Here is a 55177-nt window from a genome sequence, read left to right on the forward strand (position 1 = left end):
GCCCCCGCCGGTGCCGCCTGCGCCCCCGTTGCCGCCGGCGCCTCCCGCCCCGCCGTCGTCGCTGCCGGTGGTGGCGCCGCCGCCGGTGCCGGCCACGCCGCCCCGACCCCCGGCGCCGCCGCCGGTGCCGGCCACGCCGCCCCGACCCCCGGCCCCGCCGTCGGTGCCCAGGACGGCGCCGTCACCACCCGTGCCGCCCTCACCGCCGTTGCCGATGAGGATCCCGCCTGCCCCGCCCGCGCCGGCGCCCGGTGGGGGCGGGTCGGCCGCCCACAGCGGCGGGGTGACGCCGAGGGTCAACGTCGCCGCCGCACCGGCGACCGCCGCCCACCGTCCGTACCGTCGCACATCCGCCACCGCACACCCCCGACCGTCACCGCTGTCGCTTCCACGGGCTGCAACGACGGCCGGATGAGCACGGTGCGACGTTCGCCCCGTTTCGCGCGCGATTTCGCCTGATGGGCTGGCGCCGGCCCGCAGCCGACCGGGACGGGTTCACCGAGCCGGGTCGGCCACCCGGGTCCCGTCGCCGAGCGGCCGCCCGCCGACCGGTTCCGGCGTGCGACCCGGCTCGGCCGCCCGCGGGCGCGGTGACGGCCGGAACGTCGGCGCGGCCGTCACCGGCGCACCGTCCGCGGCAGTCGGCGAGCCGGGCCCGGGGGCGTCACCCGGCGCGTCGTCCGCGCCACTCGGCGAGCCGGTCTCGGGGGCGTCGCCGGGCGTGTCGTCGGCGGCAGCGTCACGCGGCGCGTCGTCCTGCGGAGGTCCCGCCGACACCACGTCCTCCTCCGGGACGGCGGCCGGTGCCGCGCCGCCGCCGTGCCCGGCGGGTGACCGCTCCGCGCGGCGACGGTCGCGCCGGTTCAGCAGCGCCACGCCGGCGGCCACCAGGAGCAGGCCGCCGACGCCCGCGATCGCCAGCCAGGTGACCCGCGGGATGCCGGTCGGGGCGCCGGTGCCCGTCGCGGGCTCGGCCAGGACCAGCGAGAACGGGCCCGAGAGCTGCTCGGTGAGCGGCGTGGCGGCCTGCACCAGCGCCGTGAGGGCGGTCTCGGCCGCGCGCGGGTCGGTCGTCGTCGCCGTCAGGTTGATCTGCGACGTCCCCGCCACCGGCGTCGCGGTCACGGCCAGCGCCGTGGCCGGCACGCCCGCGGCCTGCGCGGCGGGTCCGACCCAGCGCGGCGCCGCCAGGACGGCCGCGGCGACCTTGGGCCCGCGCAGGTCGTAGAGCGACTCCCAGGCCGACGGCACGTCCTCCGGCGCGGTCGTGGCGGCGGGGACGAGCACGACCTGTGCGGTCGCGCGGTACTCCTGGACGACGGGACCCAGCGCCAGTTGGGTACCGACGACCGCGATCGCGGCCACGACGAGCGCGGCCGCGACGGTGGTCAGGCGCCGCGACGGCCGGAGCCGTGGCATCCGCCCGGCGGCCGTGGGCGCAACGGCGGTGTCCTCCATATGTTCGAGGGTAGGAACCGAACGGTCTGGTGTGGGGCGAAGTCGAGCAAGAGGTCGGCAAAAACGCTCGACGGGGTGGCGTTGCAGGTGCGCCTGTCCGGTTCGCGTGGTTCCCGACAGTCCTGCCGGGGGTGACGTCGCGTCCAGGTGCGAGCACGGAGGGCCACGACATCGTCCGAGACGGGCGGCGAAGACGGGCGTTCCGGATGTTCTCGGCAGGTTTGACGAGAGGATGTTTGTGACGGTCCGCATCCGAGGTAACCCGAACGTGTCGGACAGGGCCGCACATCGCAGCAGCGATCGTCGCGCCGGTCCGGCCGCCGTGCCCGCGGAGCTCCCGACCGCGGGCGCGCACCGCGGGTCCGTCCACTGGGGAGTCGGCCGACCGCGCGGCACCGGCGGCGGGTGGCAGGAGTCGGGGACCCTGCCACCCGCCGCGTCAGGTCCGTGTGCGCAACCGGGACCGGGTGTGCCCCCGGGGCCTGCGCAGCGCGCGGCGGGTGTCGACGAGCGCGACCGCGGGCTGGCGACCCGTCACGCGCACCGAGTGCCGGGCCCGCCGTCGGGTGAGCTGGACGAGCACGGACAGCACGAGAGCGACGCCCACCACCAGGAGCGCCACGAGCTGGAACGTCATCGCTGGTCTACCCCGCTCGGTCCGGTGACACGACGCCAGGACGTTCGCCCGTTGTCGTCGCGCCGTTACCACCTGTGGACGTCCGCGGCGTGTCGCTCCCGCACGGTGCGGGCGCCGCCGGTCTGAGAGGGTGCGGAGGTGGCGGCACATCTGTCGGGCGTCGGCCTGACGCCCTTCGGTGTCCGGCCCGGCCGGTCCGCGCTGCAGTGGCAGGCCGAGGGCGCCCGCGCGGCGCTCGACGACGCAGGCCTGCGCCCGCGCGACGTCGACGCCGTGCTCTGCGGATACGCCACGACGCTCGGCCACCTGATGCCCGCCGACCTGCTCGCCGAGCGGCTCGGGGTGCGGCCGGCCATCGCGGCGGGGACCAGCGTCGGCGGTGCGACCGGCCTGGCGATGGTCGCCGCCGCGGTCCGGCTCGTCCGGGCCGGTGACGCGCGGGCCGTACTCGTCGTCGGCGGGGAGGACCGGGCGTCCGGGCGCTCGCGCGACGACGCCACCCGCACTCTCGCCCAGGTCGGGCACGCCGAGCAGGAGGTCCCGCTCGGCGGGACCGTGCCGGCGTACTACGCGCTGCTCGCGTCGTCGTACCTGCACCGCCACGGCCTGGGCCCGGAGGCGCTCGCCCCCATGGCCGTGACGATGCGCCGGCACGCCGGTGCACACCCCGGCGCGCAGTTCCGGGAGCCCCTCACGGTCGACGACGTCCTCACGTCGCGACCGGTCGCCGAGCCGCTGCGGCTGCTCGACTGCTGCCCGGTCTCCGACGGCGGCGCCGCGCTCGTCGTCACCGCGGCGGGTGGGCCGCGCTCGGTGCGGGTGACCGGGGTGGGGGAGGGGCACCGCCACCAGCACCTCACCGAGGCCGACGAGGCGGCCTTCGGCGCGCGCGACGCCGCGGACCGCGCGCTGGCCGACGCGGGCCGCGATCTCGCCGACGTCGACCATCTCGGGGTCTACGACAGCTTCACGATCACGCTCGCGCTGTTGCTGGAGGAGATCGGGATCAGCGCGCCGGGCCGCGCGGGTGCCGACGCCGCCGCCGGCCGGTTCGACCGCACCGGCCCGTTGCCGCTCAACACCCACGGCGGCCTGCTCTCCTACGGGCACTGCGGCGTCGGGGGCGGGCTGGCGCACGTCGTCGAGGCCGTGACCCAGCTGCGCGGCGAGGCGGGCGAGCGCGTCGCCCGGGCGACGACCGCCCTCGTCCACGGCGACGGGGGCGTCATGTCCGCGCACGTCAGTGCCGTGCTGGAGGCACCGTGACGCCCGATCTCCACGCGTGTGCACCCTGCGGGCATCGCTGGTACCTGCGCCGCGAGGCCTGTCCGCGGTGCGGCTCGCAGCGGGTGTCGACGGCCCCGGCGTCCGGCCCCGGGACCGTCGCCGCGGTGACGGTCGTGCACCGCGCCCCGCGCGAGGGCCACCCGCCGACACCGTTCGGGCTCTGCCTCGTCGACCTCGCCGAGGGTGTGCGCGTGATGTGCCGCTGCGAGCCGGGCCTCGCTCCCGGTGCCGAGGTGCGGGTCGCGATCGAGGGCGGCCTGGCCCGGGCCCGGCGCTCGTGAGTGGCGATGGTCGCCCGGGCGACCATCGCCACTCACGGGTCACGCGCCGCGCAGCCCCAGGAACTCGCGGGCCTCGGCCGGGGTGGCGGGTGTGCGGTCGAACAGCCCCGCCAGCTCGACGACCTTGGTGACGAGGTCGGCGTTCGACTTCGCCTGCTCCCCGCGGCGGACCCGCAGGTTGTCCTCCAGCCCGACCCGCAGGTTCCCGCCCATGACCAGCGCCAGGGCCGCGACCTGGTACTGGCCCGGGTAGCCGATCCCGGCCGCCGACCAGGTGAACCCGCCGACGCCGAAGAGCCGCTCCGCGGTGCGCACCATGTGCACGAGCTGGTCGGCCTCGACGGCGTTGGCGCCCAGCACCCCCAGCACGAACTGCAGGTTGAACGGCGCCTCCAGGACGCCGTCGGCCACGAGCCGCCGGATGTTGTAGAGCTGGCCGACGTCGTAGATCTCGATCTCCGGCCGGGTCCGCGCCTCCTTCATCAGCCCGGCCAGGTACTCCATGTCGGAGAACGTGTTGCGGAAGACGTAGTCGCGGGTGCCCTCCAGGTACTCCCGTTCCCAGTCCTGGAAGTCGAGGTCGCGACGCGCCACCGGGTAGAGCCCGAAGTTGAAGCTGCCGGCGTTGAACGTCGCCATCTCGGGCTTCAGGTGCGGGACGACGGCCGCCCGCTCGGTGATCGTCATGCCCCGCCCGCCGCCCGTCGTGGGCTGCAGGACGGCGTCGGTGCGCTCACGCAACCCCTCGACGACGCGGGTGAACAGCTCGACGTCCTGCACGGGCCGCCCGGTCGACTCCTCCCGGACGTGGATGTGCAGGACGGCCGCGCCCGCCTCGGCCGCGGCGACCCCCTCCTCGATGATCTGCGCCACCGTGACCGGGATCGCCGGGCTCTGCGCCGGGACCGTCATCCCGCCGGTGAGCGCACACGTGACGATGACCTTGCCGGAGTCCATTCGTTCCCCTCCTAGACGACCGCGAGCGGGTCGACCATCGAGCCGGTCGCCCCGGCGATCTTCAGTGGCAGCGCGACGAAGAGGAACTCGTACACCCGGGCCGCGGCGAGCTCCTCCAGGTCGAGGCTCTCCATGATGTAGACACCGTTGTCCACCAGGAGGTGGACGTGCACCGGCTGCGGGTTGGCGGGCGAACCGGGATCCGGCGCGGGCTGGACCTCGAAGGTCTCGGTGTCGCTGCCCGCGGCGATCACCCCGCGCTCGGTGAGCATCCGGGCCACCGAGATGTCCGGCCCCGGCGTGAGGTGCTCGGCCATCCGGGCCCGGTCGGGCCACAGCCCCATGTAGCCGGTGCGGAACAGCACGACGTCCCACTGCCCGATCGTCACCCCCTGCGCCGCGCAGATGTCCTCGACCTCCGCGGCGTCGACGGCCGCGCCCGCGGGCAGGCAGTCCACCCCGCGGTGCGCGGCCAGGTCGAGCAGCACACCGCGGGTGAACATCGCCGGCATGCTCGACGCGTCGCCGACGGTGGGGCCGAAGTCGCCCAGGTGCTCGGCGGCGTTCGCCCCGCCGTACCAGCGATGTTCGTCGCCGATGGTGATGTGCGCCAGCGCGTCGACGTGGGCGCCGGAGTGGACGGTCCCGGAGACGACCTCGGTCATGCAGCCCAGGCCGACCTCGTTGGGGTGCGGCGCCCACAGGTTCTCGCCGGCCTGGCGCAGCCCCTGCGGGGTGCGGTAGCTCAGCACCTGGAACTGCGGGTGGCCCGGGAACAACGGCATCCCGGGGAACCGCGTCGCGGCCAGCGAGAACGACCGGCCCGTGCGGACCAGGCCTGCCGCCCGGGCCCGCACCGCGTCGGGGACGTCGGCGGCGGGCCCGGCGGCAGGCGGGCGGGTGGTGGTCACGGACGGCCCTCCCGCGCGTCCGTGACCATGCCGACGACGCGCTCGGGCGTCATCGGCAGCTCGTCCACCCACACCCCGAGCGGCTTGAGCGCGTCGTCGACCGCACTCGCGATCGCGGTCGGCGCGACGAGCCGCCCGCCCTCACCGGCGCCCTTGACGCCGTACTCGGTGAACGGTGACGGCGTCTCCAGGTGCTCGACGACGATCTCGGGCACCTCGTGCATGCTCGGCACCAGGTACTCGCGGAAGGTCGGGGTGTCCAGCGCCCCGTCCTCGCCGTAGCGGTACTCCTCCATCAGCGCCGCGCCGATGCCCTGCACGATCCCGCCGACGATCTGCCCCTCGACGAGCGTCGGGTTCATCACCGTCCCGCAGTCGTTGACCGCGTAGTAGGCGCGCAGCGTCACCACGCCGGTCTCCGGGTCGACCTCCACGATCGGGATGTGGCAGGCGTGGGACACCATCGGGTAGAAGGCGCCCATGTCCTTGCGGTCGGCCGACGGCGGCGTCGAGTAGGGGTGGTCGTAGGTGTGCACCGCGACCAGGCCGCTCGACTCGTCCTCGGGCGTGTCGTGGAAGAACAGGTGCGCGCGCATCCCGATGTCGGCCATCGACATCGACGTGCCCGGCGCACCCTTGGCACGGAAGGTGCCGTCGACGCACTCGACGTCGGCGGGGTCCATCTCCATCGCGTGTGCGGCGATCCGGATCATCTTGTCCCGGATGGTCCGCGCGGCGCCGCGGGTCGCGCCGGACAGCATGATCGTGAGCCGGCTGCCGCCCGGGCCCGCCGACATCGCCCCGGTCGTCGAGTCGGCGTAGGTGACCGACACGTCGGCGGGGTCGATGCCGAACTCCTCGGCGACGACCTGGCTGACGACGGTCTCCGGGCTGTTGCCCCACAACGGGCAGCCGACCTCGACCCGGACCCCGCCCATGGCGTCGACGTCCATCTTGACGCTCTCGGGCGTGCTCGTCGCGGGCAGCGGCGGGTTGTCGTAGAGGAACCACCACTCCGAGGCGTTGTAGCCGGTGCGCTCCTGGCAGGTCGCGAGCCCGATTCCCAGGTACCGGCCCTCGGCGCGCAGCCGCTCCTGCTCGGCGCGCCAGTCGTCGATCCCGGCGAGCTCGAGCGCCTTGTCGAGCACGGCCGCGTAGTTGCCGGAGTCGTAGACGTTGCCCGGCGGGGTCTTGAACGGGAACTGGTCGGGCCGGATGAAGTTGCGCCGCCGGATCTCGGCACGGTCGATGCCCAGCTGCTCGGCCGCCTTGTCGACGAGCCGCTCCAGCACGAAGTTGCCGGGGTCGGCGCCGGCGCCGCGGAAGAAGCCCTGCTGGACCTTGTTGGTGAGCACGCACGACACGTCGTAGCGCAGGCTGCTGATCCGGTAGGGGCCGGTGGGTTGGGCCATCGCGTTGCCGTGCTGGCCGTGCGCGAACTGGAAGTAGGCGCCGTAGTCGTCGATGATCCGCAGGGTCAGCCCGAGCATCTCGCCGTCCTCGGCCAGGGCCAGCTCGGCGTCGTAGATGCGGTCGCAGCCCACGTTGTCGTTGGCGGCGATGTTGTCGACCCGGTCCTCGAGGTACTGCACGGGCCGGCCGGTGGCCTTCGACAGCGCGCCGGCGATCGCGAGCACCTTGGTGATGAAGTGCTTGCTGCCGAAGCTGCCGCCGACGGCGCACGGGATCATCCGCAGCCGGTTCGTCGACACGCCGAGCATCCCGGCGAACGCCCACGGCAGGAAGTTGTGGAAGTTCGAGTTCGAGTACACGGTCATCGACTTGTCGAACGGGTCCCACGACGCGACCGCGCCCGCGGTCTCCATCGGCTGCGCGCCCATCCGGTGCCAGCGCGCCCGGGTGCGCACGACGGTGTGCGCGCGGGCCAGGTCGCCCTCGACGTCGCCGAAGTCGAGAGTGCGGTGGAACGCGACGTTCGAGTCGAGCGTCTCGTGGATCCGCGTCGCGTCCGGGGCCATCGCGGCCTCGGGATCGACGACGGCCGGCAGCACCTCGTACTCGACGCGGATCGCGGCGCACGCGTCCTCGGCGATGTAGCGGTCGGTCGCGGCGACGATCGCGACCGCCTCGCCGGGGTACCGCACCCGCTCGATCGCGACCGCGGTCTGCGGCACCGGTTCGGCGCAGAACGCGGGCATCGGGTTGACCAGCTCGGCGGCCTGCGCACCGGTCAGCACGGCGGCCACACCCGGGATCGCCTCGGCCGCGCTGGTGTCGATGGAGACGATCCGGGCGTGGGCGTGGGGGCTGCGCAGCACCGCGCCGTGGAGCATGCCGGGCAGCGTGACGTCGCCGACGAACGTGGCGCGCCCGGCCAGCAGCTTCGGGTCCTCCTTGCGCGGGACGCTGCGCCCGACCCAGCGGCGCTCGCCCTCGCGGGGGGAGCCGGTGGTGGCGGTCGTCGGACGGTCCTCGACGGTGCTCATACCTGCGCTCCGTTCCGCTCCGCGGCCAGCGCCCGGCCCGCCGCGCACACCGACTTCACGATGTTCTGGTATCCGGTGCAGCGGCACAGGTTGCCGCCCAACGCCTCCCGCACGTCGTCGGGATCCGGTTCGGTGGTGCGTTCGAGCAGCTCACAGGTGCCCATCAGCATCCCCGGGGTGCAGAAGCCGCACTGCAGGCCGTGGTTCTCGTGGAACGCCCGCTGGATCGGGTGCAGGCTGCCGTCGACGCCGCCGAGCGACTCGACGGTCCGCACGGTGGCGCCGTCGAGCTGCGCGGCGAACACCAGACAGGACCGGGTGGCCGTGCCGTCGACGAGGACGGTGCACGAGCCGCACACACCCTGCTCGCAGCCCAGGTGGGTGCCGGTGAGCCCGAGGTCGCCGCGCAGCAGGTCGGCCAGCAGGGTGCGCGGCTCGACCAGCAGGTCGTGCGACGTGCCGTTGACCGTGAGGCGGACGCGGACCTTCTCGGGCGCCGCGGTCGAGGTCGTCTCAGACATCGGTGGCCTCCCCGGCCGCTCGGTGGATGGCGGTGCGCAGCGCGCGGCCGGTGAGCACGCGCGCGAGGTGGCGGCGGAAGTCCGCCGACCCGTGACAGTCGCCGATCGGCGACAGCCCGTCGGCCGCCCGGGCCGCGGCCTCGGCGACGGCGTCCTCGCCCCCGTCGGAACCGGTCAGGGCGTCCTCGGCTGCGCGGGCGCGCACGGGCCGCTCACCCGCCCCGCACAGCGCGATCCGGGTCCCGGCGACGCTCCCGTCGTCGGCCCGCGTCACGGTGGCGGCGACCCCGCACACCGGCAGGTCACCGTGCCGGCGTGCGACCTCGACGAACGCACTCCCGGTCCGGGCCCCGACCGCCGGCACCTCGACGGCGACGACCATCTCGCCGGGGTCGAGGGACGTGCGGAACGGGCCGGTGAAGAAGTCGTCGGCCTCGATCGTCCGCTCACCGGACCGGCTGCGCGCGACGACGCGGCCGTCGAGGGCGAGCAGCGCCGCCGGCAGCTCGGCCGACGGGTCGGCGAACGCGACGCTGCCGACGACGGTGCCGCGGCTGCGCACCGGCGCGTGTGCCACGTGCGCGCCGGCCTCGGCGAGCAGGGGCGCGTGCGTGGCGACGTCGGCGGAGAGCTCGCTGGTGCGCTGGCGCACCGTCGCGCCCAACCGCAGTGTCGCCGGGCCGGAACCGTTGGTGACGGCGAGTGCGTCGAGTCCGGGTACCCGGTTGATGTCGACGACGACCGAGGGACTGGCCAGTCGTGCGTTCATCAACCGGACGAGGCTCTGACCGCCGGCGAGCACGCGCGCGTCGGCGCCGTGCTCGGCGAGCTGGTCGAGCGCCTCGTCGAGGTCGCGCGGTGCCAGGTAGGCGAACGCCGCAGGCTTCACTCCACACCTCCTTGTGCGGGGATTGCTGACCGGTGTGTGACCGGTCAGTCGGGACGGGCTGTGGGACGGTCGGCGCCGCCGGCGGCGAAGGCCAGCGAGCCGAAGTGCTCGATGTGGTGGCGCATCTGCTTGCCCGCGAGGGCGGGATCGCGCTCGCGGAGTGCCTGCAGGATCGGCACGTGCGACTCGACGATCTCGGCGAGCCCCACGCGGGCCCGGTTGTAGGTGACGAGCGCGCGGATCTCGGCGTGCAGCGAGCGCCAGACCTCGAGCAGCAGCGCATTGTCGGCCGTCTCGAAGATGATCTCGTGGAAGCGGGCGTCGTGGACCAGGACGGCGTGCACGTCGTCGGCGCTGCTCGCGGCGCGCATCGCCTCGATCTCGTCGAGGAGCAGCGCGAGGGTCCCGTCGGTGACGACGGGCGCCGCAGCCCGGCCCGCGACCTCCTCCAGCGCGGCCCGGACGGGGTACATCTCGGCGAGCTCGCGCTCGGAGATCATCCGGACCCGGACGCCCCGGTGCGGGAAGCTCTCGACGAACCGCATGGCCTCCAGGTCGCGCAGGGCCTCGCGGACCGGGGCCTGGCTGACCCCGTACTCCTTCATCACGCGGCTCTCGACGATGCGCTCCCCGGGCGCGAACTCCCCGTCCAGGATGCGGGCGAGCAACCGCTCCCGGAGCTGCTCGCGCAGTACCGCGCGGGGCAGACCCCCGGTACCGTCGGCCACCTCGCCCCCAGACTGTGCGCTCCATCACGGCCGTGCTCGATTATCGATAATCGAGGAAGCTGGTCAAGCCGCCGATCGCCGACCGGAGGCTGCGATCACGCGGACGCGGCGCGACAGCCGGAACCGGTCCGCAGATCGGGAGTCAGCTGCGGCGAGCGGCCGCCGCGATCGCGGGGCACAGGGCGCCGCGTGCCGTCGTCGCGGGAGCGGCGCAGACGTGCGCCGCCGAGACCGCGGTCAGGCCGCGGCGCGCGCCTGCGCCTCGCGGCGGCGCATCCGGGTCCACGCGAGACCGCCGCCGACGCCGGCACCCGCGAGCAGCACGATGATGAGGATCTCGTTGCGCGGCTTGGGCGTCGGCACGGCCGTACCGTCGGGGGAGTCGGCGACCTGCACCGCGTAGCCGCCCGCGGTCGTGTTGATCGCGGGGCCGGCCTGCTGGATGATGCTGGCCACCGCGGCCTCCGCGCCCGACGGCGACGGCGCCGACGCGCCGATGTCGATCAACGCGGTGTTGAGCCCGGTCGCGCTCGCGGTGCCGGGCGCGACGTCGACCTCGATGCGGTCCGGAGTGGTGCCGGCGGCCTGCGCCGCGGCGGTGAGCCACTGGGTCTGGCGCAGCACCACGACGGCGACGCTCGTCGCCCGACCGTTGGTGATGTCCTTCCAGGCGTTCGACTGCTGGTCCGCGGTGAGGCCGGGGGCCGGGACCAGCGCGACGGTGGCCGAGGCGGTGTAGAGCGGCCGCGACGAGCCGAGCAGCACCATCGTCGCGACGGCGGCGACCACGGCCGTGGCCAGCGCGGCGATCGCGACGACGATCCGCGAGCGTCGCGAGAGCGGCACCCGTCCCCACCGACCCGCGGCCTGCTCGGCGGTGCGGGCGCCGGTGGGGGCGCTCATCCGCGCCACCCGGGGCGCGCGCACGGACGCGGCGACGGCGACCACCGGCGGGCGGTCGGGAGCGCGACGGACGTCGGTCGGGGCACCCGTCCGAGGGTAGGCCCCCGGCCGGTCGGGCCCGGCGCCACCCTCGGCGGGGCGGCCTCAGACCGTCCGGGGCGCGGGGCCCTCTGGCGTGCGCGGCGGGTGCGGGCGCCGGTTGAACCGCGCGGGCCGCTTCTCGACGAACGCCGCCACCCCCTCGGCCACGTCCGGCCCGGCCTGCAACCCGACCGCGGCCCAGTAGTTGTTGTTCAGGCTCGACGTCAGGTCCACCGACCACGCCGACCGCAGCGACTGCTTCGTCATCTCCAGCGCCCGCCACGACCACTGCGCGATCCGCGCGGCGAGCGCGACGGACTCGTCGATCAGCGCCGCCGGCTCGACGACGCGGTTGACCAGCCCGATCTCGCGCGCCCGTGCGGCGTCGACGACGTCGCCGGTGAGCGCGAGCTCGGCGGCCAGGCCCGGCCCGACCAGCCGGGGCAGGAACCAGGTGCCGCCGTTTCCCGGCGGCAGCCCGAGCTTGATGTAGGTCTCGCCGAACTTGGCGGCCGTCGACGCGATCCGGATGTCGCAGGCCAGCGCCAGGTCGAACCCGCCCGCGGTCGCCCCGCCGTTGACGGCGGCCACCGTCGGCAACCGGGACGCGACGACGCGCTCGATGACGGGGAAGATCACGCGCGCGTTGTACGGCTCTCCGGTGCGGGGCATCTCCTCCGCGAGATGGCGGTGCATCTCCTTGAGGTCGGCGCCCGCGCAGAACTGGCGACCGGCGCCGGTGAGGACGAGCGCGCGCACGTCGAGGTCGGCCTCGGCCGCGTCGAGCGCGGCGACGAGGTCGCGCGCCAGCTCGGGGACGACCCCGTTGGCGCGGTCGGGACGGTTCAGGGTCAGCAGCACGACGCCGTCGGCGACGATCTCGGTGAACAGGGTCTCGTACTCGGTGCGGCCGGTCATCGCCGCAGCGTAGGTCGGCCGGATCGGGGTCACCGCGACGGTCGGTGCCGGCGCGTACTCCCCGGGGCGTATCCCGGTTGTCGACCGGCGGCGGATTCGCCGACCCGGCCCGGCGGGCGACCATCACCGTCATGAACCCGCCGCCCACCACCGTCACCAGCCCTTCTCCTGGGCGCGGCACGGTTCTCGGGGACCTGCGTCGCATCCCTGCCGAGGCCCGGCCGGTGGAGCGGCTCGCCTACGTCGTCGCGGCGATGCTCGTCGTGGGCGGGCTCGTGCACGTCGCGATCCTGCTGACGACCGGCGGGTCCTGGACGGGCCCGACCTCGCTGCGCAAGGCCGCGACGTTCGGCCTGTCGTTCGGGACGACCCTGGCGACGGTCACCTGGGTGACCTCGCTGCTGCGGGTGCGTGCCCGGATGTCGTGGCTGGCGCTGTTCACCGCGGCGTGCGTCGTCGAGACCGTGCTCGTGTCGGTGCAGGCGTGGCGGGGCGTGCCGTCGCACCTGAACTTCGGCACCCCGTTCGACGCCGCCGTTGACGGGCGCGGCACTCGCGGTGCGGGTCGCGGCGGGCGCCGTCGCGCTCACCGGGGTCGTGCGGGGGACCCGGGCCGGCTGACCGCCCACCCCGGCGCATGGCGGGGCGCCCCGGGTGCTTGTACCGTCCGGGGAGCAGGTTCGAGGTGCAGCCAGTCGCCTCCCACCGTCGGCGACGAGGGAGAGCGATGGCCACCGACGAGATCGTCGTTCCCGACCTACCGGTTCCCGGTCCGCCGCCGGACGAACCCCCGCTCGCCGAGGACGCCCCGTACGCGCCGCCCAGCGAGTACGCCCGCCACGCCGAGGCCATGCGCGAGCTCGCCGCGACGCCGCCCTCGGACCCCCGCCGCGACGCCCTGCGCTCCGAGCTGATCCTCGCGTTCCTGCCGATCGTCCGGCACCTCGCGCTGCGGCACTCGGCCGGGTACCCGGGCGGCTACGACGACCTCGTGCAGGTCGGCACCGTCGGGCTGATCAGCGCGATCGACCGCTGGGACCCCGACCGCGCGGGCGCGGACCTGCTCGGCTACCTCGTGCCGTGCGTGCGCGGGGAGATGCTGCGCTACTTCCGCGACCGCACGTGGGCGGTCCGGGTGCCGCGCCGGCTCAAGGACCTCGCCGTCGCCATCAACAAGACGACCGGCCCGCTGTCCCAGCAGCTCGGCCGCGCGCCGCGGCCCAGTGAGCTCGCCGCACATCTCGGCGTGGACGTCAGCGAGGTCGTCGAGGCGCTCACCGCGAAGGCGGGCCACCACAGCGACCCGCTCGAACCCGTCGACCCGGAGACGGGCGAGTCCTCCCACGAGCGGCTCGGTGAGCTCGACGGCGAGCTCGACCACGTCGAGTACCGGCACGCGCTACGCCCCTTGCTGGAGTCGCTGCCCGAACGTGAGCGCACGATCCTGATGCTGCGCTTCTTCCGGGACATGACCCAGACGCAGATCGCCGAGGAGATCGGCATCTCGCAGATGCACGTCTCCCGGCTGCTCGCCCGCAGCCTCACGACGCTGCGCGCCGGGCTGGCGGCCGAGGGCTGAGCAGCTACCGGCGACTCGCCCCCACCGCCTGCTGCACGACCTCCGTCAGCGCCGGATGGATCCAGTACGGGCGCTCGACGAGCGTGCGGGCGTCGATCCCGAGCGTCATCGCGACGACCAGCGGCTGGATCAGCGTCGCCGCCTGCGGGCCCAGGATGTGCGCGCCGAGCAACCGCCCGGTGCCCGGCTCGGCGAGGACCTTGGCGAAGCCCGTCGTGTCCTCCGACGCCCATCCGTAGGCGACGTCGGAGAACCGGGCCAGGCCCACCGTGAACGGCGTCCCGGCCGCCGCGAGCTCCTGTTCCGTCGCGCCGACGGCCGCGATCTGCGGCCGGGTGAAGACCGCGGAGGGGACGACGTCGTGCTCGGCCCGGATCAGATCGCCGGGGTGCAGCAGGTTGTGTCGAACGACCTGCGCCTCCCGGTTCGCGACGTGCTTGAGCGGCGCCGCCGTGCTGACGTCCCCGAGCGCCCAGACCCCGTCCGCGGTGGTGCGCTGGTACTCGTCGACGACGATCCGGCCGTCGTCGTGGACGTCGATCCCCGCGGCCCCGAGGTCGAGCCGGTCGCCGTTGGGTGTCCGGCCGACGGCGACCAGCAGCATGTCGGCCTCGACCGTCGAGCCGTCGTCCAGCGTGAGCACCAGCTCGCCGGGCGCACCCGACAGCCTCGTGAGCTCACGGCCCAGCCGCAGGTCCCTGTCCTTCGACGCCAGCTCGGTGAACTCCCGCGCGACGAGCACGTCCTGCCCCGAGAGCAGGGTGTCGGCCATGTCGATCATCGTGATCGTGCTGCCCGCGGCCGCCAGGACGTGCGCCAGCTCCGCCGCGATGTAGCCGCCGCCGAGGACGGCGAGGTGGCGCGGCGGCGCGTCGATGTGCATGACGGTGTCCGAGGTCTCGTAGGGGAGTCCGGAGTCGGCGACGGGCGGCGGGACCACCGGCCGCGATCCCGCCGCGACCACGATCCGGTCGGCGTGCACGGCGGTGCCGCCGACGTCGAGCGTCCGCGGGCCGGTGAACCGCGCGTGCCCGTCGTACACCGTGATCCACGGCGTGTCCTCGCGGCCGGCGCGCCCGTCGCGGGCGATGGGGTCGAGCCGGCCGAAGACGCGGTCGTGCAGCTCGCGCCAGCGCACCCCGCGCAGCTGCGCCTCGACGTCGAGCCGCCCGGCGTCGCGGACGTCGTCGGCGAGGTCGGCCGCGCGGACCAGCATCTTGCTCGGGATGCAGCCGACGTTGAGGCACGTGCCGCCGAACCGGCGCTCCTCGACGATCGCGACGTCGAGGTCGGAGAACGCCTCGTCGACCACCGCGTTGCCCGACCCGGCGCCGATGACGAGGAGGTCGTGATGCCGCATCCCTCGGAGGCTATGGCCGCTCCTGCGGGCCCACCACCGGAAGGCGATCGCGCGTAGTGTGCTCGGCACCGTCGACGAGGCCCTCGACAAGGCGGTGCCCGCCCGTGGACATCCGGTCGTTGCGCTACGCCGTCACGCTCGCCGAGGAGCTGCACTTCGGCCGCGCCGCGGCACGGCACTACATCGCCGCGCAGGCGTTCGGCCGCCGCATCCAGCAGCTGGAACGCGAGCTGGGCACGCGGCTGTTCGCGCGGACCAGCCGGCGGGTGGCCCTGACGCCCGCGGGGGAGCGCTTCGTCGTCAGGGCGCGGGCGGCGCTCGCGCAGGTCGACGACCTGGCCACCGTCGCCGACCGCCCGCCGGCCGACCCGCAGGTGCTCCGTGTCGGCGTGCTCGGGTTCGGGTTGGCCGACAGGTGGCCGGGGTGCGCGCGCTGCTCGCGCAGTGACATCCCGCGCTGCGCCTCGACCACGTCGAGACCGACTGGGACGGCCAGTACGACCTGGTCCGCTCCGGGGCCGTCGACGTCGCGGTCGTGCACGACATCGGGCCCGTCGACGGGCTGCGCCTCGATCGGGTGCTCGACACCGGGCGCTGGGCCGTCGTCCCGGCCGGGTCGCCGCTGGCCGGGGCCGCTCGACTCACCGAGGCCGACGTCGGTGACGCCCAGTGGGTCCGGCTCGTGGGCCGCCACCCCGGTCTCGCCGACTGGGCCGGTCCGGCCGGGTCCTCGGGATCGACGTCGACGGTCGTGCGCTCGCCCGCGGCGGTCCCGGCCGCCGTCGCGACGTCGGGGCAGCTGGGTGTGCACGGCGAGCCCGCGCGCCGGTTCTTCCCGCACCCGGGCGTGCGCTACGTCCCGCTCGCCGGGCCGGCCGCGCTCGTGTCGGTCGCGAGCCGGGAGGGCGACGAGCGGCCCGCGGTGCGGGCGTTCCGCGAGGCGGCGCGGGCCGTCGTCGTCGCCACCGAGTCGATCATCGGCGCGGGAGCCGTGCCGCGGGATCGCAACCGAAACGGCGAATGATCCGCGACGACGACCGCGCGAGTCTCGGGGGGACCCGTTCCCGCACCGCCGCGGAGGCCCCCGTGACCAGGCAGCTCGGTGACGTCGTCGGCCATCTCCTCCCGACGACCCAGGTCGGCTCCTACCCCCGTCCGCACTGGAACCACTTCGACCTCGGCGCCGAGGACATCCGCGTCGCCCTGCGCCGCGCGGACTTCGCCGAGGCCTTCGCCGACGGCGTGCGCGCCATGATCGGCGACCAGGTCGACGCCGGCATCGACCTGCCCACCGACGGCCACCTCTGGTACGACCGCCACGACGGCGTGATCTCGTCGTTCCTGCTCTACCCGGCCGAACACCTCGACGGCATCGCCGTGGTCCCCGAGACCAGCACCGTCATGACGGGCTTCGGCGACCAGACCGTCGCGGCGTTCGGCAACACGTGGAACGAGGTCGTCGTCACCGGCGAGATCGGCCGCGGCACGATGCACCTCGCGCAGCTGTGGCGGGCCGCCCGCGCGGTCAGCCCGCGGACGGTCAAGTTCTGCTCGGGGATGGGCCCGGCAAACCTCGGCGGCTGGCTCACCGACCACATCTGCCACCTCGGCAGCGGTGTCCCGGTCGGGGTCACCCCGTACGGCGGGTTCCACGAGATGGTCGCGCGCGACCTGCAGGTCGACGCCGTGGAGTACGCGTTCGCCGAGACCGGCTTCCCCGAGGACGACTTCGCGCTGTGGTCGAAGTACCCGAGCGAGAAGGGCCTGGGGATCGGGGTCATCGACATCAAGAAGCTCGTCGTCGAGTCGCCCGAGCAGATCGTCGCGGGTGTGCGCAGGGCGCTGGCCCACGTCCCGCCCGAGCGCATCCACCTCACGACCGACTGCGGCCAGTTCGCCCTGCCCCGCCAGATCGCCCGCGGCAAGCTGGCGGCCATGGCCGAGGCGGCACGTATCCTGCGCGCGGAGATCGGGGAGGGCTAGTGCGCAGGTTCGTCGACATCTCGGTGGCGTTGACGGCGGGGATCCGGTCGGACCCGCCGGGCCACGAGCCGCAGATCGAGTACCTCGACCACGAGGCGACGGCCCCGGACGTCCTGTCGTTCTTCCCGGGGGCGACCCGCGCGGATCTCCCCGACGGCGAGGGCTGGGCCATCGAGCGTGTGCGGCTCACGACGCACAACGGCACGCACCTCGACGCGCCGTACCACTACGCGTCCACGATGGACGGCGGCGCCCGCGCCATCACCATCGACGAGGTGCCGCTGGAGTGGTGCCTGCAGCCCGGCGTGAAGCTCGACTTCCGGCACCTGCCCGACGGCCACGTCGTCACCGCCGCCGAGGTCGAGGCCGAGCTCGATCGCATCGGGCACACGCTCTCGCCGCTGGAGATCGTCGTCGTCAACACGGCGGCGGGGGCCCGCTACGGCGAGGACGACTACGTGTCGACGGGCTGTGGCATGGGCCGCGAGGCGACGTTGTACCTGCTCGAACGCGGCGTCCGGCTCACCGGGACCGACGCGTGGAGCTGGGACGCGCCGTTCGTGCACACCGCGCGGCGCTACGCGGCCGAGGGCGACCCCTCGATCATCTGGGAGGGCCACCGGGTGGGCCGCGACATCGGCTACTGCCACATCGAGAAGCTCCACAACCTCGAGTCGCTGCCCGCGACGGGCTTTCAGATCTCGTGCTTCCCGGTCAAGATCCACGCCGCGTCGGCGGGGTGGACCCGGGCGGTCGCGATCTTCGACGAGCCCGACGCCTGACACGCCCGTCGCGTCGGGCGGATCCGCCGACCCCTCCCGGGAGGGTTCGGTGCGCCGGACCCGCAGCCGGCGCCGCACGCCCGCGTTCCACCAGGCCGAACGCTCGCCTTCCCGGGCGTTCCGTCCGGATGCGACGGTCGCTGCCATGGACGAACGGTTCGGGCACGTGATCGACGGTGAGGAGCGCGCGTCGCTCGACGGCGCGGAGTTCGACTCCGTCGATCCCTACTCGCAGTCGCCCTGGGCGAGGGTCGCCCTGGGCGGCGCCCCGGAGGCCGACCTGGCCGTCACGGCGGCCCGGCGCGCGTTCGACGAGGGGCCCTGGCCGCGGATGGGGTTCGCCGAGCGCGGCGCACTGCTGCACCGGCTGGCCGACCTCGTCGAGGCGAACGCCGCCGAGCTGGCCATGGCCGACACCCGTGACATGGGCAAGCCCGTCTCCGACGCGTTGGGCAAGGACGTCCCGCGCACCGCCCAGAATCTGCGGTTCTTCGCCGACCACGCCCGGCTGTCGGCGTCGGAGGCCTACCCGACCGACACCGGCCACCACGCCTACGCCCGCTACGAGCCCGCCGGCGTCGTCGCCGCGATCGCGCCGTGGAACTTCCCGCTGATGCTGGAGAGCTGGAAGATCGCACCGGCCCTGGCCTGGGGGAACACCGTCGTGCTCAAGCCGGCGGAGGACTCGCCGGCGTCGGCGACGATCCTGGCCCGGCTCGCGGTCGAGGCCGGACTGCCGCCCGGCGTGCTCAACGTCCTGCACGGCTACGGTCCGGACTCCGCGGGGGCGGCGCTGACCGCGGACCCGCGGGTGGACCGGATCACCTTCACCGGTGAGTCGTCGACCGGACGTGTCATCACCGCCGCCGCCGCCCGCAACCTGACCCCGGTCAGCCTGGAGCTGGGCGGCAAGGGCGCGAATCTCGTGTTCGCCGACGCCGACCTGACCACGGCCGTCGACTGGTCGATCAGGGCGATCTTCACCAACGCCGGCCAGGTCTGCCTCGCCGGCTCCCGGCTCTACGTGCAACGCCCGGTCCTCGACGAGTTCCTCGCCCGGTTCGTCGCCGCGGCCGATGCGCTGGTCGTCGGCGACCCGAAGGACGCCGGCACCCAGATCGGCCCGCTGTCGTCGCAGACCCACCACGCCAAGGTCACGAGCTACCTCGAGGACCCGAGCGGCAAGGTGCTCACGGGCGGTCCCGGCGACGGCTGGTTCGTGCGGCCGACGGTCGTCGTCGACGCGGCGCCCGACTCGCCCATCCAGTGCGAGGAGATCTTCGGGCCGGTGGTCACCGTGACCCCGTTCGACACCGAGGACGAGGCCGTCGCCGCCGCGAACGGCAGCCGCTACGGGCTCAACGCGATGGTCTTCACCGAGAACCTCTCGCGCGCCCACCGGGTCTCGGCGCGGCTGCGGGCGGGCACGGTGTGGACGAACTGCTTCTTCGTCCGTGACCTGCGGGCGCCCTTCGGCGGCGTCGGCGACTCCGGGTGGGGACGCGAGGGCGGGACCTTCAGCCGCGAGTTCTTCACCGAGCCCAAGGCCGTCGTGATGGCGATCGACGGCGGCTGACGTGCCGATCTTCGAGGTTCACGTGCTGGCCGACCGGCACCCGCCGCAGCGTCTCGCGGAACTGCTGGGCGAGCTGACGCGCCGGTACGCCGAGGTCCTCGACTCGCCGCCCGCGCGGGTCCGCGGCTGGGTGACCGAGCACCCGCCCGGGCAGTGGATCACCGGCGGCGAGATCGGCGTGGAGGCACCGTACGTGACGGCCCTCGTGCTGGAGGGGCGGCCGGTCGAGCAGCGGCACCGGCTGCTCGCCGCCCTGACCGACGCCGTCGTCACCGTGCTGGGGAGCCCGCGCGAGCTGGTCCGCGCGCGGATCGTCGAGGTGCCGCCCGACGACTGGGGCATCGCCGGTGTCCCGGCCGCGGCGGCCCGTGCCGAGGAGATCGCCGCCAGGGCCGCGCGGCGACCCTGATCCGGTGCGTGCGGCGACCGATCCGTCGCCGCACGCACCGGATCGGTCAGAAGAGTCCGCGGCGGGCGCCGGCGTCGAGGGCCAGGGTGGCGCCGTGCAGGGCGTCGGCCTGCGGGGCGAGCAGCGTCGTCACCGTCCAGGCCACCTCCTCGGGCGTGACGAGCCGGCCCAGCGGCGACTCGGCCGCCCGCTCGGCGAGCACCTTCTCGACCGCGACCCCGCGCCGCCGCGCGGCCGCCGCGGCCAGCCCGCGCATCCGCGGGGTGTCGACCGGACCCGGCGCGACGAGGTGCGCGGTCACCCCGCGCGGCCCGTAGGCGACGGCGAGCTGGCGCACCAGGTTGGCCAGCGCGGCGTTGGTGACGCCCGCGGCGCAGGCGTCGGGGGAGGGCTCGCTGCCGTAGTGCCCGCCGAGCGCGACGATCCGCGACCCGCCGACCAGCTGCGTATCCACCGCCCTGACCAGCCGCAACAGCCCCCCGACCTTGAGGGCGACGGTCGCGCCCAGCGCGTCGGGGTCGATGGCGTCCAGCGGCCCGGTGGGTGGCAGCCCGACCGCCTGCACGACCATCCGGACCGGCCCGCCCGCGGCCGCGACCGCGGCGCTCACCGCGTCCGCCCCGGCGGCGGTCCCGACGTCCGCGGCGCACCCGGTGGTCGAGGGACCCGACGGCGGCGCCGTCCGCGCGACCGCGACGACGTGCAGCCCGGCGGCGCGCAGGGCGTCGGCGATCGCGCCGCCCAGGGCCCCGGACGCCCCGGCGACGACGGCGACCTCCGCGGTCATCGGGCGGGTACCAGACCGAGGCAGGAGCGCGCCCGGGCGAACGCGGCGTCGGGGTCGCGCAGGTCGAGCTGGACCGTCCGCAGCCCCGCGCGCCGGGCGCCCTCGATGTTGGCGGGCATGTCGTCGACGAAGACGATCTCGCCAGCCGGGACCCCCAGCGCGTCGACCGCGGCGGCGTAGCTGCGCGGGTCGGGCTTGAGCACCCCGCTCCACGAGCCGTCGATCAGCACGTCGACGTCGTCGAGGAACGCCAGGCCCGCCCGCAGCGGGCCGTCGCCGTGGAAGGCGGCCAGGTCGTTGGTCAGCACGCCCAGTGGCAGCCCGGCGGCGCGGACGTCGGCCACGAGCGCGGCAGCGGCGGGCCGGACGACGTCGACACCCGGCCGCTCGAACAGCTCGGCCATGAACTCCGACACCGGCCAGCCCGCGCGGCCCAGGGCCCGGCCGACCTCCGCGGCACGCAACGCCCAGTACTCGCGCTCGCTGAGCTCGCCGCGCAGCATGCGGTCCCAGTCCGGATCGGGCTCGGGTCCCAGCGGTCCGCGCCGGGCGGCGACGGCGCGGACGGCGGGCTCGCGCCTGCCGAGCAGTTCCAGCATCTCCGATCCGGAGCGGATCACCACGCCGCCGACGTCGAGCAGCAGCGCCGTCATCGGCCGGGCGTCCCGTCTGGCATCCGCTGACCTTACGAACGGGCCCGTCCGCGCCGGAAGCGGCGCGTTCCGCGGCGCGAAACGGCAGCTCGGCGCGACGGTGCCGGGGCCGGACGTTCGGCAGGGGAGAACGGCCGGGTTGCCGCCCCGATGTGTGCACTGTCACGGTCCGACCCATCGTCCCGATCAGAGGAGATCCGATGGCGAACGTCGTCCCCCTGGGCGAGTACACCGGTGACTGGTACCCCGGGTACAAGCCGGAGCACTTCGACTTCCCGTACGTGGTGGACGCGCCGTCGCCGTTCAAGCCGGGCGACGAGGACGCGTTCTGGTTCCTGGACTTCCACTGGTCGCGCGGGCTGACCCCGCTCGCGGCCACGCTGTGGAGTGCGGACGGGTACTGCGCCGGCACCCAGGGCGCGTCGGAGAGCCTGCCGCTGCCGCCCGGTCGCGGGGTGACGTGCCGCTTCGCGGGCACCCACCTCTACGGCTCGCCGATTCCCGAGACCGACCCCCGGGAGATCGCGGCGCGCGCCAACCGGCTGGGCACCAACCTGCCGCACTTCCTGCAGAACTACCGCTCGATCTGGGAGGCCGGGCGCGACGAGCTCGAGGCCACGTGGGACTACTTCCGCGGCATCGACCTCGCGACGGTCCCGACCGCCGAGCTGGGCACCCTGATCCGGCAGGCCCGTCGCTACCACAAGCGCGCCATGGAGATCCACTTCAACGTCATGTACCCGATGCTGGTCAACTTCCTCGGGTTCTACGGCTCGTGCGCCGAGATGGGCATCGACACCGGCCTCGTCGGCAAGTTCCTGCAGGGCGAGGACACCAAGATCATGGAGCTCGACCGCGAGCTCTACGCGCTGGCGGTCAAGGCGCGGCAGGCAGGCCTCTCGCAGGTCTTCGCCGACAACGAGCCGGGCCGGATGCGCGAGGCGCTGTCGGCACACGGCGGGTCGGCGTCGCAGTGGCTCACCGACTTCGACGACTGGCTGCAGGTCTGGGGCCACCGCACCGACGCCACCTGCGACGTGGGCGTCCCCAGCTGGATCGAGGACAACACCAACGCCTTCGGCAACATCAAGACGTTCCTGATGAAGGAGACCGACCACGACTTCGAGGCCGCCGCCCGCAACGCCCTCGATGAGCGCGACGCCGCCATCGACGCGGCCCGGTCCGGGCTGACCCGCGAGGAGCAGGCGGTGTTCGACGGCGGGCTCGCCGCAAACCAGGCCGCGAACTTCCCGTGGTGGCAGGACGACCACAACTACTACATCGACCTGAAGGTCATGCTGCCGCTGCGGCAGGCCTGCCAGGAGCTGGCGGACCGCGTCGGCGCCGACCGCCGCGACGACATGCTCTACCTGTTCTGGCCCGAGCTGCTCGACGTCGCCGCCGGCAAGCCCTACGGCGGCGAGCTGCGCAGTCTCGTCACCGACCGCCGCCAGTACTTCGACCACTGGCACACCCGGCGCTCGGAGATGCCCAAGGTGCTGGGCACCGTCCCGGACTCGGTCGAGGACCCCGTGCTCATCGAGATCTTCGGCATCAACCCGGGGTCGCTGCGCGCCGTGCAGAACCCGGACGCCGCCAACGAGACGACGCTGACCGGCGTCGCGGCGGCCCGCGGGATCGCGACCGGCGTCGCGCGGGTCCTGCAGAGCTCCGACGAGCTGCACCGCGTCGCGCCTGGTGAGATCCTGGTGTGCGAGTCGACGTCGCCCAACTGGACGCCCGCGTTCGGCAAGATCGCGGCGGCGGTGTGCGACGGCGGTGGCATGCTCAGCCACGCGGCGATCGTCGGCCGTGAGTACGGGGTGCCGACCGTCACCGCGGTCGGGATCGCCACCGTCGCGATCGGCGACGGCGACAAGATCGAGGTCGACGGCACGAACGGCAGGGTGACCATCCTGAAGCGGGCCGCCGAGCTGGCCGGGGCGGGCCAGGACACAACCGGACAGCCGTGACGGGGGTCGTCGTGGACAGCGGTTCCGTGGTGTGGGTCGACGCGGCCGAGCCGGGCGAGGCGGTCGCGGCCGCCGGATCCAAGATCGGCAGGCTCGCCGACCTGCACCGGGCCGGGGTCGAGGTGCCGCAGGGTTTCGCGGTCACCGTCGACGCCTACCGCCGGCACTGTGCCGACGCCGGCCTGGACCCGCGGATCGACGCGATCCTCGCGCCGCTGGCCGCCGACCCGGCGGGGCCCTCGGAGGCCGAGGTCGGGACGGCCTCGGCGGCGATCCGGGAGCTGTTCGTCACCACCCCGATGTCCGACGCCCTCGTCGCGGAGATCACCGAGGCCTACGAGGAGCTGTGCGTGCGGTGCGTCGACGTCAACGTGCCGACGGCGGTGCGTTCCTCGGCGACCGGTGAGGACGCGGCCGACGCCTCCTTCGCGGGCATCTTCGACACCTACCTCGGCGTGTCGGGCGCGCCGCGGGTGCTCGACGCCGTCCGCGCCTGCTGGGGGTCGCTGTTCACCGCCCGCGCGCTGGCCTACCGGCTGCGCAAGGGCATCAGCCACCACGACATGCCCATCGCCGTCGGCGTCATCGAGCTGATCCACGCCCGCGCGTCCGGGGTGGCCTTCTCGGTGCACCCGGTGACGGGCAAGCCCGACCGCGTCGTCATCGAGACGTCGTGGGGGTGGGGCGAGGCGATCGTGCAGGGCGTCGTCGACCCCGACCACATCGAGGTCGGCAAGACCGACGGCCGCGTCCTGCGCTACGACGTCGCGCACAAGGCGATCGTCTCGGCGTTCGACTTCGCCGACGGGCGCGTCACCGAGGTCGAGATGCCCGCGCGGCTGGCCGACCGAAGGGTGCTCGACGACGAGCAGATCGGCGCGGTCGTCGAGGCCGTGTCGGCGATCGAGCGGCACTACGGCTACCCGGTCGACGTCGAGTGGGTCATCTCCCGGCACCGGCGGGCGGGCGACGGCATCTGCATCGTGCAGTCGCGCCCGGTCACCGTGACCGCGCAGGAGCAGGCGCCCGTCGCCTACGACCCGGTCGCCCTGGCACAGAAGTACGTCTTCAGCGGCAAGCCGGTCCCCGGTCGCTGACGGCCCGGGGTGGGCGGCCGCCCGCCGCCCACCCCGAGGTCGCGTGCCGGTCAGCCCGTGGTCAGGGTCGTCGCGACCGGCGTCGTGTTGCGGAACAGGTCGAGCACCGGGCAGTGCGCGTCGACGGTCTCCTGCAGCCGTGCGTAGTCCTCGGCCGGCGCCGGGCCCCGCAGCTCGACCGCGAGCCGGACCTCCCCGAAACCGGGGCGCACGGCCTCGTCGAGCCCGAAGAAGCCGCGCACGTCGAGGTCGCCCTCGGTACGGACGCGCACGTCGTCGAGCGGGATGCCGAGCTTCGCGGCCCAGAACCGGTACGTGACGACCTGGCACGACAGCAGCGCGGCGAGCGCCGACTCGACCGGGTTGATGGCCGCGTCGTCGCCGCCGAGCGCGGGCGGCTCGTCGATCGTGACCGCGTGCCGGCCGATCCGGATCTCGGTGCGGACGCCCTCGGCGCCCTCGCCGGTGGCGCGGAAGAGCGCGGCGGCCTTGCCGGGGTCGTCGGCGACGGCCGAGGCGGTCGCGTCGACGATGGCGCGCAGGCCGTCCTCGCGGGTGGTGGCGGTGGTCATGGGGTCTCCCGGGGAGTGTCGGTCCCCGCGCGGCTCCCGCGCGGGCGGGGCGGCACGCCGCAGGTCAGCTCCCGCAGGGCGGGAGCTTCAGCTCCCGCAGGCCGGGAGCTCGCGACGTGCCGGCGGACACTGGGCGGTCCCGGTGCGGCACAGGTCGACGTGGCGGCGCTCGGTCAGGCGCGCACCCGTCGGCCACGTGATCACGCCTGCGAGCACACCGGTACGCCGCGCCGGAGTCAACGCCGGTCCCGCATGCCGGGTCCGGACGCACAATGTCCGCTCAACCGCCGGGACCGGCCGGCCGTCCCGCCGCGCGGGGCCGCGGGGTCAGGCGCGCAGCAGGGCGCGGGTGCGCGCGCGGACCTCGGGATCGGGGGCGAAGGGCAGGGCGACGAACTCGTCGACGCCGACGTCGCGCAGCTGCGCGAGCCGTGCGGAGACGTCCTGCTCGTCGCCGATGACCGCGGCGTCCTCCGGGCCGGCGTGGCCCTCGCGGTCGAGCATCGCCCGGTAGGACGGGAGCCGCCCGTACACGGCGAACTGCCGGGCGGCCTCCGCGCGGGCGGCGGCGACGTCGTCGGTGACCGCGATCGGCAGCGACGCGACGACCCGCGCCGACCGGCCGGCCTCCCGTGCGGCCTCGCGGATCGTCGGGACGACGTGGTCGGCCAGCGTGCGGGGCCCCGTCATCCAGGTGACGGTGCCGGCGGTCCGCCTGCCGGCCAGCCGCAGCATCTGCGGGCCGAGCGCGGCGAGGTACACGGGCGGGGCGGGTGCGTCCGGGTAGCGCAGCGACCCGCGGGCGGTGACGGTCTCGCCCTCGGCCGTGACCCTGCGGTCGGCCAGCAACGGCAGCAGCGCGTCGAGGTACTCCGACATCCGTCGCACCGGCCGGTCGAACGGCAGTCCCCAGGCACCCTCGGCGACGGGCTTGTGGCTCAGCCCGAGGCCCAGCGTGAGCCTGCCCTGCCCGATCTCGTTGACGGTCAGCGCCCGCTGCGCCAGCGACATCGGGTGCTGCGGCTGGATCGGGACGACGCCGGTGCCGACCTCGATGTCGGGCACCTCGCGCAGCCCGACGGCCAGCACCGTGAGCAGGTCGGGGTCGGTCGGCAGCTGAGCGGTCCAGTAGCGGGCGAACCCCTCCTCGCGCGCCTGCGCGAGCTCGGCGACGTACGCGTCGGTGACGGTGGGGCCCGCGCCGGTGCCGAGGTAGCCGAAGAGACTGATCTGCATCCGGCGAGCCTATGTCACCGGGCCGGGCCGGAGCCGTGTCCGAGCCGGCGCGACAGCACGCCGGCCGCGTCGACGACCGCCTCCCGCACCCGGCGCTGGGCCGACGGGGTCGCGCGCGTCGTCGGTGCGGCCACCGACAGCGCGGCGATGACGCCGCCGTCGGCCCCCCGGACCGGCGCGGCCACCGACACCACCCCCACCCGGCTCTCCTCGCGGTTCTCCGCCCAGCCGCGGTCCGCGATCTCGCGCAGCCGCGCCCGCAGCGTGTCGACGTCGACGATCGAGTACGGCGTCGCCCGTTCCGGTCGCCACTCGCGTAGCCGGTCGTCGAGGTCCCGCGGGGCGAGGGCGGCCAGCAGCGTCTTGCCCGTCGCGGTCGTCGGCGCCGGCAGCCGGGTGCCGACGCGCGAGAAGATGCGCACGGTGTGCGGGCTCTCCAGCCGGTCGACGTACACCGACTCCAGCCCGTCGAGGACCGCCAGCTGCACCGTCTCGCCGGTGGTCTGGCGCAGCACCGCCATCACCGGCAGTGCGGCCTCCTGCAGGTCCGGCGTCGGGGCCACCGCGGCGCCCAGGTCGAACATGGCCAGCCCGAGCCGGTAGGAGCCCGGCGTCGCACCGCGGTCGAGCAGCCGTTCGGCGGCCAGCGTCGCGAGCAGCCGGTGCACGGTGCTCGTCGCCAGGCCCAGCCGGCGCGCGAGCTCGGAGACGCCGAGCTCGCGGTCGGTGCGGGAGAACTCCTTGAGCAGCCGCGCCGCGTTGCGCACCGACGTCAGCTCCCACGACGGCCTCTCCTGCCGGTTTCCCTCCATGCGGGAAGGATTCCTTGTCGGTGCCCACCCCGCCACCTACCGTTCCGCCACCACCACGAGCAGGGGAGCGCGGATGCTGACCGCCGAGCAGAACGACGAGCTGACCCAGGTCGACGCCGGTACGCCGATGGGGGAGGTGCTGCGGCGCTACTGGTACCCGGTGGCGTTCACCCGCGAGCTCGCCGAGTTCCCGGTCAAGCGCGTCGAGCTGCTGGGGGAGTTCTTCGCGCTGTGGCGCTCGCCCAGCGGCCGGTACGGGATCGTCCCCGAGGCCTGCCCGCACCGGAAGGCGTCGATGGCCTACGGCGTCGTCGAACCCGACGGCCTGCGCTGCCCGTACCACGGCTGGGTGTTCGACGAGTCCGGCGCGTGCATCGAACAGCCCGCCGAGCGCGACGACACCCGCTTCGGCGCCCGCGTCTCCGCGAAGGCCGGCGTCGCCGAGGAGCTGGGAGGACTGGTGTGGGCCTACGTCGGCCCGGGCCCCGCGCCGCGACTGCCGCGCTTCGACGTCTACGTCATGGAGGGCTTCCGCGACATCGGCTGGGCCGACCTGCCCTGCAACTACGTCCAGATCATGGAGAACGCCGTCGACCCGCACCACGTGGAGTGGCTGCACGGCCGGTACTTCTCGTTCATCGGCCGCCACGAGGGTTTCACCTCGCCGGCGTCGTTCGCGAAGAAGCACGTCAAGGTGGGGTTCACGCCGTTCGAGTGGGGCATCATCAAGCGCCGTGTGCTCGAGGGTGCGAGCGAGGAGAACGACGACTGGAAGGTCGGCCACCCGCTCGTCTTCCCGTACAACATGCGGGTCGGCGGGGGCGGGGTGCACCAGATGCAGATCCGCGTCCCGGTCAACCGGACGACGACCCGGTTCATGCTCTACACGGTGCACCGCCCCGACGAGGGCTACGAGCACGTCGAGCAGCCGATGGTGCCCGACTACCGGATCCCGGTGCTCGACGAGAACGGCCGCCACGTCGTCAACTACGTCGAGGGCCAGGACATCATGGCCTGGGTGACGCAGGGCGCGATCACCGACCGCACCACCGAGCACCTGGGCCGCTCCGACATCGGGGTGGCGATGCTGCGCAAGATGTTCCGCGAGCAGATGGACCGGGTCGCCCGCGGTGAGGACCCGATCGGCACGATCCGCGAGGAGCACGAGCGCATCGACCTGCCGTGCGAGAAGGACAAGTTCCACGCCGGCGCGCGGTTCGCGCTCGACTTCTGCGACATGGGCTCGACCCGGTTCTCCCCGATGCTCGACACGATCAAGAAGATCCACGTCAGCGCGGCCGAGCGGGTGGCGTCCGGGTCGGCGTCGTGAGACCGGCGCCGCCGGGCCGGGTCGAGCGCGGACCCGACCGGCGCTTCGCCGCCGACGCCGCGGCCCACCGTCGCGACGTGCCGCGGCACTGCCCGCAGTGCGGTGCCCCGCCCGCGCTCGCGACCGAGTTCTGGGAGGGCTCCGCCCGCCGGTTCTACTGCTGGTGCTCGGCCTGCGGCTGGACGGGCGAGATCACCCCGACGGGCGCGACGGCCGTCGGGCACGAACCGGAGCACTGACACCCTCCTGCCCGCACCTGTGAGTGAGGGCAGCCGGCGCCCCGGCCGCAACCTCACGGTCGGGCGCGGGCCGCCGGAGGGCGGTGAGGTTGCGCGCGGGATGGCCTACCCCTGCGGGCGACGGCCCGGGTGCAGTGCCGTTCCCGGGTGCGGTCGGGGCAGCTCGCCGCGGGCGTGCGCGCGCAGGCGTTCGGACATCGACATCGCGACGGGCTCGTCCCCGACGTCGGCGACCCAACCGTCGTCGCGACGCAGCACCGGGTAGACGCCGAGGCGCAGGGCGGGTTGGGTCCGGCACTCGCCGGTCGCGAGGTCGAAGCGGTACCAGTGCCACGGGCAGCGGACGACCCCGCCGTCGACCCGCCCCTCGGCCAGCGGCCCCCGGTTGTGCGGGCAGAGGGGGTCGGTGACCACGTAGGACCCGTCGACGACGAACACGGCGAAGGCGCGCCCGTCGTCGGCGCGCACGACGCGGGCCCCCTCGCCGGCGACGGGGTCGCCGCCGAGGGGGAGCAGCGTCATCGGCGTCCGCTCGCCCGCAGGTCCGCGAGCGACTCGCCGCCGACGAACCAGTGCTCGGGTTCGCACTCGTTGACGACGACGCGCACGGTCTCCCGGGCCGCACCGATCGACTCCTCGACGGCGGCGGTGACCGCGGCGCCGAGCGCGGCGAGCTGCTCGGGGCTGCGGCCCCGGGCGAGGGTGATCTGGACGAGCGGCATCGTTACCTCCCAGAGGGCTCAGCGGCAGCCGAGCTCGAGCGTGCCGATCCGGTCGATCGACGCGACGACCACGTCGCCCGGCGCGACGGGCACGGCGGCGGTGAGACCGCCGGAGAGCACGACGTCGCCCGCGCGCAGGCCCTCGCCGTCGGCGGCCATCCGGCGCACCATCCAGGCCACCGCGGCGGCGGGGTGCCCGAGTGACGCGGCGCCCGAGGCCGTCGCGACGACCTCGCCGTTGTGCTCCAGCACCACCCCGACGACGCGCAGGTCGATCCCGGTGAGCGGCACCGGCGTGCCGACGACGAACCGGGCGGCGGAGGTGTTGTCGGCGACGACGTCGGCCATGGTGAACCGGTAGTCGCGGTACCGGGAGTCGAGCACCTCGATGCCGACGGCCACCCCGGACGACGCGGCGACGACGTCGGCGGCGGTGACGTGCGGCCCCGCCAGGTCGCGGCCGAGGACGAAGGCGATCTCTGGCTCGCAGCGCGGCTGGATGAGCTGTGCGGTGTCGAGGGGCTCGCCGACGTCGAGCGCGCCCGAGCCGGGCAGGAACCCGTAGACCGGCGCCGAGACCCCGACCTGTGCCTGCTTGGCCCGGGAGGTCACGCCGAGCTTCCATCCGACGAGCGGGCCGGCCGACTCGCGCAGCACGCGCTGGACGGCGTAGCCGGCGTCGAGGTCGAGGTCGGGGAACTCGCCGCTCAGCGGCTCGATGGCGGTGCGCCCGGCGACGGCCTTCTGCAGCCGCGCCGCGAGCTCTGCGGTGTTCACGCTGTCGCCTCCCGTGGGTGGCCGACGCGGGCGGTCACCGCGCCGAGCCGGTCGAAGTCGGCGCGGAACACGTCGCCGGGCTGCATGGGGACCGCGGCGTGCAGCGCGCCCGTCATGACGATGTGGCCCGGCTCGAGTGCGACGCCCTTGCGCCCCAGCACGTTCGCGAGCCAGGCGACGACGGCGACCGGGTCGCCGAGTGCCGCGGCGCCCGCCCCGGTGTCGACGAGCTCGCCGTTGCGGGTGAGCGTCATCCCGATGAGCCGGGTGTCGACCCCCTCGATCGGCACGATCCGCGACGACGTCACCACGGCCCCGCACGAGGCGAGGTCGGCGACGGTGTCGGCGAGCTTGATGCGCCAGTCGGCGATGCGGGAGTCGACGATCTCGAAGCCGGCGACGGCCCCGGCGACGGCGCGGCGCGCGGCCGTGACGGTCACGCCCGGCCCGGCGAGCCGCTCACCCATGACGAAGACGATCTCCGCCTCGGCCTTGGGTGCGATGAACGCGTCGGGCGGGATGACCTCACCGTCGGCGAAGACGGTCGAGCCGAGCACCGGGGAGTGGTCCGGCGAGTCGACCCCGATCATGCGCTGCATGGGCTTGGACGTCAGCCCGACCTTGTGCCCGACGATCGTGTCGCCGTCGGCGAGCAGCAGCGGGACGAGCTCCTGCTGGATGGCGTAGCCGTCGTCCATCCCGAGGTCGGGCTCGGCGTCGGTGAACGGCGGGATCGGCACACGGGTGCGCCGGGCCTCGTAGAGCGCCCTGGCCTTGGCCGGCGCGTCCGTGACGGGCATGGTCCTCCTCGCACTCCCTCCCCGGGCCCGCAGCCCGGGGTACCGATCGTCGTGGGCCGGGTTCGCGGTGTCAGCCCGGCCGTTCCACTCAGCGGACCTGCGCGGCGGGCCGGCGTTCGGCCGTCGGAACCCAGCCGAGCCGGCGCGACACCGCCTCGCCCGCCTCGACGAGCAGCCGCGCGTAGCGGCGCCGTACCGCCGCGCCCAGCCGGGCCGACGGTGCCCCGATGCTGATCGCGGCCACGACCTCGTCGTGCACGTCGCGGATCGGCGCGGCGACCGAGGCGACCCCGATCTCCCGTTCGTCGACCGACCGGGCCCAGCCCTGCGCCCGGATGCTCGCGAGCTCGGCGCGCAGCGCGCCGGCGTCGGTGACGGTGTTCGGCGTGAAGCCCGGCAGGCCCGCCGCGAGCACCCGGTCGAGCGCGCTGTCGGGCAGGTGCGCGAGCAGGACCTTGCCCGAGCTCGTGGCATGTGCCGGGACGCGGCGTCCCGTCTCGGTGAACAGCCGCAGCGAGTAGGCGCTCTCCAGCCGGTCGACGTAGACGACCTCGGCGCCGTCGAGCACCCCGACCTGCGACGACTCGCCGGTCTCCTCGCGCAGCCTGACGAGCACCGGCCCGGCCGCGGCGTGCAGGTCCAGGTGCACCTTGACGGCCTCGCCGAGCTCGTAGACGACGATCCCGAGCCGGTAGCCGCCCGTGCGGGGGTTCTGCTCGACGAGCCCCTCGGCGGCGAGCGTGGTGAGCAGCCGGTGCACCGCGGACTTGCCGAGCCCGAGCCGGCGGGCGAGCTCGGAGACCCCGATCGACTCCTCCCGGGTGAGGAACGCCTTGAGCAGCCGGGCGGCGTTGGTGACCGTGGACAGCGGCGCGTCGGTCACGTGGTGGCCTCCGCGCCGGGCGGGCGGGGCGTCCAGTCGCGACGGCCGCCGACCGCCGTGACCAGGGCGCGCCTGATCGAGTCCGGGTCCAGGCCGTCGGCCGCGGCGGCGACCTCGGCGTTGTGCGGCGAGATCGCCTTGGCGAGCAACGCCTGTGCGTGCGGCAGGCCGGCGCTCGCGGCGCCCGCGAGCTCGTCCACGAGGTGCTCGCGGCCGCGGACCCGGCTGCGGATCGTCTCGAAGTCGCGGGCCGCGGCCGAGTGCCCGCTCGCCAGCCCGGACCCGACGTGCGCGGCGTGGTGCGGCGTCAGTCCCGACCCGGGCTGCGCGACGACGTGGTAGACGACCGTGCCCACGCCGAGCGCGGACCGGACGCCGTCGTAGGCCGGGCCGTCGGCCTCCTCCAGTAGCCCGAGTGCCGGAACGACGACGGGGTCGTAGAAGCGCACCGTCCAGTCGAGCCCCGGCAACGTGCCGGCCACCTCGACCTCCTGGCCGCGCAGCGGGCCCAGCCCCTCGCGGGTGGCCAGCAGGTGCAGGTTGCGCGCGCCGACGGCGGCGACGGTGATCGGGGGCCCGGCGGCCAGCAACGGCATCGCGCCCCGGACCGCGGGCGGGAACGTGTCGGCCTGGGCCAGGTACGCACGGTGCAGCGCCGCCACGTACTCGGCGACCGCGGCGCGCATGTTCTCCGGACGGCTTCCCGTCATGACCTCACTCCGGGGACGACGTTCCGATTTACGGAACGACAAGGCTGTTCTCCGGAACGCTAGGACGGCTACCGTCGACCCGTCAAGACGCCCCGGCCACTCGAGGGAGCTCGCGCAGTGGGGATCCTGAGACTCGCGCACGTCGACGTCCGCACGCCGGACCTCGACCTGTCCGCCGCCTACTACTCCGAGGTCATGGGTCTGCAGCAGGTGCTGCGCACCGACGACACCGCGTACTTCAAGTGCTGGGACGAGGAGGACCACCACTCGCTGCGGATGCGCTACCACCCGCGCACCGGGCTGGACTCCTTCACGTTCCGCGTCGAGGCCGAGGACGACCTGCACGACTTCGAGAAGCGCGCCGAGGCGTACGGGTGCCCGACGACGCGGGTCAGCCGCGGCGAGGCCGTCGGCCAGGGGGAGTCGCTGCGCTTCGAGGTCCCGTCGGGCCAGGTCATGGAGCTGGTCTGGGATCTGGAGAAGACGGGCGGCCTGCTGGGCAAGCACAACCCGGCACCGGTGCCGCCGCCCGACCTGCCCGGCATCGCGCCGCCGCGCATCGACCACCTGCTCGTCAACGCCGAGGAGGTCGCCGAGGCGGCCACGTTCTTCACCGAGGTGCTGGGGCTGCGCATCACCGAGCAGGTCCTCGACGGCAACGGCCACCAGCTCGGGGTGTGGCTCGCCGGCCGGACGAACTCGCCGCACGACATCGCGATCGTCAACGGCCCCAACGGCGCGCTGCACCACTGGGCCTACTGGCTCGACGACTGGGACCAGATCCGCAAGGCCGCGGACACGCTGGCCTACAACGGGGTGCAGATCGACCAGGGACCGACGCGCCACGGTGTCACCCGCGGCAACACGATCTACTTCTTCGACCCGCTCGGGATCCGCAACGAGGTCTTCACCGGTGGCTACTGGGTCGATCCGGACAGCGAGATCATCACCTGGACCGAGCACGAGTTCGGCAAGGGCCTCTTCTACTACGAGAACGTCGTCAGCCAGCGCTTCCTGCGCATGCACACCTAGTTGACCCGCCCCGCCGGTTCCGCAGGCCCCACCGGCTTGCATCCCTCTCCCGGGCGAAGGAGCTCACCACATGCCCGACCGAATCCTGAGGCTGCAGCACGTCGAGGTCCGCGTGCCCGATCTCGAGCTCTGCGCCGCCTACTACACCGAGGTCCTCGGCCTGATCGAGACCGCGCGCGACGTCCGCGACGGCGCCGAACGCGTCTTCCTCAAGTGCTGGGACGAGCAGGAGCACCACTCCGTCGTCCTGCGCCAGGCGCCGACCTACGGCCTCGACCACATGTCGTTCAAGGTCGCCGAGGCCGCCGACCTCGACCATTTCACGACGAAGCTGGAGACCGCGGGCGTCGCGGTGAAGCGCTACGCCGCCCGCGAGCTGGGCCCGGGCTGGGGCGAGGCGATCCGCTTCGACGCCCCGTCGGGGCACCTCGTCGAGCTGGTGCACGGGATGGAGCGCGTCGGCAACATGTTGCCGATGACCAACCCACCGCCCCGGCCCCAGGACCTCGTCGGCATCGCGCCGCCGCGGCTGGACCACGTGTTCGTGATGGCCGAGGACGTGGAGGCGTTCACCGCGTTCTTCACGGGGCTGCTGGAGTTCCGGCTGACCGAGCAGATCCTCGCCAACGACGGCCACCAGCTGGCGACGTTCCTCGAGCGCAGCCACACCCCGCACGACGTCGCCGTCATCACCGGCCCGAACGGCGGCCTGCACCACTTCGCGTTCTGGATGGACGACTGGAACGGCATCCGGGAGGCGGCGGACACGCTGGCCTACCACGGGGTGCAGATCGACGTCGCGCCCACGCGCCACGGCGTCACCCGCGGCTACACGACGTACTTCTTCGACCCCGTCGGCAACCGAAACGAGCTGTTCACCGGCGGCTACTGGGTCGACCCGGACTTCGAGCCGATCACGTGGACCGAGGAGGAGATGGGGCGCGCGATCTTCTACTACCACCGCGAGGTCAACGAGCGCTTCTTCACGGTGCACTCGTGACCGGCCCCCGCAAGCTCGACCGGTACGAGGCGCCCAACTACCTCTCCCGCTACCGGGAACGCCGGGGGGCCCCGGCCGGGAGCGACGAGAACAACGGGACCGTCACGACGGACTCCACCCCGCTCTACCTGCGCCGCTTCCGGGAGCGCACGGCCGCCGCAGGCGCCACCACCACGGACGCCGCCCCGGCCCCGTCGCCGACCGTCGAGTTCGAGGGCGCGAGGTTCACCCCCGCGCTGGCCGAGGCCACCCGCGGCAAGGAGATCGCCGCGCCGGTGGAACGCCGGTCGTCGGAGCGGATCGTCTGCGAGATCTCGATCATCCGGCACGGCATCACGCAGGGGTACTCGACCGACGCGGGCCTCACGCCGATGGGCGGCTGGCAGGCGCACCGCCGCGGGCACGAGCTGTCGCGGCGCTGGGACTCCGGCGACAAGGTGCGGCTGGTGTGCGCGGCGACGAACCGGGCCCGGCAGACCGCCGAGCAGATCTACCGCGGTGCGACCGACGGGCTGCAGATGTGGGGCCACGACGTCGAGCTCTCCGAGCCCGAGGCGATCCCCGAGCTGCGCAACTTCGGCGTCTGGACCCCCGACGGGCTGCGGGACGTGACCTCGGCGTTCCGGCAGTACCAGGCGACGATGGAGAAGCTGGAGCGGATGGCGGTCGGCGACCGGCCGCGCTGGCTCGTGGAGATCGACCGCTTCTACCGGACGCAGCTGGGCGGCGCCGACCCGATCCAGATGTGGCTGACCATCCCGATGATGTACTTCGAGCCGCCCGCGCTGTGCGTGCGCCGGTTCTGGCGGGGCTTCCACCGGCTGATGGCCGAGAGCCCCGGGCACCGGCGGATCGTCGCCGCGACGCACTCCGGGCCGATGCGCGCGTTCGCGACCTGGGCGCACGGCTACGACCCGGGCGAGCCGCTGAACACCGAGGAGATCCGGGTCAAGCTGCGCGAGGGTGGCCGGACGGCGTTCGTGTCCTACCGCAACCGCGTCACCGAGGTGCACGTCCCGCCTGCCGACGAGTTCCCCGCCTGGGAGGAGTGAGCCGATGACCGTGCTCGACGGATCGCCGGTGACCGATCGGGTGCGGCCGCGGCCTGCCGCCGCGGAGCCCGCCGAGGACACGGACGCGGGGGAGGGACCGCTGCGGTCGGTGGCGATCGCGATGGCGGTGCTCGACTGCTTCGGCGAGGAGCCCGAGCTCGGCGCGACGAAGGTCGCGCAACGGCTGGGCGTCGCGAAGAGCACGGCGTGCCGGATGCTGGCCGCGCTGGCGTCGGGCGGGCTGCTCGAGCGCAGCGGCGCCGGCCGCTACCGGCTGGGACTGCGGCTGTTCGAGATGGGTCAGCTCGCCGTCGACCGGCTGATGCTGCGCGAGGTCGCGCTGCCGGTGCTCGGCGAGCTGCGCGACGTGCTGCGCGAGACCGCGCAGCTCGCCGTGCCGGTCGGGGCCGACGTGCTCTACGTGGACCGGCTGGAGAGCTCCGAGGTCGGCATCATGTTCCACACCGAGCTCTACCGACGGGGGCCGGGGCACTCGTCGAGCGCGGGCAAGGCGATGGCCGCGGTCAACCCGGCGATGGCCCGGGCCATCATGGAACGCGGGTTCGTGCGCCGCACGCCGTTCACGATCGTCGACCCGGTGCGGTACCGGCAGGTGATGCGCCAGGTCCGCGCCGACGGCTACGCGGTCTCGCGCGACGAGCACACGCTGGGCATGTCGTCGATCGCGGCGCCGGTCGTGCTCACCCGCGGCGACCGGCGCGTGGCGGTCGCGGCTATCTCCGTCGTCGGTCGGACGGCGAGCATCCTGGGCACCCGCAAGATGGCCGTCGTGCAGAACGTGCGGCGGGCGGCGGCCGCGGTCTCCGCAGAGCTGGACCGCTCGACCCCGTGAGCGGCGATGGGCGCTGGAACCACAGTCGTTGGAGCCACCACCGCCGCTCACGACTCAGCGGGCACGGTACGGGCGGAGCCGGACGAGCGTGATCCGTCGCCGCACCCCGGCCTGGTACTTGTCGTACATCCCGCCGATCGCGCGGAACCGCTGCCACAGCTCGTCGTGCTCGGCGTCCGGGACCGCCTCGGCCACGACCGCCCGGCGCTCGCCGCGGATCTCGATCTCGGCGTAGGGGCTGTCCTGGAGGTTGAGCCACCACTGGGGCTCGGCGTCGACCCCGCCGTTGGACGCCGCGACCAGCACGTCCTCCCCGTCGCGCAGGTGCAGCAGCGGCACGGTGTACTGCCGGCCGCTGCGGCGGCCGGTGTGGGTGAGCAGCACGACGTCGCCGCCCCGGAAGCGCCACATCGCGCGGCCCCGCACGGCGCGCAGCAGCGCCGTGTGCACCGGTCCGACCCACCGCATGATCGCGGTCGCGCGGCGGTCCTTCGGGGTCATCCGAGCGGTGGGGGTCGCGGTCTCCATGGCTCCTCCTGAATTCGCTGTAGTTGCGACTCTATGAATTGAGTGCTGCTACAGTCAAGGGGTGGCCACGCGTTCCTACAACTCCGCGCTGCGCGACGAGCAGGCGCGTCGCACCCGCGCCGCCGTGCTCGACGCCGCGGCCCGCTGCTTCGAGCGCGACGGGTACGCGGCCACGACGATGAAGGCGATCGCCGCCGAGGCGGGGGTGTCCGCGCAGACCGTCTTCACCCAGGGCGCCAAGGCCGCGTTGCTGCTCGCGGCGGTCGACCGCGGTTTCGTCGGCGACGACGAGGAGGTCCCGCTGCTCGCCCGGGAGGGCTTCCGCCGGTTCATCGAGGAGCGCGACCGGACCCGCAAGCTCGCCATGCTGCGCGAGCTGGCCGTCGGCTACTACCGCGGGGCGCCGGCGATGCTGCGCGTCTTCCGCAACGCCGCCGGTGGCGACGCCGAGCTCGCCGCGGCCTGGGAGGAGTACGAGCGGCGTCGCTACCAGGACATCCGCACGATCACCGAGTCGTTCGTCCCGATGCTGCGCCTCGACGTCGACCGGGCCACCGACATCTACTGGTCGCTCGCCGGCCTGGAGCTCGCGGACAGCCTGATCCGCGTCCGCGGCTGGACCGTCGAGGAGTACGCGGACTGGATGGCCGAGGCGATCGACCGCCTGCTCCTGACACCCCTGTGAGCGGCGATGGTCGCCAGAGCGACCGTCGCCGCTCACGACCTCAGTACATGCGCTCGGTCGCCAGCCGCGCGCCTTCGGCGAGGGCGCGGAACTTCTCCCACACGACCGTCGGGTGGACCTCGGGATGGAACGACGCGCGCGAGGAGAACCCGCAGTCCGCGCCCGCGATGACGTTCTCCTTGCCGACGATGCCCGCGTACAGCTCGATCGTGTCGGCGATCAGCTCCGGGTGCTCGACGTAGTTGCTCGCGTGCCCGAGCAGCCCCGGGATGAGGACCTTGCCCTCCGGGAGCGTCACGTCGCGCCAGATCTTCCACTCGTGCTGGTGGCGCGGGTTGGCGACCTCGAAGGAGTAGGCGCCCGCGTTCACCTTGAGCATGAGCGGCGCGATGTCGCGGAACGCCAGGTCGTGGATGCGCGGTCCGTGGTTGAGCCCGTAGCAGGTGTGCAGCCGGATCTTCTCCTGCGGGATGCCGCGCAGCGCGTGGTTGAGGATCTCGATGTGCTGCTCGGCGTCACGGACGCGCTGCTCGGGCGTCGTCGCGGGGTTCTCCGAGAGGTACTCGATGAGCCACGGGTCGTCGACCTGCAGCAGGAACCCGGCGTCGACGATCGCCAGGTACTCCTCGCGCAACGCCTCGGCCACCGCCGTCAGGTAGTCGCCGTGCGAGGGGTAGTACTCGTTGCGGCCGAACCCGCTGGGGCTGGTCGACGGCAGGAAGGCCTCGGTCACCGGGCCCGCGGCGGCGATCGCGGCGCGCAGGTTCTCGACGTCGGTCCGCAGCTGCGCGTGCCCGTCGTAGCTGACGGGTCCGGTGCAGACCATCGTCGTCATGGGGGAGACCTGGTCCTTGTACTTGCCGAGGTAGTCGGCGTAGTACTCCGGGAAGGCGTCGATCTCCACCTGCCACGACGGCGGCATCAGCTTCTCGCCGGTCCCGGTGTCGAAGCCGGTCAGCCGGTCCTTGACGTAGGTCAGGAAGCTGACCTTGCTCATCTCGCCGTCGGTGACCACGTCGATGCCCGCCGACACCTGCTCGCGGACGACCTCGTCCACGGCGGCGGTGACGCGCTTGGCGTACCCGTCGACGTCGTAGGGCCGGCCGTGCTCCTTCTCGCGCATCGCCTCGAGCAGGTCGCGCGGCCGCGCGAGGCTCCCGACGTGGGTGGTGAGGATCCGGTCGTCGCTGCGCTGCATGGCCCGGACGGTAGGAGCGCGTCATCGGCCCGGCCAGTGCGATGTTCCCCCGCAGGGAACACGGGCCTTAGGCTGCCGATGTGCCACGTCCCAGCCGTTGGTCGGAGATCCTCGTCGCCGCGGGGGAGGAGTTCCGCGAGCGCGGCTACGACACCGCGACGCTGGAGAGCATCGGCGCGCGGGTCGGGATCCTCAAGGGCAGCATCTACAACTACGTCGCCAGCAAGGAGGAGCTGCTGCTGGCGGTCGTCGAGCAGCCGGCCAAGCAGCTGCTCGCCGAGCTGGACCGGCTCAACCACGACTCCGGCAGCAGTGCAGCGGCGCGGCTGCGCGAGCTGATCCGCACCCAGGTCCGCATCTTCAGCGACTGCTACCCGGCTGCGTTCGTCTACCTGCAGCACATCCGGATGAGCGGCGAGCGGTTCGACGAGTTCCGCGCGATGGACGCCCGCTACATGGCCGCCGTCGAGGAGCTGGTCGCCGACGGCGCGCGGTCGGGGGAGTTCTCGTTGGCCGCCGACGCCCGGACGACGGCGCGCGCGATCGTCGGGATGCTCGACTGGATGCAGCACTGGTTCACCCCGCGCGGCGAGCAGGCCGACCGGGAGCTGGCCGACCAGCTGTTCGCGACGGCCCTCGGCGGCCTCGCCGCGGGCGGCGGGATGCACGCCATGGCCCGGGACCTGCCCTGAGGTCGTGAGCGGCGATGGTCGCTGCAGCGACCATCGCCGCTCACAGGGAGCGGAAGGTCACCGGCAGGCGGACGAGGCCACGGGAGAGCAGCACCGGGTGCCACCGCAGCGGCTCGTCGGCCAGAGCCATCCCCTGCAGTCGACGCACCGCAGCCGGGATCGCGACGGACCCCTCCAGCCGGGCCAGCGGCGCGCCCAGGCAGTAGTGCAGTCCGACGCCGAAGCCGAGCTGGCGGCCGGTGGCCCGGCCCGGATCGAAGCGGTCGGGGTCGTCGAACACGGCCGGGTCGCGGTTGGCCGCCGACGGGCACAGGAACACCCGGTCGCCGCGACGCAGCATCCGGCCCCTGACCTCGACGTCGGTGGCCATCAGCCGGGCGATGGTCTTGGCGGGGCCGTCGTAGCGCAGCACCTCCTCGACGAGGCCGTCCGCGGTCGCGGGCACGCCGGGATGGCGCAGCAGGGCGAGCAGACCGTTGCCGATGAGGTTCGTCGTCGTCTCGTGGCCGGCGAACAACAGCAGCACCCCGGTGGACACGACCTCGTCGTGGGTGAGGGTGTCGCCGGCGTCGCGGGCCTGGATCAGGGCGGTCAGCAGGTCGTCGGCGGGCTCGCGCTCGTGGCGGGCGACGAGCTCGGTGAGATAGGCGGTCAGCTCGGCCATGCCGGCCGCGCCCGCGGAGTGTCGCTGCGGGTCGCCCATGCCGCCGAACACCAGCCCGGCGATGGCGTCGGACCAGTCCTTGAAGACGTCGCGGTCCGCGCGCGGGACACCGAGCAGCTCGGCGACGACCGACGCCGTGAGCGGGTAGGCGAAGTCGCCGACGAGGTCGGCGTGGCCGCGGGGCGCGATCTCGGAGAGCAGCTCCTCGACCAGCTCGGCCACCCGCGGGCGCACCCGCTCGACGGCGCGCGGGGTGAACGCGCGCGACAGCAGCTTGCGCAGGCGGGTGTGGTCGGGCGGGTCCTTGAACACCATCCAGTCCTCGAGCACGCCGAACGCCGCGCGCACGGCGGGGTCGGCGTCGTCGCGCTCGAGTCGGGCCCGGCGGTAGGGGGCGATGCGGTCGGAGGAGAACCGCGGGTCGCGCAGCGCGGCGTCGACGTCGTCGTAGCGGGTGAGGAACCACGAGCGGTAGCGCTCGCTCCAGTGCACGGGATCGTGCTCGCGCAACGCCGCGAGCAGCGGATAGGGATTCTCGACGGCACCCGGGCCGAGCAGGTCGGCATCCGGGGGTGCGGTGGTCACGGTGCCTCCAGCACGGCGACCACGCAGGCGTTGCCGTCGAGGGCGCTGACGCCACCGCCCATGGTCTCGACGAGCCCGATCCGCGCGCCGTCGACCTGCCGCCCGCCGGCCTCGCCGCGCAGCTGCCACACGATCTCGGCGAGCTGGGCCAACCCGGTGGCGCCCAACGGGTGCCCGCGCGAGAGGAGTCCGCCCGACGGGTTGACCGGGTGCGCACCGCCGAGTGCGGTCACCCCGGTCTCGGCGGCCTTGCCGCCCTCGCCGGGGGCGACGAGGCCCAGGGCCTCGGTGGTGACGATCTCGCCGATGGTGAACGCGTCGTGCACCTCGACGACGTCGACGTCGGTGGCGGCGTGCAGGCCGGCGGCGGCGAGGGCGTCGGCGGCGGTCTCGGCGACGATGTCGTAGCCCCATACGTGCGGGGAGCGTCGGCCCCAGGGGGCGCCGGAACGCAGCGCGATCCCGCGGACGCCGACCTCGCGCGCGCCGCCGCGCGCCGGTCCGACGACCGCGGCGCCCGCCCCGTCGGAGGTGGGGCAGCACTGCAGCAACGTCAGCGGGTCGGCGATCATCCGCGAGGCCAGCACCTCGTCGACGGTGTAGCGGCCGGAGTACTGGGCGCGTGGGTTGTGCAGGGCGTGCGCGTGGTTCTTCACCGAGACGGCGGCGAGCTGGGCGGGGGTGACGGCGCCGTCGTGCAGGTAGCGGGTGGCGGCCATGGCGTAGAGGGCGGGGAGCGCGAGGCCGGTGGCGCCCTCCGGGTCGGTGTCCTCGGGGGTGATCGCGCCGTCGAACGCGGTGCTCATCTGCTCGATGCCCAGGGCGAGGACGCGGCCGTAGCGGCCGGTGCGGACGGCCTCGCATGCCTCGGCGAACGCGGTGGTGCCGCTGGCGCAGGCGTTCTCGACGGTCACGACGGGGACCCGGGTGATGCCCATGGCCCGCAGGACCCGCTGTGCCACCCCGGCCGGTGCGAACACGGTCCCGACCCAGACGGCGTCGATCGGCCCGGGACCGGCGTCGGCCAGCGCCTCGGACACCGCGGTCCAGGCGAGGGTGACGAGGTCGGTGCCGGGGGCGCGCCCGAAGTGCGAGGTCCCGACCCCGTGCACGGCGATGTCGCTCATCCGATGACCTCCACCTGCGGATCGGGTGCCCCGGCGCGCAGCCGGACCCGCGTGCCGACGGCCGGTGCCGTGTCACCATCTCCATCGACGACGACGTGGGCGAGCACACGGGGGCCGTCGTCGAGGTCGACGTAGGCCAACGCGTACGGGGGTGTGCGGCCGGCGACGGGGATGCGGACGACGGTCGCGCTCCACACCACGCCCTCGGGGCCGAACTCGGCCGCGACGACCGGGCCGCCGCACTCCGGGCACGCGGGCCAGGGGTAGGCGACCGGCTCGGCACACGCCTGACACCGGACTCCGGCGACATGCGGCGCGCCATCGGGCGCGACGACGATGCGCGGGCGTGGATCGACGACGGTCACATCGACATGAAACCAAACCGCGGGTCGGCTATCAATGGCCAGCGGCATCTTCGCCCCTCGGGGCGACACCGCGTCGGAGCACGTTGATCGCGGAGTCTTGACACCCGGCAAGGGCTCGCGACACAGTGACGCGAAGCACCTTCAGCAAACCGGCGTTTGTCAAATTTCGTCGACCGGTGCCGTCGGGTGACCACCCGAAGCCGGACGACCGGAGCCGTCGAAAGGACCCCGACCGATGAAGTTCGGCTTCTTCACCATGCCCGAGCACCCGCCGCGCGAGAACTGGACGCTGTCCTACGACCGCGACATCGCGAACATCGTGGATGCCGAGCGGCTGGGCTTCCACGAGTTCTGGGTGGGCGAGCACCACACCGGCGGGTACGAGAACGTGCCGGTGCCCGAGTACATGATCGCCAAGGCGTCGGCCGTGACGCACCGGATCCGGCTGGGCACCGGTGTCATCAACCTGCCCTACCAGGACCCGTTCATGGTCGCCGAGCGCATGGCGTTCCTCGACCACCTCACCCACGGCCGACTGGAGTACGGCTTCGGCGGCGGCGGGCTGCCGACCGACAAGGAGCTGTTCGGGCTGGAGCCGTCGGAGGCCTCGCCGCGGACCAACGAGGCGCTGGAGATCATCTGGCAGCTGCTGACGTCGGACGACCCGGTCAGCTACGAGGGCCAGTACTGGAAGTACGAGAACCGCCAGCTGCAGGTCGGCCCCTACCAGGACGTCCCGCCCTTCGCGATCGCCGGCCTCACCGGCACCCACAACTACGCCAAGTGCGGCGAGCGCGGCTGGAAGCCCCTGTCCGTGCACTTCGCCCCGATCGACAACGGCACCTACGAGCTCGCGCCCGACCTCAAGGCCATGGGCAAGGCGATGCTCGACGCCGGAGCCGCCGCGGGCATCGACCCGGCCGTCACCCGCGACAACTGGCGCATCGTCCGCGAGGTCTACGTCACCGACGACAAGAACCAGGCGCTCAAGGACATCCGTGAGGGCGTCAAGCTCTCCTACGACTACCTGTTCGGGCTGGGCCTCGGCGCGCTGATGAAGATCGGCGACGGGATGGAGGACGCCGACCTGACCTTCGAGTGGATGGTCGACAACATCCCGTGGATCGTCGGCAGCCCGGAGGAGTGCACCCGCCAGCTCAAGGAGCTGGAGGAGGAGGTCGGCGGCTTCGGCACGCTGCTGATCAACGTCCGCGACTGGGTGACCACCGACAAGTGGAACCGGTCGAACGAGATGTTCGCCCGCTACGTCATGCCGCACTTCACCAAGCGTGAGCGGCTCGACCGGCGCCAGCGGCTCGCGAACCGCGCGCTGGGCATCGACTGATGGAGGCCGGGCTGTCCTCGCCGGTCCCGGAGCTCGACGGCCGGACGGTCGTGGTGACCGGCGGGGGCAGCGGCATCGGCAAAGGCATCGCCGCGGCCCTGCTGGAGAAGGGCGCCAACGTCGTCGTCCTGGAGATCGAGCCCGCCAACATCAAGTCGGCGTCCGAGGAACTCGGCGGCGGCGATCGGATCGCCTGGCACGAGGGCTCGGTGTCGGTCGCGGCCGACGTCGAGGCCGCGTTCGCGCTGGCCGCCGAGCGGTACGGCCAGGTCCACCACCTCGTCAACAACGCCGGGACGGCGTCGTTGTCACTGGTGGAGGACACGACGGAGGAGGACTGGGACCTCATCGTCGACACCCTGCTCAAGGGCACGTTCCTGTGCACGCGGGCGTTCGCCCGGCAGGCGGCCGACGACGGGGAGCCCCGCTCGATCGTCAACATCTCGTCGTTGAACGCGATCGCGGCGACCGACGGCCTCGGCCACTACTGCGCGGCCAAGGCCGGCGTCATGCAGTTCACCCAGACCTGTGCGGGTGAGCTGGGCCGGCGCGGGATCCGGGTCAACGCCATCGGCCCCGGCACGGTGAACACCCCGCTCGGCGCGGGCTTCACCGTCGGGCAGATCGGCAAGGAGTTCCTCGACCGGACGCTCGTCGAGAAGCGGCACCAGGACCCGTCGGACATCGCCGACGTGGCGCTGTTCCTGATGTCGCCCGCGGCGCAGCGGATCACCGGTCACTTCGTCCCGGTCGACGGTGGGCAGCACGTCCGCGGCCTGCACTCGTACTGGGACGTGGCGCTCGAACAGGGCCTGGTCGAGAGGCCGTCCTGAGAGGTGCGCACGACTCTGCGTGAGGAGTTCGACCACGCGCTCCGGCGGTACCGGGCGCGGGTCGCGGTGGAGCACGCCGGCCGGCGATGGACGTACCACGACGTCGACCGCTGGTCGGCGGCCGTCGCCGTGCAGCTCGCCGACCACGGCGTGCGCGCGGGCGACGCCGTCGCACTGCACATGGGCAACTGCGTCGAGTTCCTGGTCGCCGACGTCGCGGTGGCCCGGCTCGGCGCGGTGAAGGTGCCGGTCAACCCGTTGCTGCCACCGTCGACGGTCGAGCACGTGCTGCGCGCGTCGAAGGCCCGCGTGGTCGTCCGGGGTACGAGCCTGCCCACGACGGCCGGCGTACCGTCGCTGGTCGTCGACGACGGGGGAGGGCGGCCCCGCGCGCGCGACGAGGTCCTCGTCCCCTCACCGCCACCCGGACGGCCGCCACCCGGACTGGCCCCGGCGCCGCCCGATCCCGGTATCGGCGCAGGTGACCGGGCCGCGATCTACTTCACCGGCGGCACGACCGGGCTGCCGAAGGGCGTCGTCCACACGCAGGCGTCGGCGGTCGCGGTGCACCGGGCGCAGCTGCTCGAAGCGGAGATCACCGCCGACGACCGGCTGCTGCTCACCACCCCGCTCGCCCACGCCGCCGGGCTGTTCGCCCAGAGTGCGCTGATCCGCGGCGCGACGTCGGTGATCGAGTCCGGCTTCGACGCGTCGTCTGTGCTGCACCAGTTGCGCGACAACGGGATCACCTGGACCTTCCTGGTGCCGACGATGATCTACCGGCTCCTCGACGCCGCCGGCGGATCGGCGGCCCACGTGCTGCGGACCGTCGTCTATGGTGCAGCACCCATCGCGCCGAGCCGCCTCGCCGCCGCGCTGGAGGTGTTCGGGCCGGTGTTCGTGCAGCTCTACGGACAGACCGAGTGCCCGAACTGGGGCACCCGCCTCGCCAAGTCCGACCACGACCCCGCCCGGCCCGACCGCCTCGGCTCGGCCGGGCAGGCCTCGATCGACGCGGACGTGCAGGTCGTGTCCGACGCCGGTGCCCCACTGCCCGCGGGCGAGACCGGGGAGATCTGCCTGCGCTCGCCGTACACGCTGGAGTGCTACCTCGACGACCCCGGGGCCACCGCCGCGAAGTTCCTGCCCGGCGGGTGGATCCGCACCGGCGACGTCGGGTTCCTCGACGACGACGGCTACCTCCACCTGCGCGACCGCACGTCGGACATGGTCATCTCCGGTGGCATGAACGTCTACTGCCGCGAGGTCGAGGACACGCTGGTCAGGCACCCCGCGGTCGCCCGCGTCGCCGTCATCGGCGTGCCGCACGACGACTGGGGCGAGGCCGTGCACGCCGTCGTCGTGCCCGGCCCGGGGTTCGACGCCGCCGCACTGCTGGAATGGGCCCGCGGCGAGCTCGCCGGCTACGCCCGCCCGAAGACCGTCGAGATCGTCGACGCCCTGCCGGAGACCCCGTTCGGCAAGATCGATAAGAAGGTCCTGCGGGCCCCGCACTGGGCGGGCCGGGACCGCGCGATCGGATAGGAGCCCCAGTGTCGCAACCCCGCTCGGTCGCCCCGAGATCGACCTCCACGGACGCCCGCGGCTACCCGCGGTTCTGGGACGAGGAGCGCGAGACCCTCGACCCCGCGAAGCGCGACGCGCTGATCCTCGACCGGATCCACCACCAGCTCGCCTACGCGTGGGCCGAGCTGCCGTTCTACCGGCGGCACTGGCAGGCCCACGGCTTCCACCCCGACCAGGTGCGCTCGCTCGAGGACTTCACGACGAAGGTCCCGGTGATCACGAAGAAGATGCTCGTCGCCGACCAGGCCGAGCATCCGCCGTTCGGCAGCTACGCCCGTGCCCTGCCGCCCGGCGGCATCGCGCGCATCCACGGCTCGTCGGGGACGTCGGGCACGCCGACGATGTACGCGGTCTCGAAGACCGACTGGGAGCGCGCGGGCGAGGTGCACGCGATGGCGCAGTGGTGCGCCGGTGTGCGGCCGGACGACATCGTCCAGGTGGGCTTCCCGTTCGGGCTGTTCTTCGGCGGCTGGGGTGTCGTGCAGGGCGCGGAGCGGATCGGCGCCACGCTCTTCCCGCTCGGCGTCACCGACTCGCAGCGGCACCTCGAGCTCATCGAGCGACTGGGCTCGACGGTGTTCAGCGCGACGCCGTCGTACTGCATCCATCTGTTGTCGGTGGCCGAGAACCTCGGCGTCGACCTGCGCGCCTCGACGGTCCGGCACCTGCTCGTCGGCGGGGAGCCGGGCGGCTCGCTGCCGGGCACCCGCGCGATCATCGAGCAGGGCTGGGACGCCGTCGTCGCCGACGCCGGTTCGACCTCGGAGATGTACCCGTTCCAGACGAGCGTCGGCTGCGAGGCCGGCACGGGCACCCACCTCTACACCGACGAGGTCTACACCGAGGTCGTCGACGGCACCGACCCCAACGTGCCGATCCCGGCCGGCCGGCGCGGCGCTGTCGTCTACACCCACCTCTGGCGGGACTCCCAACCGATGATCCGGTTCGCGCCCGGCGACGAGACGTACCTGGCGACGGACCCCTGCCCGTGCGGGCGCACCTACCCGCGGCTGCCCGAGGGCGTGCTCGGCCGGCTCGACGACATGCTCGTCATCCGGGGCGCCAACGTGTTCCCCAGCGCGGTGGAGACCGCGTTGCGCAGCGTCCCGGAGCTGGGCCCGGAGTTCCGCATCCGGGTCCACAAGCGTGGGGCGCTGGACGAGCTGACCGTCGAGGCCGAGGCGGAGCCCGCCGGCGACGCCCTGCGCGCCCGCACCGAGGAGGCGCTGCTGCGGGTCCTGGGCATCCGGGCAGGCGTCACGCTGCTCGCGCCGGGCACCCTGCCGGAGACGACGTTCAAGGCCCGCCGGGTCGTCGACGAACGCTGAGCGGCACGAAGGCTGCGTCGCTCACGGCCAGAGGGGGGCCGTGGCGACGCACTCGGCCTCGTGCAGCACGCGCAGGACGTTGCGCCCGGTCAAGGCCTCGAGGTCCGGTTGCGACCAGCCGCGGCGGGCGAGCTCGGCGAGCAGCCGCGGGTAGCCGGAGACGTCCTCGAGACCGACGGGCTGGATGTCGACGCCGTCGTAGTCCCCGCCGATCCCGACGTGCTCGACGCCCGCCACCTCGCGCACGTGCTCGACGTGGTCGGCGACCCGGGCCACGGTGACGGGCGGGCGGGGGTTGCGGGCGAGCCAGTCGGCGAACCCGGCGTGGACGGTGCCCTTCGTCGCGGCGCGGTACTCGGCGGCGACGTCGGCGGCCGACTCGCCGGGCCGCGGCGCGCGCGGCCACCACGACAGCGAGTCCGGCACGCCCAGCCGCGCGCGTTCGGCGTCGGCCGCCCGGTCCCAGGCGTCGACCTCGGCGGAGAGGAAGTACGGCACGAACGTCACCTGCACGACGCCGCCGTTGCCGGGGACGCGGGCCAGCACGTCGTCGGCGACGTTGCGCGGATGGTCGCACAGCGCCCGTGCCGACGAGTGGCTGAACAGCACGGGTGCGGTCGCGACGTCGAGCGCGGCGTGCATGGTCGTCGCCGCGACGTGGGAGAGGTCGACGAGGATGCCGAGGCGGGTCATCTCGGCGACGACGGCGCGGCCCGTGTCGTCGAGCCCGCCGACGCCGGGCTCGTCGGTCGCCGAGTCGGCCCAAGGCGTGTTGTCGTTGTGCGTCAACGTCATGTACCGGACACCGAGGCGCGCGAGCGCACGCAGCACGCCCGGGGACGAGGCGATGCTGTGGCCGCCCTCCAGTCCGATCAGGGAGGCGATGCGACCCTCGCGCCACGCCGCGCGGACCATCTCGGCGGTGTAGGCGATCGCGAGCGTCCTGCGGTGCCGTTCGACCATCCGGTACACGGCGTCGATCTGTTCGAGCGTGGCGACGACGGCCTCGGGCTCGGGCAGCGACGAGGGCACGTAGGCCGACCAGAACTGCGCGCCGACACCGCCGGCGCGCAGCCGCGGGAGGTCGGTGTGCAGCTCGGGGCAGGGCCCGTCGAGGCCGTCGACGGCGTAGCCGGTGGTGGCCCGCAGCGCGGACGCGAGGTCGTTGTGCCCGTCGACGACCGGCACGGCGCGCAGCACCGCCGCGACCAGCGCCTCGACGGCTGACCCGGGTGCGCCGGTCGCCACGTCCGTCATCCGCCGTCCCCGGTCCGGTGCCGGCGCCACCGCCGGCTCTCCCGACGACCGTCCCACAGCGGCCGCGCGAGCCGGACACCGACCCGAGTCGCCGCGGCGACCTCGAAGCTGCTCTCCACTTCGCGTGGGCTGGGGCCGCCGCCTGACGCGACGTGGTCGGTCCTGCTCCTGCCCGCGGCGATACTGCTCGCCGTCGCCTCGATCATGGGGTGGCAGCTGTGGCACATCGCGACCACGGTGTCCGTGGGCGTGGACGGAACCGTGGTGATCCGGCGCCCGCTGGGCGAGCTGCGCACCCGCGCCCACGCCGTACGACAGGTGCGCCCTTCGGCTTTCGTGTCGGGGCGGAACACGCCCACCGTCGTCGAGACCCCGGACGGATGGGCCCACCTCGTTCGTGCTCGGACCGAGAAGGAGGCGGTGGTCGCAGCGATCCTCGCGTTCAACCCGAGCCTCCGTATCGAGATCTGATCGAGGGACCCCCGGCCGGGCCGCGGTGCAGACGAAGGGTTCAGGGTGTCGATCGTCGCGAGCTCGGGCTCGGCGGCTACCGACCCGCTCAGGCGCTCGGTCGTGGGCCGGCACGGCCTCCCTCGTCAGCCCACCCCGAAGAACCGGGCATACAGGCGATGTGCAGCGGCGATCGCATCGGGCAGCTGCTTCGCCGTGTCGGCGAGCAGCTCTGCCCGCTCCCCGCCTGCCTCGACGAGCAGCCGAAGCCGCCGGTCGCTGTCCATCCACTGGACGAGTTGCGTCTCGGTCACCTCGGGATGGAACTGCACACCCAGGTGGCCGTCCTGGCGGAACGCCTGGACGCAGCTACCGCGCGCGATGACCGTCGCCGTCCCCGGCGCGGTGATCTCGTCGCCGTGCCACTCGAACCACGTCGCGTCGACGAGGTCGGCCCAGTCATCGGCCGGGTCGTCCGGGGACGCGTCGACGCACGGGGCGATGGGGATCCAGCCGCGCTCGATCGTCGCCGCCTGCTGCACGGTCCCGCCCAGCAGACCCGCGAGGAGCTGGGCGCCGAAGCAGATGCCGAACACCGGGGTGCCCAGCGCCATCGTCTCGCGGACGAACTCCTTCTCCGCCGAGAGCCACGGGACGCTCTCGTCGTAGGCGGCCTCCCGGCTGCCGAGGACGACGAGCGCGCGAAACCGTTGCGGCACACCCAGACCGTCGGTCGACGCGTCGACCAGCTCCCACGACAGGGAGTTGGCGGTCAGCCACTCCCCGAGGTTTCCAGGGCCGGCGTCGTCCTGGTGCTGGATGACGAGGATCGTGTCCCGACTCGATGCGCGGTCAGTCACGGCTCGCCTCGCACTCCTTCGTGTCGACGAACCGCGCTGCTTCCCGTCGCGTCCGGTCGACGGTGACGGAGAAGATGTCGGGCCGGCTGTAGTGGCCGGTCGGGTCGAACGTCAGCCGCTCGCGGCCGACGGCTCGCAGGTCGAGGTCCGCCACGATGACGCCCTCCTCCCCGGTCACGGGCTCGACCAGCCAGGTCCCGTCCGGCGCCGCGATCCCGGAACCGCCGTCGAACGGCATCTCCGACGAGTTCTCGCGCAGCTCACGGAACAATGGGAAGTCCTCCGGGACGTCGTCGAGGGTGAGGATGCCCGACGCCGAGACGGCGAACACGCGGCCCTCCTGCGCGGTGAAGCGGGTGATGTCGGCGTTGATCGAGCTCGCGCCCGGCCACGTCCCGACGTGTACCTGCTCGCCGTCTGCGTAGAGGGCGTGTCGCGCCTGGGGCATCCAGTTCTCCCAGCAGTTCAGCCCGCCGACCCGCGCCGGGCCGACGGCGTGGGTCCGCAGGCCGGCGCCGTCGCCCTGGGCCCAGACGAGGCGCTCGTCGTAGGTCGGGACGAGCTTGCGGTGGTGGCCGACGAGCCCGTCGCCGGGCCTGATTGCCAGGAGCGTGCAGTAGGTCGAACCGCTGGCCGGCCCGCGACCGCGCTCCGTGACGCCGACGAAGAGAGTCAGGCCGAGGTCGGTCGCGAGCGCCTCGAGTTCGCGCTGCTCCGGCCCGCCGACCTCGATCGCGGAGTCGAGGTAGTAGGCATAGCACTCCTTCTGGGCGGCGTCGTCGAAGTTGGCGCCGTGCGTGCGGGTGAGCCAGAACGGATAACCGGACAGGTAGGTCTCGGGGAAGGCGAGCGTCTGAACCCCCGCGGAGGCGGCCACGTGGGCCGCCTCCGCGAGGCGCTTCATGCGCGCACCGACATCGAGCCACCGTCCGCCGAGCTGGGCGGCCGCGACCGTGAGGGTCGATCGCGGGTCCGGGTCCGGGAGGCGGGAGGCGGCCAGGACACGAAGTTCCGGTACTCCCGCGCCGGCGTCGTCGATCACGTCAGTAGACCTCGAAGTACTCGCGCTGCTCCCAGTCGGTCACCGCGGCGTTGAAGCGCTTGACCTCGCTGCCCTTGACCGTCGACAGGTACTCGACGAACGGGTCCCCGAGCTCGGCGCGGAGCAGGCTGCTGGAGGTGAAGAGCTGCACGGCCTCCTCGAGCGAGCCCGGGAGACGCTCGGCCTCGGTCAGATACGGCTCGTCGGCCGAGGGGCCGGGGTCGAGCTTGTTGCGCAGGCCGTCGCGACCCGAGATGACCTGCGACGCGAGGTACAGGTAGGGGTTGGCCGCGGGCTCGCCGACGCGGTTCTCGAGGTGGGTGTTCTCGTCGCCGCGGCCGCCGGCGACACGGACGAGCGCGCCGCGGTTCTCCTCGGCCCATGCGATGCGGTCCGGGGCGAAGGAGTCGGGCAGGTAGCGCTTGTAGCCGTTGACGGTCGGGGTGCTGAGCAGCGAGCACGAGCGGGCGTGCTCGAGCAGGCCTCCCATCCAATGCCGCCCGGTGTCGGAGAGGACCTCGTCGGCACCGCCCGCGAAGGTGTTCTCGACGTCGGCGCTGCTCAACGACTGGTGCAGGTGCCAGCCGCTGGAGAAGGCGTTCGGCAGGGCGGGCCGGGACATGAACGTCGCGTGGTAGCCGTTGCGACGGCAGAGCTGCTTGATGGCGCTGCGCAGCAGGATCGCGGAGTCGGCGGCTCGCAGGCCCTCCATCACGTCGAACGTGAACTCGGTCTGACCGGGGCCCCACTCGTCTTCGATGGTGGCGAGCGGCAGGCCGAGGGCCACGACGTTGTCGCGCAGGATGTCGAGGATCCCGGTGATCTCGTCGCCGCGGTTCTCGGTGAGGTACTGGAAGCCGTGCGAGACGGCGGTGACCCGCGGCGGATCGGGCGGGTAGCCGCTGGACTCGAACGACAGGCACGGGTCCTCGAGCTTGGTGATGTAGAACTCGAGCTCGATGCCGGCGACGAAGCCGTACCCCTCATCCGAGAGCTGGGACAGCTGCGACTGCAGGATGCCGCGGGTGTCGAAGGGGACGACCTCGCCGGAGCGGTAGTGCAGGTTGCAGAGCACCCAGCCGGTCCGGTCCAGCCACGGCAGGACGCGGAACGTCGACGGGTCGGGCACGAGGACGCCGTCGGGCAGGCCCGTCATGCGCGGGTCGCCGAAGCCGTCGGCCGCGAAGGGCGGCACGGCGGGGTTGTTGGTGGTGTCGAAGATCAGGGTCGCGGTCTGGAAGTCCTTGCCGTTGCGCAGCACGGACTGGAAGTGACCGGCCTCGAGCGTCTTGCCGCGCAGGATGCCGTGCTGGTCGCCCCAGGCCACGCGGACCTGGCGCAGGCCCTGCTCGGTGACCTGGGCCGCGATACGGTCGGCCTGTTCCTGCTGCTCAGCGGTCCACAAGCCGTGGCGCTGGATGAAGGTGGAACCCATCGACTACTCCTTACAGGTCGGGTGGTCAGACCAATTCGGGAAGGAAGAAATCAGGCCTGCGCCGACGACGCGGATGGCGCCGGCTCCTTCTTGGTGATCGCAGCGGCCGACCACTCGGAAACATAGCCGAGGGCGACGCCGACCACGATGCAGATCGCGGTCGTCCAGACGTTGAGCTCGTTGCCGAACAGGCACGCAGCACCGATGAAGGCGCCAGGGATGAACGACAGGTGCACCCAGTTGGCCTGGACGCACATCAGGAAGGCGATCACGGCGACCGCGACGGGCAGCGCACCCGTCCACCCGGCGAGCAGGCCGGCGCCGAGGACGGCGAGCCAGCCCCACACCACGCCGACCAGCCCGGACAGGCCCATCTTCACCACGCCGGCGGCCTTGCCGCCGGCCGCGAAGAAGCCGGCCCAGGCGATCACGGCCACCCACGGCGGGAGGCCGACCATTCCGCTCACCCAGATCCAAAGGCCGGCGAGCACACCCACCGTGAGACCGGTGGCCGTCAATGCGCGCACGTCACATCTCCTCGCTGTCGTCGTGCAGGGGAGGGAGAAAATCCACCATCGCATCGCTTGGCAGGGTCATCAGGTGGTCAGACCAGTTTGGCGTCGGTGGGACGATGTGTCAACCGTCTAATCGTCGGTATCGTGCCCGTGACATCCCGTTCACACGGGCCCTGACCAGCCCCGATGGCTCGACGTCCCGGAACCGTCCGCGCCTGCTGCTCCGCGCCCACGGGCGTCGTCGCGTCGTAGGCGCGGGACGGGGACGCACCGTCGTCCGCGTATGCTCAGACCAGCAGACCACCGCGTTCGAGGCGGTCGGATCGCCGTCGTGGGGGTTGTCATGAGTGAGGACCGACGGGGTATCTCGCCCATCCGACCCGTGGACCGCAGGCCGCTGTACGAGCAGGTCAGCGACCGTCTCCGCGAGTTCATCGACATCAACCAGCTCCAGCCCGGCGACCGGCTGATGACCGAGCGGGACCTCGCGCGCCAGCTCTCGGTCGGGCGCTCCTCGATCCGCGAGGCGATCACCGCGCTGCGCGCCCGCGGCGAGGTCGAGGTGCGCCACGGCGACGGCATCTACCTCGTCCGCAGGCCCGAGGACCTGATCTCGTCACTGGCCGCCGAGCTCGTCGAGACCCACCTCGACCACCCCGCGATCTGGGAGACGCGCCAGGCCCTGGAGACGCAGTGCGCTCGGCTCGCCGCGCACCGGGCGACGGCCGAGGACCTCGCCGAGCTCGGTACGGCGCTCGACGACATGGCACGGGAGGTCGACGCCGGCGAGCCGGGCCTGGTCGGCGACCGGCGGTTCCACCTCGGCATCGCGACGGCGTCACACAACCCGATCCTGATCCGGCTGCTCGAAAGCATGCGCCAGGCCCTCGATCGGACGTCGGCGACGTCGCTGACGCGCAGCGGTCAGCCGGCCACCTCGCTCGCGGACCACCGGCGCATCTATGACGCGATCCGCGCAGGCGACGCCCCGGGCGCCGCCGACGCGATGCTCGACCACCTGGTGAGCACGACCGACTCGCTCGTCATGGAGGGCCAGGTCAAGGAGATCAGCCCCGGCCGCTGACCGCGCCACGGCCGGGTCCTTCAGCACTCGACGACGTTCACCGGGATGGTGAGCGCCAGCCCGCCGCGCGAGGTCTCCTTGTACTTGTCGCTCATGTCTCGGCCCGTCTCGCGCATCGTCGTGATGACCTGGTCGAGCGAGACGCGGTGTCGGCCGTCGCCACGCAGCGCCATCCGGGCGGCGTTGACCGCCTTACCTGCGGAGATGGCGTTGCGCTCGATGCAGGGGATCTGGACGAGCCCGCCGATCGGGTCGCACGTCAGTCCGAGGCTGTGCTCCATGGCGATCTCGGCGGCGTTCTCCACCTGGGCGGGCGTGCCGCCGAGCACCTCCGCGAGCCCGGCCGCCGCCATCGACGCCGCCGACCCGACCTCGCCCTGACACCCCACCTCCGCACCGGATATCGACGCGCGTTCCTTGTAGAGCGAGCCGATGGCGCCGGCCGTGAGCAGGAAGCACACGGCCGTCTCATCAGGGTCGCTCAGACCCAGTGGGGTGTAGTGCGTCGCGTAGTGCAGCACCGCTGGGACGATCCCCGCGGCGCCGTTCGTCGGCGCCGTGACGATGCGCCCACCGGCCGCGTTCTCCTCGTTCACCGCCATCGCGACGAGGTTGACCCAGTCGAGGGCGTAGGCGGGCTCGCGCTGCGGGTCCTCGATGCGCAGCCGCTCGTACCAGCTGCGGGCGCGCCGCTCCACGGACAAGCCGCCGGGCAGCTCACCGTCCTGCGTGATGCCCCGGCCCACGCACTCCCACATGACGTCGCGGATCTCGAGGAGGCCCTTCCGCACGTCAGCCTCGGATCGCGACCGGCACTCGAAGGCGAGCATGACGTCGCTGATGGAGGAGCCCGAGTCGGCGCAGCGTTCGAGCAGCTCCTGCGCCGTCCGGAACGGGCTTCCGGGCCCGTCGTCGACGGTGGCCGCGTCGACCTCGCCATTCTCGACGACGAAACCGCCGCCGACCGAGAAGTAGGTCTTCTCGCGCAGGGTCGTGCCTGCACCGTTGCGGACCGTGAGGGTCAGACCGTTGGGGTGTTCGGGCAGAACGGTGTGGGGCCGCAGCACGATGTCGTCGATCCGCTGCGGCACCTCGCGGACGCCGCCGAGCCGGACGCGCCCGCAGTCGGCGATCTCCGCGGCTCGGGTCCGGACCCGGTCACCGCTGATCCGCTCGGGATGGCGTCCCTCCAAGCCCAGCAGCACCGCCGGGAGCGTGCCGTGCCCGGCGCCGGTCGCGGCAAGCGAGCCGTAGAGCACCACCTCGAGCTCCGCGACCTCGTCGAGCACACCGTCCGCGCACAGCTCCTCGGCGAACCGGGCGCCGGCCCGCATCGGACCGACCGTGTGCGAGCTCGACGGA

The 55177-nt window shown here is 73.5% G+C and carries 59 protein-coding genes and 2 pseudogenes (1 of these 61 cut by a window edge); 25 read left to right on the forward strand and 36 right to left on the reverse strand.

Going from position 1 to position 55177, the window contains the following annotated elements; all coding sequences use genetic code 11:
• The 3 genes and pseudogenes from PSD17_RS00890 to PSD17_RS00900 form a co-directional block, all read right to left on the reverse strand.
• Window positions 1–357 (reverse strand): annotated as a pseudogene (locus tag PSD17_RS00890) (hypothetical protein); the annotation flags it as partial.
• A 138-nt stretch (window positions 358–495) separates the two neighbouring features.
• On the reverse strand, window positions 496–1458 hold the full coding sequence (locus PSD17_RS00895) for a hypothetical protein (protein WP_339120969.1): 963 nt from the start codon (window positions 1456–1458) through the stop codon (window positions 496–498).
• Between the two features lie 439 nt (window positions 1459–1897).
• Window positions 1898–2095: a hypothetical protein gene (locus PSD17_RS00900; protein WP_013674621.1), complete on the reverse strand. Its 198-nt coding sequence runs from the start codon at window positions 2093–2095 to the stop codon at window positions 1898–1900.
• Window positions 2096–2233: 138 nt separating this feature from the next.
• Between PSD17_RS00900 and PSD17_RS00905 the strand changes: the two genes are divergently transcribed.
• Complete coding sequence (locus PSD17_RS00905) at window positions 2234–3361, forward strand: thiolase family protein (RefSeq protein ID WP_103380581.1); 1128 nt, start codon at window positions 2234–2236, stop codon at window positions 3359–3361.
• Window positions 3358–3663, forward strand: a complete 306-nt coding sequence (locus PSD17_RS00910; protein WP_103380582.1) for a Zn-ribbon domain-containing OB-fold protein — start codon at window positions 3358–3360, stop codon at window positions 3661–3663. Before PSD17_RS00905 ends, PSD17_RS00910 begins: the two co-directional genes overlap by 4 nt.
• Window positions 3664–3702: 39 nt before the next feature.
• Here PSD17_RS00910 and PSD17_RS00915 read toward each other — a convergent pair whose 3' ends face one another.
• The 9 genes from PSD17_RS00915 to PSD17_RS00955 form a co-directional block, all read right to left on the reverse strand.
• Window positions 3703–4620, reverse strand: a complete 918-nt coding sequence (locus tag PSD17_RS00915; protein WP_013674624.1) for a 3-keto-5-aminohexanoate cleavage protein — start codon at window positions 4618–4620, stop codon at window positions 3703–3705.
• 11 nt (window positions 4621–4631) lie between these two features.
• A complete protein-coding gene (locus tag PSD17_RS00920; RefSeq protein WP_339120976.1) occupies window positions 4632–5531 on the reverse strand; it encodes a cyclase family protein in 900 nt (299 codons plus the stop codon).
• Window positions 5528–7978, reverse strand: a complete 2451-nt coding sequence (locus PSD17_RS00925) for a xanthine dehydrogenase family protein molybdopterin-binding subunit (RefSeq protein WP_013674626.1) — start codon at window positions 7976–7978, stop codon at window positions 5528–5530. Before PSD17_RS00925 ends, PSD17_RS00920 begins: the two co-directional genes overlap by 4 nt.
• A complete protein-coding gene (locus PSD17_RS00930; RefSeq protein ID WP_013674627.1) occupies window positions 7975–8499 on the reverse strand; it encodes a (2Fe-2S)-binding protein in 525 nt (174 codons plus the stop codon). The genes PSD17_RS00925 and PSD17_RS00930 overlap by 4 nt, the downstream gene beginning before the upstream one ends.
• Window positions 8492–9388, reverse strand: coding sequence for an FAD binding domain-containing protein (locus tag PSD17_RS00935; protein WP_103380583.1), 897 nt, complete (start codon window positions 9386–9388; stop codon window positions 8492–8494). The genes PSD17_RS00930 and PSD17_RS00935 overlap by 8 nt, the downstream gene beginning before the upstream one ends.
• A 44-nt stretch (window positions 9389–9432) precedes the next feature.
• Window positions 9433–10116, reverse strand: coding sequence for a GntR family transcriptional regulator (locus PSD17_RS00940; RefSeq protein ID WP_013674629.1), 684 nt, complete (start codon window positions 10114–10116; stop codon window positions 9433–9435).
• A 237-nt stretch (window positions 10117–10353) separates the two neighbouring features.
• Entirely contained in the window at window positions 10354–11019 is a 666-nt protein-coding gene (locus tag PSD17_RS00945) for a hypothetical protein (RefSeq protein ID WP_132975417.1), read from the reverse strand.
• A gap of 144 nt (window positions 11020–11163) precedes the next feature.
• On the reverse strand, window positions 11164–12018 hold the full coding sequence (locus PSD17_RS00950; RefSeq protein ID WP_041761100.1) for an enoyl-CoA hydratase/isomerase family protein: 855 nt from the start codon (window positions 12016–12018) through the stop codon (window positions 11164–11166).
• Between the two features lie 238 nt (window positions 12019–12256).
• Window positions 12257–12538: a hypothetical protein gene (locus PSD17_RS00955; protein ID WP_339120981.1), complete on the reverse strand. Its 282-nt coding sequence runs from the start codon at window positions 12536–12538 to the stop codon at window positions 12257–12259.
• A gap of 207 nt (window positions 12539–12745) precedes the next feature.
• Here PSD17_RS00955 and PSD17_RS00960 point away from each other — a divergent pair, with 207 nt between their 5' ends.
• A complete protein-coding gene (locus PSD17_RS00960) occupies window positions 12746–13597 on the forward strand; it encodes a sigma-70 family RNA polymerase sigma factor (protein ID WP_339120982.1) in 852 nt (283 codons plus the stop codon).
• 4 nt (window positions 13598–13601) lie between these two features.
• Here PSD17_RS00960 and PSD17_RS00965 read toward each other — a convergent pair whose 3' ends face one another.
• On the reverse strand, window positions 13602–14957 hold the full coding sequence (locus PSD17_RS00965; protein ID WP_339120984.1) for a mycothione reductase: 1356 nt from the start codon (window positions 14955–14957) through the stop codon (window positions 13602–13604).
• 104 nt (window positions 14958–15061) lie between these two features.
• On the opposite strand from PSD17_RS00965, the pseudogene PSD17_RS00970 reads away from it, so the two are divergent.
• A pseudogene (locus tag PSD17_RS00970) lies at window positions 15062–15187 on the forward strand (LysR family transcriptional regulator); the annotation flags it as partial.
• On the opposite strand, the gene PSD17_RS00975 reads toward PSD17_RS00970, so the two are convergent.
• Window positions 15136–15498 (reverse strand): hypothetical protein, encoded by a 363-nt coding sequence (locus PSD17_RS00975; RefSeq protein ID WP_339121028.1) that lies wholly within the window; start codon window positions 15496–15498, stop codon window positions 15136–15138. The pseudogene PSD17_RS00970 and the gene PSD17_RS00975 sit on opposite strands and share 52 nt — an antisense overlap.
• Between PSD17_RS00975 and PSD17_RS00980 the strand changes: the two genes are divergently transcribed.
• The 5 genes from PSD17_RS00980 to PSD17_RS01000 all read left to right on the forward strand — a co-directional run bounded on the left by PSD17_RS00980 (window position 15460) and on the right by PSD17_RS01000 (window position 19707).
• Window positions 15460–15981 carry a LysR substrate-binding domain-containing protein gene (locus tag PSD17_RS00980; protein WP_339121027.1) on the forward strand — a complete coding sequence of 174 codons (522 nt, stop codon included), beginning with the start codon at window positions 15460–15462 and terminating at the stop codon, window positions 15979–15981. The two genes, PSD17_RS00975 and PSD17_RS00980, sit on opposite strands and share 39 nt — an antisense overlap.
• Window positions 15982–16043: 62 nt before the next feature.
• Window positions 16044–16940, forward strand: coding sequence for a hypothetical protein (locus PSD17_RS00985; RefSeq protein ID WP_339120986.1), 897 nt, complete (start codon window positions 16044–16046; stop codon window positions 16938–16940).
• A complete protein-coding gene (locus tag PSD17_RS00990) occupies window positions 16940–17722 on the forward strand; it encodes a cyclase family protein (RefSeq protein WP_013674636.1) in 783 nt (260 codons plus the stop codon). Before PSD17_RS00985 ends, PSD17_RS00990 begins: the two co-directional genes overlap by 1 nt.
• Window positions 17723–17867: 145 nt before the next feature.
• The gene (locus tag PSD17_RS00995; RefSeq protein WP_339120989.1) at window positions 17868–19298 is read left to right on the forward strand and encodes an aldehyde dehydrogenase; all 1431 of its coding nucleotides are present in this window, start codon (window positions 17868–17870) and stop codon (window positions 19296–19298) included.
• A 1-nt stretch (window position 19299) separates the two neighbouring features.
• Window positions 19300–19707, forward strand: a complete 408-nt coding sequence (locus PSD17_RS01000) for a tautomerase family protein (protein ID WP_013674638.1) — start codon at window positions 19300–19302, stop codon at window positions 19705–19707.
• Between the two features lie 46 nt (window positions 19708–19753).
• Here the strand turns inward: PSD17_RS01000 and PSD17_RS01005 are convergent, their stop codons facing one another.
• Both PSD17_RS01005 and PSD17_RS01010 read right to left on the reverse strand, forming a co-directional pair.
• Window positions 19754–20494, reverse strand: a complete 741-nt coding sequence (locus tag PSD17_RS01005; RefSeq protein ID WP_339120991.1) for an SDR family NAD(P)-dependent oxidoreductase — start codon at window positions 20492–20494, stop codon at window positions 19754–19756.
• The gene (locus tag PSD17_RS01010; RefSeq protein ID WP_013674640.1) at window positions 20491–21147 is read right to left on the reverse strand and encodes an HAD-IA family hydrolase; all 657 of its coding nucleotides are present in this window, start codon (window positions 21145–21147) and stop codon (window positions 20491–20493) included. The genes PSD17_RS01005 and PSD17_RS01010 overlap by 4 nt, the downstream gene beginning before the upstream one ends.
• A gap of 200 nt (window positions 21148–21347) precedes the next feature.
• Here PSD17_RS01010 and PSD17_RS01015 point away from each other — a divergent pair, with 200 nt between their 5' ends.
• The gene (locus PSD17_RS01015; protein WP_013674641.1) at window positions 21348–23120 is read left to right on the forward strand and encodes a PEP-utilizing enzyme; all 1773 of its coding nucleotides are present in this window, start codon (window positions 21348–21350) and stop codon (window positions 23118–23120) included.
• 11 nt (window positions 23121–23131) lie between these two features.
• The gene (locus PSD17_RS01020; protein ID WP_234027828.1) at window positions 23132–24217 is read left to right on the forward strand and encodes a PEP/pyruvate-binding domain-containing protein; all 1086 of its coding nucleotides are present in this window, start codon (window positions 23132–23134) and stop codon (window positions 24215–24217) included.
• Window positions 24218–24267: 50 nt separating this feature from the next.
• On the opposite strand, the gene PSD17_RS01025 is transcribed toward PSD17_RS01020, so the two are convergent.
• From PSD17_RS01025 to PSD17_RS01035, 3 genes are all read right to left on the reverse strand, one after another.
• Entirely contained in the window at window positions 24268–24789 is a 522-nt protein-coding gene (locus tag PSD17_RS01025) for an OsmC family protein (RefSeq protein WP_013674643.1), read from the reverse strand.
• A 327-nt stretch (window positions 24790–25116) separates the two neighbouring features.
• Window positions 25117–26025, reverse strand: a complete 909-nt coding sequence (locus PSD17_RS01030; RefSeq protein WP_339120993.1) for a TIGR03564 family F420-dependent LLM class oxidoreductase — start codon at window positions 26023–26025, stop codon at window positions 25117–25119.
• A gap of 14 nt (window positions 26026–26039) precedes the next feature.
• Window positions 26040–26837, reverse strand: a complete 798-nt coding sequence (locus PSD17_RS01035) for an IclR family transcriptional regulator (protein WP_339120995.1) — start codon at window positions 26835–26837, stop codon at window positions 26040–26042.
• A 73-nt stretch (window positions 26838–26910) separates the two neighbouring features.
• Here PSD17_RS01035 and PSD17_RS01040 point away from each other — a divergent pair, with 73 nt between their 5' ends.
• Together PSD17_RS01040 and PSD17_RS01045 are read left to right on the forward strand one after the other, a co-directional pair.
• On the forward strand, window positions 26911–28167 hold the full coding sequence (locus PSD17_RS01040) for a Rieske 2Fe-2S domain-containing protein (protein WP_013674646.1): 1257 nt from the start codon (window positions 26911–26913) through the stop codon (window positions 28165–28167).
• The gene (locus PSD17_RS01045; RefSeq protein ID WP_013674647.1) at window positions 28164–28406 is read left to right on the forward strand and encodes a hypothetical protein; all 243 of its coding nucleotides are present in this window, start codon (window positions 28164–28166) and stop codon (window positions 28404–28406) included. The genes PSD17_RS01040 and PSD17_RS01045 overlap by 4 nt, the downstream gene beginning before the upstream one ends.
• A 105-nt stretch (window positions 28407–28511) precedes the next feature.
• Here the strand turns inward: PSD17_RS01045 and PSD17_RS01050 are convergent, their stop codons facing one another.
• From PSD17_RS01050 to PSD17_RS01075, 6 genes are all read right to left on the reverse strand, one after another.
• On the reverse strand, window positions 28512–28928 hold the full coding sequence (locus PSD17_RS01050; RefSeq protein WP_013674648.1) for a Rieske (2Fe-2S) protein: 417 nt from the start codon (window positions 28926–28928) through the stop codon (window positions 28512–28514).
• Window positions 28925–29128, reverse strand: coding sequence for a 2-hydroxymuconate tautomerase (locus tag PSD17_RS01055; protein ID WP_013674649.1), 204 nt, complete (start codon window positions 29126–29128; stop codon window positions 28925–28927). Before PSD17_RS01055 ends, PSD17_RS01050 begins: the two co-directional genes overlap by 4 nt.
• Window positions 29129–29146: 18 nt before the next feature.
• On the reverse strand, window positions 29147–29905 hold the full coding sequence (locus tag PSD17_RS01060; protein ID WP_339120997.1) for a 2-keto-4-pentenoate hydratase: 759 nt from the start codon (window positions 29903–29905) through the stop codon (window positions 29147–29149).
• On the reverse strand, window positions 29902–30705 hold the full coding sequence (locus PSD17_RS01065) for a 2-keto-4-pentenoate hydratase (RefSeq protein WP_339120998.1): 804 nt from the start codon (window positions 30703–30705) through the stop codon (window positions 29902–29904). The genes PSD17_RS01060 and PSD17_RS01065 overlap by 4 nt, the downstream gene beginning before the upstream one ends.
• Before the next feature lie 88 nt (window positions 30706–30793).
• The gene (locus PSD17_RS01070) at window positions 30794–31588 is read right to left on the reverse strand and encodes an IclR family transcriptional regulator (protein WP_013674652.1); all 795 of its coding nucleotides are present in this window, start codon (window positions 31586–31588) and stop codon (window positions 30794–30796) included.
• Window positions 31585–32298 (reverse strand): hypothetical protein, encoded by a 714-nt coding sequence (locus PSD17_RS01075; protein ID WP_103380602.1) that lies wholly within the window; start codon window positions 32296–32298, stop codon window positions 31585–31587. The genes PSD17_RS01070 and PSD17_RS01075 overlap by 4 nt, the downstream gene beginning before the upstream one ends.
• Before the next feature lie 117 nt (window positions 32299–32415).
• Here PSD17_RS01075 and PSD17_RS01080 point away from each other — a divergent pair, with 117 nt between their 5' ends.
• The 4 genes from PSD17_RS01080 to PSD17_RS01095 all read left to right on the forward strand — a co-directional run bounded on the left by PSD17_RS01080 (window position 32416) and on the right by PSD17_RS01095 (window position 36235).
• Window positions 32416–33330 carry a catechol 2,3-dioxygenase gene (locus PSD17_RS01080; protein ID WP_339120999.1) on the forward strand — a complete coding sequence of 305 codons (915 nt, stop codon included), beginning with the start codon at window positions 32416–32418 and terminating at the stop codon, window positions 33328–33330.
• 70 nt (window positions 33331–33400) lie between these two features.
• Window positions 33401–34330, forward strand: a complete 930-nt coding sequence (locus tag PSD17_RS01085; RefSeq protein ID WP_013674655.1) for a catechol 2,3-dioxygenase — start codon at window positions 33401–33403, stop codon at window positions 34328–34330.
• The gene (locus tag PSD17_RS01090; RefSeq protein WP_339121000.1) at window positions 34327–35382 is read left to right on the forward strand and encodes a histidine phosphatase family protein; all 1056 of its coding nucleotides are present in this window, start codon (window positions 34327–34329) and stop codon (window positions 35380–35382) included. Before PSD17_RS01085 ends, PSD17_RS01090 begins: the two co-directional genes overlap by 4 nt.
• 4 nt (window positions 35383–35386) lie before the next feature.
• A complete protein-coding gene (locus tag PSD17_RS01095) occupies window positions 35387–36235 on the forward strand; it encodes an IclR family transcriptional regulator (RefSeq protein WP_013674657.1) in 849 nt (282 codons plus the stop codon).
• A 54-nt stretch (window positions 36236–36289) separates the two neighbouring features.
• Here PSD17_RS01095 and PSD17_RS01100 read toward each other — a convergent pair whose 3' ends face one another.
• Window positions 36290–36763 (reverse strand): nitroreductase/quinone reductase family protein, encoded by a 474-nt coding sequence (locus tag PSD17_RS01100; protein ID WP_013674658.1) that lies wholly within the window; start codon window positions 36761–36763, stop codon window positions 36290–36292.
• A 61-nt stretch (window positions 36764–36824) separates the two neighbouring features.
• Here PSD17_RS01100 and PSD17_RS01105 point away from each other — a divergent pair, with 61 nt between their 5' ends.
• Window positions 36825–37448, forward strand: a complete 624-nt coding sequence (locus tag PSD17_RS01105; protein ID WP_103380605.1) for a TetR/AcrR family transcriptional regulator — start codon at window positions 36825–36827, stop codon at window positions 37446–37448.
• 40 nt (window positions 37449–37488) lie between these two features.
• On the opposite strand, the gene PSD17_RS01110 is transcribed toward PSD17_RS01105, so the two are convergent.
• On the reverse strand, window positions 37489–38646 hold the full coding sequence (locus tag PSD17_RS01110; RefSeq protein WP_013674660.1) for a cobalamin-independent methionine synthase II family protein: 1158 nt from the start codon (window positions 38644–38646) through the stop codon (window positions 37489–37491).
• An 80-nt stretch (window positions 38647–38726) separates the two neighbouring features.
• On the opposite strand from PSD17_RS01110, the gene PSD17_RS01115 reads away from it, so the two are divergent.
• On the forward strand, window positions 38727–39338 hold the full coding sequence (locus PSD17_RS01115; RefSeq protein WP_013674661.1) for a TetR/AcrR family transcriptional regulator: 612 nt from the start codon (window positions 38727–38729) through the stop codon (window positions 39336–39338).
• Between the two features lie 40 nt (window positions 39339–39378).
• Here the strand turns inward: PSD17_RS01115 and PSD17_RS01120 are convergent, their stop codons facing one another.
• Genes PSD17_RS01120 through PSD17_RS01130 form a run of 3 tightly spaced genes read right to left on the reverse strand, consistent with a single transcriptional unit; the run spans window position 39379 to window position 42079 of the window.
• Window positions 39379–40587 carry a cytochrome P450 gene (locus tag PSD17_RS01120; RefSeq protein WP_013674662.1) on the reverse strand — a complete coding sequence of 403 codons (1209 nt, stop codon included), beginning with the start codon at window positions 40585–40587 and terminating at the stop codon, window positions 39379–39381.
• Complete coding sequence (locus PSD17_RS01125; protein ID WP_013674663.1) at window positions 40584–41714, reverse strand: thiolase family protein; 1131 nt, start codon at window positions 41712–41714, stop codon at window positions 40584–40586. Before PSD17_RS01125 ends, PSD17_RS01120 begins: the two co-directional genes overlap by 4 nt.
• On the reverse strand, window positions 41711–42079 hold the full coding sequence (locus tag PSD17_RS01130; protein ID WP_041759598.1) for a Zn-ribbon domain-containing OB-fold protein: 369 nt from the start codon (window positions 42077–42079) through the stop codon (window positions 41711–41713). Before PSD17_RS01130 ends, PSD17_RS01125 begins: the two co-directional genes overlap by 4 nt.
• Window positions 42080–42314: 235 nt before the next feature.
• Here PSD17_RS01130 and PSD17_RS01135 point away from each other — a divergent pair, with 235 nt between their 5' ends.
• Genes PSD17_RS01135 through PSD17_RS01150 form a run of 4 tightly spaced genes read left to right on the forward strand, consistent with a single transcriptional unit; the run spans window position 42315 to window position 47172 of the window.
• Window positions 42315–43424 (forward strand): LLM class flavin-dependent oxidoreductase, encoded by a 1110-nt coding sequence (locus PSD17_RS01135; protein WP_013674665.1) that lies wholly within the window; start codon window positions 42315–42317, stop codon window positions 43422–43424.
• Window positions 43424–44257 (forward strand): SDR family NAD(P)-dependent oxidoreductase, encoded by an 834-nt coding sequence (locus PSD17_RS01140; RefSeq protein WP_013674666.1) that lies wholly within the window; start codon window positions 43424–43426, stop codon window positions 44255–44257. Before PSD17_RS01135 ends, PSD17_RS01140 begins: the two co-directional genes overlap by 1 nt.
• Window positions 44258–44260: 3 nt before the next feature.
• Window positions 44261–45802 carry a class I adenylate-forming enzyme family protein gene (locus PSD17_RS01145; RefSeq protein ID WP_013674667.1) on the forward strand — a complete coding sequence of 514 codons (1542 nt, stop codon included), beginning with the start codon at window positions 44261–44263 and terminating at the stop codon, window positions 45800–45802.
• Window positions 45803–45810: 8 nt separating this feature from the next.
• Window positions 45811–47172, forward strand: coding sequence for a phenylacetate--CoA ligase family protein (locus PSD17_RS01150; RefSeq protein WP_339121001.1), 1362 nt, complete (start codon window positions 45811–45813; stop codon window positions 47170–47172).
• A 21-nt stretch (window positions 47173–47193) separates the two neighbouring features.
• Here PSD17_RS01150 and PSD17_RS01155 read toward each other — a convergent pair whose 3' ends face one another.
• Complete coding sequence (locus PSD17_RS01155) at window positions 47194–48429, reverse strand: dipeptidase (RefSeq protein WP_013674669.1); 1236 nt, start codon at window positions 48427–48429, stop codon at window positions 47194–47196.
• Window positions 48430–48678: 249 nt separating this feature from the next.
• On the opposite strand from PSD17_RS01155, the gene PSD17_RS01160 reads away from it, so the two are divergent.
• Entirely contained in the window at window positions 48679–48900 is a 222-nt protein-coding gene (locus PSD17_RS01160) for a hypothetical protein (protein ID WP_339121002.1), read from the forward strand.
• 125 nt (window positions 48901–49025) lie between these two features.
• Here PSD17_RS01160 and PSD17_RS01165 read toward each other — a convergent pair whose 3' ends face one another.
• The 4 genes from PSD17_RS01165 to PSD17_RS01180 are packed head-to-tail and all read right to left on the reverse strand — an operon-like array spanning window position 49026 to window position 52743.
• Window positions 49026–49739, reverse strand: a complete 714-nt coding sequence (locus tag PSD17_RS01165) for a type 1 glutamine amidotransferase (protein WP_339121003.1) — start codon at window positions 49737–49739, stop codon at window positions 49026–49028.
• Window positions 49732–50781: a carbon-nitrogen hydrolase family protein gene (locus PSD17_RS01170; protein ID WP_103380612.1), complete on the reverse strand. Its 1050-nt coding sequence runs from the start codon at window positions 50779–50781 to the stop codon at window positions 49732–49734. The genes PSD17_RS01165 and PSD17_RS01170 overlap by 8 nt, the downstream gene beginning before the upstream one ends.
• Window position 50782: 1 nt before the next feature.
• Window positions 50783–52216: a glutamine synthetase family protein gene (locus PSD17_RS01175; RefSeq protein ID WP_339121004.1), complete on the reverse strand. Its 1434-nt coding sequence runs from the start codon at window positions 52214–52216 to the stop codon at window positions 50783–50785.
• 50 nt (window positions 52217–52266) lie between these two features.
• On the reverse strand, window positions 52267–52743 hold the full coding sequence (locus PSD17_RS01180; protein WP_339121005.1) for a DUF1097 domain-containing protein: 477 nt from the start codon (window positions 52741–52743) through the stop codon (window positions 52267–52269).
• Window positions 52744–53113: 370 nt separating this feature from the next.
• On the opposite strand from PSD17_RS01180, the gene PSD17_RS01185 reads away from it, so the two are divergent.
• Window positions 53114–53815: a FadR/GntR family transcriptional regulator gene (locus PSD17_RS01185; protein WP_339121006.1), complete on the forward strand. Its 702-nt coding sequence runs from the start codon at window positions 53114–53116 to the stop codon at window positions 53813–53815.
• Between the two features lie 20 nt (window positions 53816–53835).
• Here PSD17_RS01185 and PSD17_RS01190 read toward each other — a convergent pair whose 3' ends face one another.
• On the reverse strand, window positions 53836–55177 hold the 3' portion of the coding sequence (locus PSD17_RS01190) for an L-serine ammonia-lyase (protein ID WP_339121007.1). The gene runs 41 nt beyond the window's last position; the window shows 1342 of its 1383 coding nt (coding positions 42–1383); its start codon lies off the right edge, out of view; its stop codon occupies window positions 53836–53838.

This window comes from Pseudonocardia sp. D17, from assembly GCF_036984265.1.
Lineage (GTDB): Bacteria > Actinomycetota > Actinomycetes > Mycobacteriales > Pseudonocardiaceae > Pseudonocardia > Pseudonocardia benzenivorans.

Coding starts and splice junctions, on each gene's coding strand:
- PSD17_RS00895 (WP_339120969.1), bottom strand. CDS start 1,458: ATGGAGGACACCGCCGTTGCGCCCACGGCCGCCGGGCGGATGCCACGG.
- PSD17_RS00900 (WP_013674621.1), bottom strand. CDS start 2,095: ATGACGTTCCAGCTCGTGGCGCTCCTGGTGGTGGGCGTCGCTCTCGTG.
- PSD17_RS00915 (WP_013674624.1), bottom strand. CDS start 4,620: ATGGACTCCGGCAAGGTCATCGTCACGTGTGCGCTCACCGGCGGGATG.
- PSD17_RS00925 (WP_013674626.1), bottom strand. CDS start 7,978: ATGAGCACCGTCGAGGACCGTCCGACGACCGCCACCACCGGCTCCCCC.
- PSD17_RS00930 (WP_013674627.1), bottom strand. CDS start 8,499: ATGTCTGAGACGACCTCGACCGCGGCGCCCGAGAAGGTCCGCGTCCGC.
- PSD17_RS00945 (WP_132975417.1), bottom strand. CDS start 11,019: ATGAGCGCCCCCACCGGCGCCCGCACCGCCGAGCAGGCCGCGGGTCGG.
- PSD17_RS00950 (WP_041761100.1), bottom strand. CDS start 12,018: ATGACCGGCCGCACCGAGTACGAGACCCTGTTCACCGAGATCGTCGCC.
- PSD17_RS00960 (WP_339120982.1), top strand. CDS start 12,746: ATGGCCACCGACGAGATCGTCGTTCCCGACCTACCGGTTCCCGGTCCG.
- PSD17_RS00965 (WP_339120984.1), bottom strand. CDS start 14,957: ATGCGGCATCACGACCTCCTCGTCATCGGCGCCGGGTCGGGCAACGCG.
- PSD17_RS00995 (WP_339120989.1), top strand. CDS start 17,868: ATGGACGAACGGTTCGGGCACGTGATCGACGGTGAGGAGCGCGCGTCG.
- PSD17_RS01005 (WP_339120991.1), bottom strand. CDS start 20,494: ATGACCGCGGAGGTCGCCGTCGTCGCCGGGGCGTCCGGGGCCCTGGGC.
- PSD17_RS01010 (WP_013674640.1), bottom strand. CDS start 21,147: ATGACGGCGCTGCTGCTCGACGTCGGCGGCGTGGTGATCCGCTCCGGA.
- PSD17_RS01015 (WP_013674641.1), top strand. CDS start 21,348: ATGGCGAACGTCGTCCCCCTGGGCGAGTACACCGGTGACTGGTACCCC.
- PSD17_RS01025 (WP_013674643.1), bottom strand. CDS start 24,789: ATGACCACCGCCACCACCCGCGAGGACGGCCTGCGCGCCATCGTCGAC.
- PSD17_RS01030 (WP_339120993.1), bottom strand. CDS start 26,025: ATGCAGATCAGTCTCTTCGGCTACCTCGGCACCGGCGCGGGCCCCACC.
- PSD17_RS01035 (WP_339120995.1), bottom strand. CDS start 26,837: ATGGAGGGAAACCGGCAGGAGAGGCCGTCGTGGGAGCTGACGTCGGTG.
- PSD17_RS01040 (WP_013674646.1), top strand. CDS start 26,911: ATGCTGACCGCCGAGCAGAACGACGAGCTGACCCAGGTCGACGCCGGT.
- PSD17_RS01050 (WP_013674648.1), bottom strand. CDS start 28,928: ATGACGCTGCTCCCCCTCGGCGGCGACCCCGTCGCCGGCGAGGGGGCC.
- PSD17_RS01055 (WP_013674649.1), bottom strand. CDS start 29,128: ATGCCGCTCGTCCAGATCACCCTCGCCCGGGGCCGCAGCCCCGAGCAG.
- PSD17_RS01065 (WP_339120998.1), bottom strand. CDS start 30,705: ATGCCCGTCACGGACGCGCCGGCCAAGGCCAGGGCGCTCTACGAGGCC.
- PSD17_RS01075 (WP_103380602.1), bottom strand. CDS start 32,298: ATGACGGGAAGCCGTCCGGAGAACATGCGCGCCGCGGTCGCCGAGTAC.
- PSD17_RS01085 (WP_013674655.1), top strand. CDS start 33,401: ATGCCCGACCGAATCCTGAGGCTGCAGCACGTCGAGGTCCGCGTGCCC.
- PSD17_RS01095 (WP_013674657.1), top strand. CDS start 35,387: ATGACCGTGCTCGACGGATCGCCGGTGACCGATCGGGTGCGGCCGCGG.
- PSD17_RS01100 (WP_013674658.1), bottom strand. CDS start 36,763: ATGGAGACCGCGACCCCCACCGCTCGGATGACCCCGAAGGACCGCCGC.
- PSD17_RS01110 (WP_013674660.1), bottom strand. CDS start 38,646: ATGCAGCGCAGCGACGACCGGATCCTCACCACCCACGTCGGGAGCCTC.
- PSD17_RS01125 (WP_013674663.1), bottom strand. CDS start 41,714: ATGAGCGACATCGCCGTGCACGGGGTCGGGACCTCGCACTTCGGGCGC.
- PSD17_RS01135 (WP_013674665.1), top strand. CDS start 42,315: ATGAAGTTCGGCTTCTTCACCATGCCCGAGCACCCGCCGCGCGAGAAC.
- PSD17_RS01140 (WP_013674666.1), top strand. CDS start 43,424: ATGGAGGCCGGGCTGTCCTCGCCGGTCCCGGAGCTCGACGGCCGGACG.
- PSD17_RS01155 (WP_013674669.1), bottom strand. CDS start 48,429: ATGACGGACGTGGCGACCGGCGCACCCGGGTCAGCCGTCGAGGCGCTG.
- PSD17_RS01175 (WP_339121004.1), bottom strand. CDS start 52,216: ATGGGTTCCACCTTCATCCAGCGCCACGGCTTGTGGACCGCTGAGCAG.